This window comes from Luteolibacter arcticus, assembly GCF_025950235.1.
Classification (GTDB): Bacteria; Verrucomicrobiota; Verrucomicrobiia; order Verrucomicrobiales; family Akkermansiaceae; genus Haloferula; species Haloferula arctica.
The window spans coordinates 1-57,139 of the sequence record NZ_JAPDDT010000019.1; the positions used below are offsets into that span (position 1 = coordinate 1).

52 protein-coding genes (1 of these 52 cut by a window edge) are annotated in these 57,139 nt (G+C 62.8%); 33 read left to right on the forward strand and 19 right to left on the reverse strand.

Annotation, left to right across the window (positions count from 1 at the left end; genetic code table 11):
- Window positions 1-364 precede the first annotated feature (364 nt).
- A complete protein-coding gene (locus tag OKA05_RS25375) occupies window positions 365-775 on the reverse strand; it encodes a hypothetical protein (protein WP_264490019.1) in 411 nt (136 codons plus the stop codon).
- Window positions 776-1,012: 237 nt separating this feature from the next.
- Between OKA05_RS25375 and OKA05_RS25380 the strand changes: the two genes are divergently transcribed.
- The 4 genes from OKA05_RS25380 to OKA05_RS25395 are packed head-to-tail and all read left to right on the forward strand — an operon-like array spanning window position 1,013 to window position 3,686.
- Window positions 1,013-1,240, forward strand: a complete 228-nt coding sequence (locus tag OKA05_RS25380; protein ID WP_264490020.1) for a sterol desaturase family protein — start codon at window positions 1,013-1,015, stop codon at window positions 1,238-1,240.
- Window positions 1,241-1,292: 52 nt separating this feature from the next.
- Complete coding sequence (locus tag OKA05_RS25385; protein ID WP_264490021.1) at window positions 1,293-2,654, forward strand: alkaline phosphatase family protein; 1,362 nt, start codon at window positions 1,293-1,295, stop codon at window positions 2,652-2,654.
- Between the two features lie 59 nt (window positions 2,655-2,713).
- A complete protein-coding gene (locus OKA05_RS25390; RefSeq protein WP_264490022.1) occupies window positions 2,714-2,977 on the forward strand; it encodes a hypothetical protein in 264 nt (87 codons plus the stop codon).
- A gap of 22 nt (window positions 2,978-2,999) precedes the next feature.
- Window positions 3,000-3,686: a hypothetical protein gene (locus OKA05_RS25395; protein WP_264490023.1), complete on the forward strand. Its 687-nt coding sequence runs from the start codon at window positions 3,000-3,002 to the stop codon at window positions 3,684-3,686.
- Here OKA05_RS25395 and OKA05_RS25400 read toward each other — a convergent pair.
- Together OKA05_RS25400 and OKA05_RS25405 are read right to left on the reverse strand one after the other, a co-directional pair.
- Entirely contained in the window at window positions 3,683-4,231 is a 549-nt protein-coding gene (locus OKA05_RS25400) for a DUF6036 family nucleotidyltransferase (RefSeq protein WP_264490024.1), read from the reverse strand. The genes OKA05_RS25395 and OKA05_RS25400 overlap by 4 nt on opposite strands.
- Entirely contained in the window at window positions 4,213-4,548 is a 336-nt protein-coding gene (locus OKA05_RS25405) for a hypothetical protein (RefSeq protein ID WP_264490025.1), read from the reverse strand. The genes OKA05_RS25400 and OKA05_RS25405 overlap by 19 nt, the downstream gene beginning before the upstream one ends.
- Window positions 4,549-4,685: 137 nt before the next feature.
- Between OKA05_RS25405 and OKA05_RS25410 the strand changes: the two genes are divergently transcribed.
- The 8 genes from OKA05_RS25410 (at window position 4,686) to OKA05_RS25445 (ending at window position 12,383) form a co-directional block, all read left to right on the forward strand.
- The gene (locus OKA05_RS25410; RefSeq protein ID WP_264490026.1) at window positions 4,686-5,831 is read left to right on the forward strand and encodes an ABC transporter substrate-binding protein; all 1,146 of its coding nucleotides are present in this window, start codon (window positions 4,686-4,688) and stop codon (window positions 5,829-5,831) included.
- 45 nt (window positions 5,832-5,876) lie between these two features.
- Complete coding sequence (locus OKA05_RS25415; RefSeq protein ID WP_264490027.1) at window positions 5,877-6,800, forward strand: branched-chain amino acid ABC transporter permease; 924 nt, start codon at window positions 5,877-5,879, stop codon at window positions 6,798-6,800.
- Between the two features lie 6 nt (window positions 6,801-6,806).
- Window positions 6,807-7,775, forward strand: coding sequence for a branched-chain amino acid ABC transporter permease (locus OKA05_RS25420; RefSeq protein WP_264490028.1), 969 nt, complete (start codon window positions 6,807-6,809; stop codon window positions 7,773-7,775).
- Entirely contained in the window at window positions 7,772-8,545 is a 774-nt protein-coding gene (locus tag OKA05_RS25425) for an ABC transporter ATP-binding protein (protein WP_264490029.1), read from the forward strand. The genes OKA05_RS25420 and OKA05_RS25425 overlap by 4 nt, the downstream gene beginning before the upstream one ends.
- A 49-nt stretch (window positions 8,546-8,594) precedes the next feature.
- On the forward strand, window positions 8,595-8,954 hold the full coding sequence (locus OKA05_RS25430; protein WP_264490030.1) for a four helix bundle protein: 360 nt from the start codon (window positions 8,595-8,597) through the stop codon (window positions 8,952-8,954).
- A gap of 54 nt (window positions 8,955-9,008) precedes the next feature.
- Window positions 9,009-9,713, forward strand: a complete 705-nt coding sequence (locus OKA05_RS25435; RefSeq protein WP_264490031.1) for an ABC transporter ATP-binding protein — start codon at window positions 9,009-9,011, stop codon at window positions 9,711-9,713.
- A 71-nt stretch (window positions 9,714-9,784) separates the two neighbouring features.
- Complete coding sequence (locus tag OKA05_RS25440; RefSeq protein WP_264490032.1) at window positions 9,785-10,750, forward strand: D-2-hydroxyacid dehydrogenase; 966 nt, start codon at window positions 9,785-9,787, stop codon at window positions 10,748-10,750.
- A gap of 313 nt (window positions 10,751-11,063) precedes the next feature.
- Complete coding sequence (locus OKA05_RS25445; RefSeq protein ID WP_264490033.1) at window positions 11,064-12,383, forward strand: AAA family ATPase; 1,320 nt, start codon at window positions 11,064-11,066, stop codon at window positions 12,381-12,383.
- 87 nt (window positions 12,384-12,470) lie between these two features.
- Here OKA05_RS25445 and OKA05_RS25450 read toward each other — a convergent pair whose 3' ends face one another.
- Window positions 12,471-14,786 (reverse strand): glycoside hydrolase family 2 TIM barrel-domain containing protein, encoded by a 2,316-nt coding sequence (locus OKA05_RS25450; protein ID WP_264490034.1) that lies wholly within the window; start codon window positions 14,784-14,786, stop codon window positions 12,471-12,473.
- Window positions 14,787-14,921: 135 nt separating this feature from the next.
- On the opposite strand from OKA05_RS25450, the gene OKA05_RS25455 reads away from it, so the two are divergent.
- The 3 genes from OKA05_RS25455 to OKA05_RS25465 are packed head-to-tail and all read left to right on the forward strand — an operon-like array spanning window position 14,922 to window position 19,596.
- Window positions 14,922-17,429 (forward strand): DUF1592 domain-containing protein, encoded by a 2,508-nt coding sequence (locus OKA05_RS25455; protein WP_264490035.1) that lies wholly within the window; start codon window positions 14,922-14,924, stop codon window positions 17,427-17,429.
- Window positions 17,426-18,793, forward strand: a complete 1,368-nt coding sequence (locus tag OKA05_RS25460) for a DUF1552 domain-containing protein (protein ID WP_264490036.1) — start codon at window positions 17,426-17,428, stop codon at window positions 18,791-18,793. The genes OKA05_RS25455 and OKA05_RS25460 overlap by 4 nt, the downstream gene beginning before the upstream one ends.
- A gap of 5 nt (window positions 18,794-18,798) precedes the next feature.
- Window positions 18,799-19,596 carry an alpha/beta hydrolase gene (locus tag OKA05_RS25465; RefSeq protein WP_264490037.1) on the forward strand — a complete coding sequence of 266 codons (798 nt, stop codon included), beginning with the start codon at window positions 18,799-18,801 and terminating at the stop codon, window positions 19,594-19,596.
- 336 nt (window positions 19,597-19,932) lie between these two features.
- Here the strand turns inward: OKA05_RS25465 and OKA05_RS25470 are convergent, their stop codons facing one another.
- Window positions 19,933-21,027, reverse strand: a complete 1,095-nt coding sequence (locus tag OKA05_RS25470; protein ID WP_264490038.1) for a zinc-binding dehydrogenase — start codon at window positions 21,025-21,027, stop codon at window positions 19,933-19,935.
- Window positions 21,024-22,271 carry an MFS transporter gene (locus OKA05_RS25475; protein ID WP_264490039.1) on the reverse strand — a complete coding sequence of 416 codons (1,248 nt, stop codon included), beginning with the start codon at window positions 22,269-22,271 and terminating at the stop codon, window positions 21,024-21,026. Before OKA05_RS25475 ends, OKA05_RS25470 begins: the two co-directional genes overlap by 4 nt.
- Before the next feature lie 130 nt (window positions 22,272-22,401).
- On the opposite strand from OKA05_RS25475, the gene OKA05_RS25480 reads away from it, so the two are divergent.
- The 9 genes from OKA05_RS25480 to OKA05_RS25520 all read left to right on the forward strand — a co-directional run bounded on the left by OKA05_RS25480 (window position 22,402) and on the right by OKA05_RS25520 (window position 36,300).
- Window positions 22,402-23,640 (forward strand): cytochrome-c peroxidase, encoded by a 1,239-nt coding sequence (locus OKA05_RS25480; protein ID WP_264490040.1) that lies wholly within the window; start codon window positions 22,402-22,404, stop codon window positions 23,638-23,640.
- Window positions 23,637-26,144, forward strand: a complete 2,508-nt coding sequence (locus OKA05_RS25485; protein ID WP_264490041.1) for a LamG-like jellyroll fold domain-containing protein — start codon at window positions 23,637-23,639, stop codon at window positions 26,142-26,144. Before OKA05_RS25480 ends, OKA05_RS25485 begins: the two co-directional genes overlap by 4 nt.
- Window positions 26,145-26,325: 181 nt before the next feature.
- Window positions 26,326-29,247: a beta strand repeat-containing protein gene (locus tag OKA05_RS25490; protein ID WP_264490042.1), complete on the forward strand. Its 2,922-nt coding sequence runs from the start codon at window positions 26,326-26,328 to the stop codon at window positions 29,245-29,247.
- Between the two features lie 144 nt (window positions 29,248-29,391).
- The gene (locus tag OKA05_RS25495) at window positions 29,392-29,847 is read left to right on the forward strand and encodes a hypothetical protein (RefSeq protein WP_264490043.1); all 456 of its coding nucleotides are present in this window, start codon (window positions 29,392-29,394) and stop codon (window positions 29,845-29,847) included.
- Between the two features lie 267 nt (window positions 29,848-30,114).
- The gene (locus tag OKA05_RS25500) at window positions 30,115-31,623 is read left to right on the forward strand and encodes a LamG-like jellyroll fold domain-containing protein (protein WP_264490044.1); all 1,509 of its coding nucleotides are present in this window, start codon (window positions 30,115-30,117) and stop codon (window positions 31,621-31,623) included.
- A gap of 51 nt (window positions 31,624-31,674) precedes the next feature.
- Window positions 31,675-33,183: a LamG domain-containing protein gene (locus tag OKA05_RS25505; protein ID WP_264490045.1), complete on the forward strand. Its 1,509-nt coding sequence runs from the start codon at window positions 31,675-31,677 to the stop codon at window positions 33,181-33,183.
- Between the two features lie 132 nt (window positions 33,184-33,315).
- Entirely contained in the window at window positions 33,316-34,257 is a 942-nt protein-coding gene (locus OKA05_RS25510) for a LamG domain-containing protein (protein WP_264490046.1), read from the forward strand.
- A 131-nt stretch (window positions 34,258-34,388) separates the two neighbouring features.
- Window positions 34,389-34,949, forward strand: coding sequence for a cupin domain-containing protein (locus OKA05_RS25515; protein WP_264490047.1), 561 nt, complete (start codon window positions 34,389-34,391; stop codon window positions 34,947-34,949).
- A gap of 196 nt (window positions 34,950-35,145) precedes the next feature.
- Entirely contained in the window at window positions 35,146-36,300 is a 1,155-nt protein-coding gene (locus OKA05_RS25520) for a class I SAM-dependent rRNA methyltransferase (protein ID WP_264490048.1), read from the forward strand.
- A 508-nt stretch (window positions 36,301-36,808) separates the two neighbouring features.
- Here the strand turns inward: OKA05_RS25520 and thrS are convergent.
- The 3 genes from thrS to OKA05_RS25535 all read right to left on the reverse strand — a co-directional run bounded on the left by thrS (window position 36,809) and on the right by OKA05_RS25535 (window position 39,777).
- Window positions 36,809-38,683 carry a threonine--tRNA ligase gene (gene thrS / locus OKA05_RS25525; protein WP_264490049.1) on the reverse strand — a complete coding sequence of 625 codons (1,875 nt, stop codon included), beginning with the start codon at window positions 38,681-38,683 and terminating at the stop codon, window positions 36,809-36,811.
- Window positions 38,684-38,830: 147 nt separating this feature from the next.
- Window positions 38,831-39,085, reverse strand: a complete 255-nt coding sequence (locus OKA05_RS25530; protein WP_264490050.1) for a hypothetical protein — start codon at window positions 39,083-39,085, stop codon at window positions 38,831-38,833.
- A 5-nt stretch (window positions 39,086-39,090) separates the two neighbouring features.
- Window positions 39,091-39,777, reverse strand: coding sequence for an MOSC domain-containing protein (locus tag OKA05_RS25535; protein WP_264490051.1), 687 nt, complete (start codon window positions 39,775-39,777; stop codon window positions 39,091-39,093).
- A 96-nt stretch (window positions 39,778-39,873) separates the two neighbouring features.
- Here OKA05_RS25535 and OKA05_RS25540 point away from each other — a divergent pair, with 96 nt between their 5' ends.
- From OKA05_RS25540 to OKA05_RS25550, 3 genes are all read left to right on the forward strand, one after another.
- Window positions 39,874-40,650 carry a sulfite exporter TauE/SafE family protein gene (locus OKA05_RS25540; RefSeq protein WP_264490052.1) on the forward strand — a complete coding sequence of 259 codons (777 nt, stop codon included), beginning with the start codon at window positions 39,874-39,876 and terminating at the stop codon, window positions 40,648-40,650.
- Window positions 40,651-41,153: 503 nt separating this feature from the next.
- A complete protein-coding gene (locus tag OKA05_RS25545) occupies window positions 41,154-42,461 on the forward strand; it encodes a UDP-glucose dehydrogenase family protein (RefSeq protein ID WP_264490053.1) in 1,308 nt (435 codons plus the stop codon).
- Window positions 42,462-42,943: 482 nt separating this feature from the next.
- Window positions 42,944-43,243 carry a FitA-like ribbon-helix-helix domain-containing protein gene (locus tag OKA05_RS25550; protein WP_264490054.1) on the forward strand — a complete coding sequence of 100 codons (300 nt, stop codon included), beginning with the start codon at window positions 42,944-42,946 and terminating at the stop codon, window positions 43,241-43,243.
- Window positions 43,244-43,347: 104 nt separating this feature from the next.
- On the opposite strand, the gene OKA05_RS25555 is transcribed toward OKA05_RS25550, so the two are convergent.
- Both OKA05_RS25555 and OKA05_RS25560 read right to left on the reverse strand, forming a co-directional pair.
- Entirely contained in the window at window positions 43,348-44,259 is a 912-nt protein-coding gene (locus OKA05_RS25555; protein WP_264490055.1) for a reverse transcriptase family protein, read from the reverse strand.
- Between the two features lie 12 nt (window positions 44,260-44,271).
- Window positions 44,272-44,511 (reverse strand): helix-turn-helix domain-containing protein, encoded by a 240-nt coding sequence (locus OKA05_RS25560; RefSeq protein ID WP_343226999.1) that lies wholly within the window; start codon window positions 44,509-44,511, stop codon window positions 44,272-44,274.
- A gap of 891 nt (window positions 44,512-45,402) precedes the next feature.
- On the opposite strand from OKA05_RS25560, the gene rsmB reads away from it, so the two are divergent.
- Both rsmB and OKA05_RS25570 read left to right on the forward strand, forming a co-directional pair.
- A complete protein-coding gene (gene rsmB, locus OKA05_RS25565; RefSeq protein ID WP_264490057.1) occupies window positions 45,403-46,617 on the forward strand; it encodes a 16S rRNA (cytosine(967)-C(5))-methyltransferase RsmB in 1,215 nt (404 codons plus the stop codon).
- 255 nt (window positions 46,618-46,872) lie between these two features.
- On the forward strand, window positions 46,873-47,010 hold the full coding sequence (locus OKA05_RS25570) for a hypothetical protein (protein ID WP_264490058.1): 138 nt from the start codon (window positions 46,873-46,875) through the stop codon (window positions 47,008-47,010).
- Between the two features lie 558 nt (window positions 47,011-47,568).
- On the opposite strand, the gene OKA05_RS25575 is transcribed toward OKA05_RS25570, so the two are convergent.
- The 6 genes from OKA05_RS25575 to OKA05_RS25600 all read right to left on the reverse strand — a co-directional run bounded on the left by OKA05_RS25575 (window position 47,569) and on the right by OKA05_RS25600 (window position 51,998).
- Window positions 47,569-49,149, reverse strand: coding sequence for a zinc ribbon domain-containing protein (locus OKA05_RS25575; RefSeq protein WP_264490059.1), 1,581 nt, complete (start codon window positions 49,147-49,149; stop codon window positions 47,569-47,571).
- Between the two features lie 58 nt (window positions 49,150-49,207).
- Window positions 49,208-49,573 (reverse strand): dihydroneopterin aldolase, encoded by a 366-nt coding sequence (gene folB / locus OKA05_RS25580; RefSeq protein ID WP_264490060.1) that lies wholly within the window; start codon window positions 49,571-49,573, stop codon window positions 49,208-49,210.
- Window positions 49,574-49,583: 10 nt separating this feature from the next.
- Window positions 49,584-50,135 carry a hypothetical protein gene (locus OKA05_RS25585; protein WP_264490061.1) on the reverse strand — a complete coding sequence of 184 codons (552 nt, stop codon included), beginning with the start codon at window positions 50,133-50,135 and terminating at the stop codon, window positions 49,584-49,586.
- Window positions 50,136-50,311: 176 nt separating this feature from the next.
- On the reverse strand, window positions 50,312-51,361 hold the full coding sequence (locus OKA05_RS25590) for an NUDIX domain-containing protein (RefSeq protein ID WP_264490062.1): 1,050 nt from the start codon (window positions 51,359-51,361) through the stop codon (window positions 50,312-50,314).
- 14 nt (window positions 51,362-51,375) lie between these two features.
- Window positions 51,376-51,747 carry a DciA family protein gene (locus tag OKA05_RS25595; protein ID WP_264490063.1) on the reverse strand — a complete coding sequence of 124 codons (372 nt, stop codon included), beginning with the start codon at window positions 51,745-51,747 and terminating at the stop codon, window positions 51,376-51,378.
- A gap of 8 nt (window positions 51,748-51,755) precedes the next feature.
- Entirely contained in the window at window positions 51,756-51,998 is a 243-nt protein-coding gene (locus OKA05_RS25600; protein WP_264490064.1) for a ferredoxin, read from the reverse strand.
- Between the two features lie 319 nt (window positions 51,999-52,317).
- Here OKA05_RS25600 and OKA05_RS25605 point away from each other — a divergent pair, with 319 nt between their 5' ends.
- Entirely contained in the window at window positions 52,318-53,595 is a 1,278-nt protein-coding gene (locus OKA05_RS25605; protein WP_264490065.1) for a hypothetical protein, read from the forward strand.
- Window positions 53,596-53,609: 14 nt separating this feature from the next.
- The gene (hemQ, locus tag OKA05_RS25610; RefSeq protein WP_264490066.1) at window positions 53,610-54,437 is read left to right on the forward strand and encodes a hydrogen peroxide-dependent heme synthase; all 828 of its coding nucleotides are present in this window, start codon (window positions 53,610-53,612) and stop codon (window positions 54,435-54,437) included.
- A gap of 187 nt (window positions 54,438-54,624) precedes the next feature.
- Here the strand turns inward: hemQ and queD are convergent, their stop codons facing one another.
- Window positions 54,625-54,990, reverse strand: coding sequence for a 6-carboxytetrahydropterin synthase QueD (gene queD / locus OKA05_RS25615; RefSeq protein WP_264490067.1), 366 nt, complete (start codon window positions 54,988-54,990; stop codon window positions 54,625-54,627).
- Window positions 54,991-55,242: 252 nt separating this feature from the next.
- On the opposite strand from queD, the gene OKA05_RS25620 reads away from it, so the two are divergent.
- Window positions 55,243-56,019: a glycosyltransferase family 2 protein gene (locus tag OKA05_RS25620; protein WP_264490068.1), complete on the forward strand. Its 777-nt coding sequence runs from the start codon at window positions 55,243-55,245 to the stop codon at window positions 56,017-56,019.
- Complete coding sequence (locus tag OKA05_RS25625) at window positions 56,016-56,666, forward strand: methyltransferase domain-containing protein (protein WP_264490069.1); 651 nt, start codon at window positions 56,016-56,018, stop codon at window positions 56,664-56,666. The genes OKA05_RS25620 and OKA05_RS25625 overlap by 4 nt, the downstream gene beginning before the upstream one ends.
- Window positions 56,667-56,858: 192 nt before the next feature.
- Here OKA05_RS25625 and OKA05_RS25630 read toward each other — a convergent pair whose 3' ends face one another.
- Window positions 56,859-57,139, reverse strand: partial view of a polysaccharide deacetylase family protein gene (locus tag OKA05_RS25630; RefSeq protein WP_264490070.1) — the final stretch only. It continues 1,024 nt past the right edge of the window; the window shows 281 of its 1,305 coding nt (coding positions 1,025-1,305); its start codon lies off the right edge, out of view; its stop codon occupies window positions 56,859-56,861.

A 57,139-nucleotide genomic window follows, 5' to 3' on the forward strand; every position in this document is an offset into this window, starting at 1 on the left:
TGGTCGAAATCCATCATCGGACGAGGTATGTGAAACAGCCCAAATCCGCCTTAAGTTAGCGCCATTCGGGTCAGTCCTGAATGGCACGGGATTAAGGCCGGTTACGCCGCTTGGATTCACTGGGCGCGCGGAATTCATTTCCCCTGGAAGACCCGGCGAACCTACCGTCCAGGCGGAATAAATTCCGCGTTCCCAGTGTGCCGTGGCGCTCCGATAACAGGCTTAATCCCGTGCCATTCGGGTCAGTCCTCGCATGCCAACATTCCCTCGTCCCGGACTTTGGCCAACCAAATCTTGTCTCGATGCGGGGACTGACCCGATTGGTGACCCCGAAAACGAGAAAATGAGAGCCGGCAGTTGATCATTACAGAGGATTCTCCCAAGTAGAGAAGCCTCCCTCCTTAATCCTCTCCGAAATACGCGACACAATTTTCAGACGATCTACTATTTTTTGATACCTCTCAGGAGCCCCGCCCAAGCCTGAAACAGCGATCCATGCGCAAATCGACCCTCCAAATGGATATCTAGCCATATGAAAGAATTCCTTTTCAATGTCATTTTCCAATACTGTAATTTTCATTCCACCTAACGGCAATCCATTTGAACCAAATATTACCGAGCATAAACTCCCCACCTCCGCCGCAAGTAATGAATTTTCATTTAACGAGTAATACCATACATTTGGATAAACCACCCGACCAAATAATCTCGTCGGAAGAAAACCTGTCACCCACCCCCAAGGGCGCCACCTAGTCGGATCATAGAGATTTTTCATTGTGTGAAATAGATCACCTAACGGACCTTATTCCAAGTGTGAAATGCATGCCATGTGGTCAGGACGCGCATTTCAACAACGCCTCCAGCTTCTTCATCACTCGGACCTTTGAAACGCCCTTCCCGAATAAAGCCACGAGCCGGCTCACCGAGCGGGGGTGCCCCACCGCCTGCCGGTGCGTTGGGGTCAGTCCTCGCATTGAAACACTCCTCGCCCCGGACACCTGACCCCATCTAGTTGCTCAATGTCCCGTTTGGAACCCTAGGCCACTCCGGCGTCGAGCCCTTCCCGGCCGCTTGGAGCAGGGTGCCGGTCCTTCGCCTGCTCGGCACTTCCACCTTTCACGCGGAGCATCACGAGCATCCGAAGTACAACTTCGGCTTCTACACGCTGCTGTGGGACCGGCTGTTCGGCACGCTGGATCCCGACTACGAGCGGCGCTTCCGGCAAGAGGATGCCGGTTGATCGGCGACGACCGCGCATTGCCAGCCGCGGGAACGGCTGAAACACTCCGCCCATGCAGCGCGTGGCGGTCATCAATGTGGTCGGGCTTTCCCCTTCCCTGCTCGGGTCTTCGACGCCGCGGCTGAAGGCGTTTGCTGACAAGCATGGCTTGCAGGCCTTCCGCCCCGCGTTCCCCGCCGTCACCTGCACCGCCCAGTCATCGATGCTCACCGGCACCTGCCCGCGCGAGCATGGGATCGTGGCCAATGGCTGGTACGATCGCGAAAGCGCCGAGGTGCGATTCTGGAAGCAGAGCAATTACCTCGTCCGCGGTGAAAAGGTCTGGGAGCACCTGCGTCGCAAGCACCCGGGCTTCACCTGCGCGAAGCTCTTCTGGTGGTACAACATGTATTCCAGCGCGGACATCTCCATCACCCCGCGCCCGCTTTACCCGGCCGACGGGCGGAAGGTCTTCGACATCCACACCCAGCCCATGGACCTGCGCGAGCGGATCAAGGCGGACCTCGGCGCATTCCCCTTCCCGTCCTTCTGGGGACCGGCCGCGGGCATCCCGTGCTCGGAGTGGATCGCCGCCTCCGCCCGCTGGGTGGAGGAGCGGGAGAAGCCGACGCTGAGCCTGATCTACCTACCGCACCTCGACTACTGCCTGCAAAAATTCGGCCCCGGGGCACCGGAGATCGAGCCCGAGCTCCAGGCCATCGACCGCGTAGCGGGCGAGCTGATCGCCTTCCTCGAAGGCAGCGGCATCAAGGTGCTGGTCGTTTCCGAATACGGCATCTCAAAGGTCACGCGACCCATCCACCTCAATCGCCTCTTCCGCCAAAAGGGCTGGCTCCAGATCAAGGAAGAGCTTGGCCGCGAGACGCTCGATGCCGGCGGCTCGCAGGTCTTCGCCGTGGCCGATCACCAGATGGCCCACGTTTACGTCAATGACCGCTCGCTGCTGCGGCAGGTGCGGAGTCTGTTAGAAGAAACCGCCGGCATCGATGAAGTCCGCACCGCCGGCGAGATGTGGGGCAGCGGTATCGGCGCGGAGCGGGCCGGTGACCTCATCGCGATCTCTGCAGCGGACGCGTGGTTCACCTATTACTATTGGAACAACGACGCGAAAGCACCCGACTTTGCCCGCTGCGTCGATATCCACCGCAAGCCCGGCTACGATCCCGCCGAGCTGTTCATCGACCCCGCCATCGCGAACCCGAAGTGGCAGATCGGCAAGTTTCTCCTCAAGAAGAAGCTCGGCCTGCGGGGCCTGTTAGAAGTGATCCCGCTCGATGCCTCGCTGGTGAAAGGCTCCCACGGCCGCGATGTGGTGGAGAACGGCGAAAAGCCTCTACTCCTCGGCTCGCCGGTGCCGGTGAGCAGCGCGGAGGAGGTCTTCGGGGCGATCGTCGCGGCGGTGGACGGCCCCTGAACTTTGCGGCACAAAGTTTATTCTTGTAACGAAGCATCCGTTCGCATCGAATTACCCGCGTGAAGTCGCTCCTTCCCGCCGGTGTTCTACTTCTGTCAGTGGCAGGCATCGTCGCCTATGCCATCACAGCGGTCACGGCCGAGGCGAATCTCCGGACCGGCACCGCGGCCAAGACACCGATGGAGGCTATCAAAAAGAGCGTGTCGATGATCCGGACGGACCGCCGCTTGCGCGATGAACTCGGCAAGCGCCTCGTCCCCGCAAGCCCCTGGAAACTCGACGACGATCCGGTGGCCGGACAATTGCCGGCGCGGGCCCGATGAACCACCCATCACGAAAAGTCTCATGCGCGATTCCGAGAAACCACTGAAGGTCATTTCCGGCATCGTGTCGGCGCTAATGGTGGTCTCGGCGCTGATTTTCTTCATCTTCTCCATGGGCAAACCCAAGGAAGCGGAAGCCGTTTTGGAATACTCGGCACCACCCGGTTTCAATCCCTCCGAATTGACAACCGTGCTCGACGGACTCCGCAGGGATCAAGCGTTTCTCGCGGAAGTCGCCATCCGCAGCGGATTCGCCAAGGTATCGGAACCGGAGTTCGATCGTTTGGCCGCGGGAATGGCCAGCCGGATGACTCTTGAACCGATTTGGAAGGAATCCGGCATCTCCAGTCGGTTCATCCATCGGAAGCCCGCAGCCGCCTTAAATGTCGCCAACGCAATTGCTGCAGTCGCCAAAGAGAACCTTGAGGCGCAGCAGCAAAAACTGGCGATGGAAATTCTCTCTCAGGAAGATGCCGTGGAGGACAAACGAAAGCTTCTCGCGCAGATTCACCGGATCGAAGCTCTCAGAGCGAGTGATCCTCAATTCGAAGCAAAGTCGAATCCCGTGGGTGGATGGTCCGGCTGTGGGTCATTTGTGGATGCCAAGGGCGATTACGAGAGCGCGACCCGAAAGCTTAATCAACTCAAGGAGGCCAAGCCTGTCTTTTTCATTGGATCGATCCGCGCGGCGAAACCGACGAGCGACTAGTGCGCTTCTCCGGCCCGCCGGATGGCCTCATCCAACACCCGATGGGAGGCGACAATCGCAGCCTCTCGCATCGGAACCTCGCGGAGACGTTCCCTCACGAGATCCGGCACCAAGCGACCGGTCTCAAACAGCAGCACCAGCAACTCGATGTCCTTCGGCCTACCCGCCTGGCATTTCGCGGCGGCCATGTCGTGGGGATCGAGACAAAGTGCCCGCTCAACGCCGGGCACAGGGACCAATCGGTCCTCCCACCCCTTCGGAAACTGCTCGAAGACTACAGGCCGGATGATGTCGGCGTAGTAGCCGAAGTGAATGTGAAAGTCTTCATTCTTCCCGAGGGTCACATGGAGCAAGTGCGCCATCTCGTCATCCCACGGCTCCGGAACAAAGTTCGCGTCAAAAGTCTTGGAAAGCGGCCCGCCGTAGTCATCTCCCAATTCGGGAAAGGTCGCCAAAAGCGACGCCGAGCCAAACACGACGAGACGCTTGGTCTCGGCGAGGCCATTCGCAGCTCGCGCCAAATGCTTCAGTGAGTCCAGACGCATGTAAACCGGCGGCGTTCCTCCTTGTCCAGCACCCCTGGAAACGGAGTGCAGCTCTTCAAATAGCGCGCATATTCCCCGTCTTCCCGCAGGAAGGCCAGCAACTCCGCGAATCCCTCCGCCGACGCCTGCGCCCGCTCGATCAGTTCCCGCCACTCGATCAGCGGCCGGACGTCGCCCAGTCGGTCCATCTTGATCCAGCGCTCGATATTCCGCAGCGGGATCTCCAGCAGTTCCGGCTGCCGCTCGATCTTGTCCGCGGTATAGAGCCAGCTCTCGTGGATGAGCGGGTTCAGCCAGACGTAATCTTCCGGAATCACGGGAACAGCCTAGCAGCCGCCCGGCGGTCCCGCAAGCCGTCCTCCGGGGCACGCCGTCTGCTCGTCTGCTTTACGGTTGCGCTCTCCCGGACAGCTTCCTAGCGTTCGCTCCGGTTTTCCAACCTGAGCACTTTCCCATGAAATTCCGCCATTTCGCCCTCCCGTTCGCCGCCCTCTCCCTCGCCGCCGCGGTCGGCCTTTCTTCCTGCAAGGGCAAGAAAGAGGACGAAAACACCATCGTCATCGGCGAGGTCGCGTCCCTGACCGGCGGCACCGCCAACTTCGGCCAATCCTCCCACAATGGCACCCAAATGGCCGTGGACGAGATCAACGCCGCGGGCGGATTGCTCGGCAAACAGATCTCGCTCGTCACCGAGGATGATCAGTCGAAGAACGGCGAAGCCGGCATCGTCGCGAAGAAGCTCATTTCCCGCTCCAAGATCAAGGCGCTCCTGGGCGAGGTCTCCTCCAGCAAATCGCTGGAAATGGCCCCGATCGCACAGGCGGCCGGCGTGCCGATGATCTCCCCCGCATCCACCAATGCCAAGGTAACGGAGGCCGGCGACTACGTCTTCCGGATCTGCTTCATCGATCCCTTCCAAGGGACGGTCGGCTCCATCTTCTCGCTCTCGAAGGGCTGGAAAAAAGTCGCCATCCTCACCGACAGCAAGGAGGACTACAGCGTCGGCCTCAGCGATGCCTTCCGGAAGCACTTCTCGACCAATGGCGGCACCGTCGTCGCCGAGCAGAGCTACGGCAAGGGCGATAAGGACTTCAAGGCCCAGCTCACCGCCATCAAGGGTGCCGCGCCGGACGCCATTTTCGCCTCCGGCTACTACAATGAGGTCGCCCTCATCGCCGTGCAGGCCCGCGAGCTCGGCATCACCGTCCCGCTGGTCGGCGGCGATGGCTGGGACGGCCCCTCGCTGCTCGAGGTGGGCGGCAAGGCCATGGAAGGCTGCTACTACTCGAACCACTTCTCCAATGAGGACAAGTCTCCGGCCATCCAGGAATTCGTGAAGAAGTATGAGGCCAAGCACGGCACCAAGCCGGATGCGATGGCCGCGCTCGGCTATGACTCCGCCATGATCCTCTTCGACTCCATCAAGCGCGCCAACTCCGTGGAAGGCCCCGCCCTGCGCGACGCGATTGCGGCCACGAAGGACTACAGCGGCATCACCGGCAAAATCACGCTGGACGCCCAGCGCAATGCCAAGAAGCCGGCAGTCATCCTCACCGTCAAGGACGGCAAGGTGGTTTACACGGAGACGATCGCCCCCTGAGACGACGCCCGCCCGTAGTAACACCTCCAACCCTTCCGCCTCACCTTGGAGCAGTTCGTCCAGCAACTCCTCAACGGCCTGTTCCAAGGCTCCATCTATGCCCTCATCGCGCTGGGCTACACGATGGTCTACGGCGTCCTGCGCTTCATCAATTTCGCCCACGGCGATGTCTTCATGCTGGGGGCCTTCACCGCCTTCGGCTTGCACAAGCTGCTCGCCGGCACCTTGGCCGCGCTGCCATGGCCGGTGAGCCTGGTGATCATCCTGCTCGCCTCGATGGCGCTCTGCGCCGCGCTCGGCATCCTCATCGAGTTCCTCGCCTACCGCCCGTTGCGCAATCGCCCGCGGCTGAATGTGCTCATCACCGCGATCGGCGTCTCGCTCTTCATTGAGTACACCGGCCAGCTTGCCTTCGGCGCCGACCAGCGTCCGTTCCCGGAGCTGATCCCGCGAACCGCCATCGCCAGTACCGGCGGCCTCACGATTTCCGTCGCCCAGGTCATCGTGCTCGTCACCACGCTGCTGCTGCTATTCGGCCTGCGGATGATCGTGATGAAGACGAAGATGGGTCTCGCCATGCGGGCGCTATCGCTCAACCCCACCGCCTCTACGCTGATGGGCGTGAACAACAGCGTGGTCATATCCTTCACCTTTGGCCTCGGCTCCGCGCTCGCGGCGGCAGGCGGCATTCTCTACGCCTCGCTCTATCCCAGCATCGAGCCCTTCATGGGCATCCAGCCCGGCCTGAAGGCCTTCATTGCCGCGGTGCTCGGCGGCATCGGGAATATCCCCGGCGCGGCCCTCGGCGGCCTCATCATCGGCATCACCGAGACGCTCGTGAAGGGCTACGGACAGTACATTGGCATCAAGCCCGGCTACTCGGAAGGCGTCGCTTTCGTCATCCTCATCCTGATCCTCGTCTTCAAGCCGTCCGGCCTGCTTGGAAAGGTCGAGCGTGAGAAAGTCTAACGGACCATGAAGCGCTACACAGCCCAGATCGCTCTCATTGTCGCCCTTGCTGTCAGCATGGGGATTTCCTTCGCGTCCGATTCGATGGACGCCTACTACCTCGACATCGCGCTGAACGTGGGGATCAACATCATCCTCGCCGTTAGCCTGAATCTGGTGAATGGCCACACCGGCCAATTCTCGCTCGGCCACGCCGCCTTCATGGCAGTGGGTGCCTATGGGGCGTCGATCTTCACACTGGAAGCCAGCCAGAAACTCATCCCGCTGTTAGGCGGCCCCAGCGCCTTTGCCAACGGCACCGCCTTTTGCATCGCGCTGGTCCTCGGCGGCCTCTGTGCCGCGATCTGCGGCTGGCTCGTCGGCATGCCCTCGCTGCGCTTGCGCGGCGACTATCTTGCAATCGTCACCCTCGGCTTCAATGAAATCGTCCGCGTGATCCTGCAGAATACCGACAGCGAAGGCCCCTTCGGCGGCCCGCTCGGTTTGAAAGGCATCCCGCCGCACACCACCTTCTTCTGGGTCTTCGCCTTCGCCGCCGTCTGCATCTACGTCGTCGCCTCGATGGTGAATTCCACCTATGGCCGCGGCTTCCTCGCCGTGCGCGATGACGAGGTCGCCGCCGGTTCCATGGGCATCAATACCGTCCGCTACAAGGTCACCGCGTTCGTCACCGGATCGTTCTTCGCCGGTCTCGCCGGTGGCCTGTATGCCCACCTGCGCACCACCATTTCTCCCAGCGGCTTCGATTTCCTGAAGTCCTTCGACATCGTCGTCATCGTCATCCTCGGCGGCATGGGCAGCACCGCGGGCGTCATCGCCGCGGCCATCCTGCTCACCGTGCTGAATGAGTTCCTGCGCGACTTCGAGCAGTATCGCATGATCATCTTCTCGCTGCTGCTGATCATCATGATGATCGTCCGTCCGCAGGGGCTGCTGCCGTCGCTACCGTTCTTCAACCGGAAAAAATCCGCATGAGCGCCGGCCTCGAACTCAAGGATGTGACGATCCGTTTCGGCGGCCTGAAGGCCGTCGGGGACCTGAGCTTCAGCGTGGCTCCCGGCGAACTCGTCGGACTCATCGGCCCGAATGGGGCAGGGAAAACCACCGTCTTCAACCTGATCACCGGCGTCTATACGCCCACCTCCGGCCAGATCCATTTCGAAGGCACACCGGTCCCCGGCAAGAAGCCGCACGAGATCACCCGCATGGGCATCGCGCGCACCTTCCAGAATATCCGCCTCTTCTCATCCCTCAGCGTGCTCGACAACGTCCGTGCCGCGATGATGACCCACCTCAAGCGCGGCATCATTCACTCGCTCAGCCGCGGCCCGGTCTATCACCGCGAAGAAGCCGCGATCGAAAAGGATGCCATCGAACTCCTCGACATCTTCGGCCTCGCCAACCGATGCGATGCGAACTCGAAGAGCCTGAACTACGGCGACCAACGCCGCCTCGAGATCGTCCGCGCGCTCGCGACCAAGCCGAAGCTGTTGCTCCTCGACGAACCCGCCGCCGGCATGAACCCGTCCGAGAAGGACGACCTCATGCAGCTCATCCGCTTCATCAAGGAGCGCTACAACCTCGCCGTGCTGCTCGTGGAGCACGACATGAAGGTCGTCATGGGCATCTGCCAGCGCATCGCGGTCATCGAATACGGCTGCAAGATCGCCGAAGGCACGCCGAAGGAAATCCAATGCGATCCAAGGGTGATCGAAGCCTACCTCGGCGTGACAGTTGAGAGTTGATGGTTGAGTGTTGAGAGCAAAGGCAAAGAACTGCAAACCGACGAAAGCCATGTTTGGATTCGAGAAACTTGAGGTCTGGCAGAAAGCCATTGAGTTCGCGGACTTGGTTTACTCAGCCACGCGACAGTTCCCGGCGGATGAGCGGTTTGGCCTGACCAATCAAATGCGTCGGGCCGCCGTGTCGATTTCGTCGAATATCGCGGAAGGAAGCGGCCGGATTTCGCGAAAGGACTTCGCCCGCTTCATCGAGATCGCGACCGGCTCGCTCTACGAGGTCATCTCACAGTCCCACGTCGGAAAGAATCAGGGCTTTCTTTCCCCTGATGATTTCAGTCTCCTCTACAGTGCTGCGGAAGAACAAAGCCGGATGCTGAGCGGCCTTCGGCGCGCTTTGCTGGAAGACGCGTAACCGAGAGCTTCTTTCTCTCAACTCTCAACTCTCAACCATCAACTCTCAACCGCCTTGCTCGAAGTAAAAGACCTGTATGTTTCCTATGGCGCGATCAAAGCGCTCCACGGGGTCTCTCTGAACGTCCCCAAGGGAAGCATCGTCACTTTGATTGGAGCGAACGGCGCAGGCAAATCAACTACCCTTCGCGCGTTGTCCGGCCTCGTGAAATCGACCGGCTCGATCACTTACGAAGGCCAGCAAATCGGCGGACTCGCCCCGCACAAGATCGTTTCCCGCAGCCTCTGCCACGTGCCTGAGGGCCGCATGGTCTTCGCCAATCTCACGGTGAAGGAAAACCTCGCGATGGGCGCTTACTTACAGCGCGACAAGGGATGGATCGCGAAGCAGACGGACTACGTCTTCCACCTCTTCCCCCGCCTCAAGGAGCGTGAGAATCAGGCGGCCGGTACCATGTCCGGAGGTGAGCAGCAGATGCTGGCGATCGGCCGGGCGCTGCTGAGCAATCCGAAGTTCCTGATGCTGGACGAGCCGTCGCTGGGCATCGCCCCGCTGCTGGTGAAGTCGATCTTCGAACGCATCGTCGAGATCAACCGCGAGCAAGGCCTCACCATCCTGCTGGTGGAACAAAACGCCAACCTAGCGCTCGACGTTTCCAGCTACGGCTACGTGCTTGAGACCGGCAAGATCCTGCTCGAAGGTCCGTCCGCCGAGCTGAAAGCGAATCCCAAGGTTCAGGAAGCGTATCTCGGTGCCTGACCGTAAGGAGTGTCGACATTCTGTCGACACGGCGTGGACAGAATGTCCTCGCTCCTTGAATCCCACTCGCCATGAAAATCTTCACCGACCTCTCGACCACGCCGGAGCTCATCGACTACCTCCGGCAAGGCATCGCACCCCATGAGCTGCTGCTGCCATCCCAAGGCGGCGCTTCCGTGCTGGCCGACGTGCCGACCGACCCGCTGATGCAAGACGCGGACATTGTGCTCGGCCAACCGCGCGTCGATGCCGTGCTCTCCTCGGCGAAGCTGAAGTGGCTGCAAGTCAGCACCGCGGGCTATACGCGCTACGACACCACCGATTTCCGCGCCGCGGTGAAGGAGAAAGGCATTGCAGTCTCCAATAGCTCCCACGTTTACGATGATCCCTGCGCCGAACATGTGCTGGCCTTCATGTTGGCGAATGCTCGCCAATTCCCGCGGGCTCTGAAGTCCCGCTGCGCGAACGGTTCGCCGGAATGGAACGAGTTGCGCCGGGACAGCAAGCTGCTGCAAGGCCAGTCGCTGCTCATCATCGGCTACGGCGCCATCGCCGAGCGGGTGATCGAGCTGTTGGGACCGTTTCGCATGGACATCACCGCCATGCGCCGCACCCCACGCGGCGATGAGAAAGTGAAGATCGTCACGCCCGATGAAGTCGCCGCCGCCTTGGGCAAAGCCGACCACGTCATCAACATCCTGCCGGACAATGCGGAGTCGCTGCGCTGGTTCAATGCCACACGCTTCACCCAGATGAAGCCTGGCGCGATCTACTACAACATCGGCCGCGGCACCACCACCCATCAAGACGACCTCGCCGCCGCCCTGAAGTCCGGCCACCTCGGAGCCGCGTGGCTCGATGTCACCGACCCCGAGCCGCTGCCGGATGAACACGTGCTGTGGACTTGCGAGAATTGCCACATCACGCCGCACACCGCCGGCGGGCAATTCGACGAAGCGCGGGTGCTGATCCGCCATTTCCTGGAAAACCTCGCCCGCTACGAGAAGGGCGAGAAGCTGGTGAACCGGATCATGTGAAAATCACTGGGAACGCGGAATTTATTCCGCCTGTCGAGATCACAGGCTTGTCGGGAGGAGCGACTGACCCCGGAAGCGCCGGTCTTCAGAGCGGCCCGAGTGGTCCTTGGCTGCCCACCTCGTCATCCGCTCTCCCTATCCCTCGTCCGGCAGGCTTTTGAGGGACCGTTCCTGCCGGTCTGAAGACCGGCGCTCCCGGGCAAGCTGGCCAGCACGCCTTGCATGGAATGGAGTTGTCGAAACGCGGCTTCTTCCCTCAACTGCCATGGTTGGATCCGGAAACGTTTCCGACGATCCAAAGTGACCGACGTTCATGGGAAAGAAGAAGTCCACCGCCAAGAAAGCCAAACCCGTCCTCTGGCAGAAGCTGGCCGATCATTTCGACACCGATCCGGGCGAGCTGCCGGTGATCGAGCGGATGTTCCGCCAATACGAGCGCCCGAATCTGCACCAAGCAGTCGTCGATCTCGCCGCCGATGACAGCGAGCTGTGCGGCATCGTGATGCGTCACGAATACATGAATCCGTCGCTCTCGAAGTTCGCCCGCGAGGGAAGCTCGCGCGACTTCGACCTCGGGCCGGTGGCGCATGTGGACGAGGAGTTGCCGGGGGATCGCCGGCTCGCCTGCGTGAAGCGCGGGCTGAAGCTTTTCCTCCACCGCGGCAAACCCATCGCGCTGCTATTGGACGAGGAGCGCTACAGCGCCACTCCCGGCCTGCGGCTGGAAGTGATGGCCGCCGACCGTGAAGCAGCGGAGGATTTCCTGCGACGGGTGGAGACGGAAACGCGGGCCGGCAAGGCGTTTCGCGGCGGCGTGCTGTCGCTTGAGGGTAATTGCCGCGGTGGTTTCGAGCTGCAGTTTCACAAGCTCCCCTCGATCACCCGGGATGAGGTCATCCTGCCAGATGCGGTGCTGCAACGGATCGAGCGCCACACGGTGGATTTCAGCACGCACGCCGAACGGCTGAAGGCAGCCGGACGGCACCTGAAACGCGGTGTGCTTTTCCACGGCCCGCCGGGAACAGGAAAGACCTTCTCCGCCATGTATCTCGCGTCGCGGATGCCGGAGCGCACGGTCTTCCTCCTGACCGGCGGCGACCTCGGCATGATCCAACAGGCCGTGGCGATGGCACGCGTGCTACAACCTGCCACGCTCATCCTCGAGGACGTCGATCTCATCGGCACCCGCCGCGAGGATCAAGTGGTGGGTGCGAATGCAGTGCTCTTCGAATTGCTCAACCAGATGGACGGCCTCGCCCACGACGCCGACCTGCTTTTCATCCTGACCACGAACCGCCCGGACGTGCTCGAGCCGGCGCTGGCGTCGCGGCCCGGGCGCATCGACCAGGCGATCGAAATCCCACCGCCCGATGCCGATTGCCGACGGCGCTTGATCGAGCTCTATGGCAAGGGGCTGAAGCTGGAGTTGCAGCATCTGGACGACCTGATCTTGCGGATCGAGGGCGTCAGCGCCGCCTTCATCCGCGAGCTGCTGCGCAAGGCGGCGGTCCACTCGGCGCTGGAAAGCGAGGGCGAGATCGTGGTTGCCGACCGCCATCTCGCCGCGGCCTTGACCGAGCTTATGGTCGATGGCGGCGCCCTGACGATGAGTCTGCTGGGCGCGGCGAAGTGAGACCACTGGGAACGCGGAATTCATTCCGCCAGGCAACCCCGGTCTCCCATCATCCAAGGGCGATAAATTCCACGCTCCCGGCGTTGACTACTGCTTCCATTGGAAGACCAGCTCACCGGTCTCCAAGCCCTCCCCTCTCGCTTTCAAGACCACCTTCCCCTGCTCTTCCGCTCCTCGCAGGAGGACCAAGGCACGGCCTTGGAAGGCCTCGCGTTCACTCGCTTGGAATGGCTCCAGGCTAACGACTGAGCCGTTATCGACGGCGACGATCTTGCCGGGACCTTCGATGGAAAAGGCGATCTTGTTAGAGGCGGTGGGAACCACGACGCCATTGGCATCGGTCACGAACACCTCGACGCTGGCCATACGATCCCAAGTCCGCGAGAGCCCGCTCTGGTCGGATTTTAGCAATAGCTTCGCCGGCTTGCCTGCCGTGCGCAGGTTGTTAGAGGCAACCTCCTTGCCATCGTTGAAGGCCACGGCTTTCAGCGTCCCGGCTTCAAAGGGCACCTTCCAGTTGAGCGCAAAGTCCTTGCGAACCGGCTTCTTGCCCAGCGACTTGTCGTTGAGGAATAGCTCAACCTCGGAAGCATTGGTGTAAACCTCCACGTTTTCCTCGTGCGCCCCCTGATTCGCAGGCGTCCAGTCCGGAAAGAGCACCTGCCGGCGCTTCCACTCCACCGCCTCGTAGCCCGGATCGGCCGGGGTCTCCTCGGTCGTGGCGACGCGGCGGAAGGTGCCGACCATCGGCTTCTCGCTCCACCAGCTCTGACGCTCGACGCCGCGCGGTTGGACAAAGCCGGCTCGATCTAGCAAACCTGCATTGAAGGTCGTCACCGGCCAGCTCCGCGCCTCCCCGAGGTAGTCGATGCCCACCCACAGGAATTGTCCGGCGTGCTGCGGATTGTCGCGGCAATCGAACCACGTCGAGCGGTCGTGCCCCTGCTCGGAGCCGAAGATCTTGCGACCCGGCTTATCCTTCCATGCCTGAAGCAATTCGCCATCGCGGTAATTCACGCCGATCACATCGAGCAAGTCGGCGAGGCCGTTGGTGAAGTCCTTCGAGACATTCGGGCGGAACAGCGCCTGCGTCACCGGCCGCGTCGGATCCGCCTCGTGGCAGACCTCCACCAGGCCTTTCAAAATCGGAATAGCGATGTCCGGCTTCGGCGTGTCGTGGATCTCATTGCCCACCGAGTAGAGGATGACGCTTGGATGATTGCGGTCGCGCAGCACTCCATCGCGCAAGTCGGTGTGCGACCACTCCTTGAAGAAGCGATGGTAGTCCTGCTTGTTCTTGCCCTTGGTCCAGCAATCGAAGAACTCGTCCATCACCAGGAAGCCCATGCGGTCACAGAGATCCAGGAACTCCGGCGCGGGCGGATTGTGGGCGGTGCGAATGCTGTTCACGCCAAGCTCACGAAGCTTCTTCAAGCGACGCTCCCACACCGCCAGCGGCACCGCGGCACCGACCGCACCGCCATCGTGATGAAGGCACACTCCCTTCATCTTCACCTGCTTGCCATTGAGCACAAAGCCGCGGTCGGTCGTGAACTCGGCACTGCGAATGCCGAAGGTGGTGGTGACCTTGTCGAGTTCCTTGCCATCGCTTGTTAGGGTAGTCACGAGCCGGTGAAGGCGAGGCTCGTCGATCCCCCAGAGCTTCGGATTCGGCACGACGATCTGCTGGGTGCCCGTGCCGTCCTTCCCTTCGGCGACAACGAGGTCGGAGGAAGCGGTGGCGAGTTCCTTGCCATCGGGGCCGAGCACCGTGGAGCGCAACGTAAGCTTCGTTTCCGCGCCACTCGTATTCGCCACCTTCGTTTCGATCTTCACCGTCGCCTTCGCCGTATCGACCTGCGGAGTGCTGACGAAAACACCCCACGGCGCCACGTGAACCGGATCCGCGACCACCATCCGGACGTGCCGGTAGATGCCGGCACCCGTATACCAGCGCGATGCCGGCTGAGGCGTGGTGTCGGCTTTCACCACAAGCACGTTCTTCGCCTTCAGATGAGGGGTGAGGTCGTGGCGGAAACTCACGTAGCCATTCGGTCGCTTGCCGAGTGAATGGCCGTTGATCCAGACCTCGGCATTCGCCATCACGCCGTCGAATTCGATCCAGACCCGCTTGTCCTTCTCGCCGAAGGGGAATTCCTTGCGATACCAAGCAACGCCGGACGGCAGCCACCCGCCCGAGCCCGTGGTGGGCGCGGATTTGTCGAATTTACCGGCGATGCTCCAGTCGTGGGGGACCGCGACCGTCTGCCAGCCGCTGCCATCGAAGCTCTCGTTCTCCGCTCCTGCGGCGTCGCCCTGGTGAAACTGCCATCCGTCATCGAAAGGAAGGATTTCCCGCGCAAAGGCGCTAGAGCTGAGGATTGCAACCAGGAGAGCCAGCAAAGGGGGCGGAGAAAACCGGACCATGGCACAGTTAACGGGAATCAAACCCGTGTTGGAACCTCCCGGAATGGGTTATGCTGCAAAACCCGTTTGATTCGTAACGTTACTTGTCGGCCGCTCCGACGTTCCATCCTCATGCCTGTCCGCTCCGCTTCTCCATTGCTGTTCGCCCTGCTCGCCTGCCAATCCGGCGCGGCGGACGACCACCTAGCGGTGTTTGAGGGCAAGATCCTGCCGATTTTGGAGGACCACTGCTACTCGTGCCACGGCGACGGCGAGGACAAGGGCAAGGTCAGCTTCGACTCTTTTGGTTCCACGGCGGAGCTGATGCAGCAGACGAAGCTGTGGGATCATGCGTTGCGCAACGTCCGGTCCGGGCTGATGCCCCCGCCGAAAAAGGAGCGTCTCGCGGAAGAGGAGTTGGCCACGCTGGTCGACTGGATCAAGCGCGGCCCGCTGAAGCTCGATCCCGCGAATCCCGATCCCGGCCGGGTGACCCTGCGTCGGCTCAACCGCATCGAATACCGCAACACGGTGCGCGAGCTGACCGGCCACGATTTCCGCACCGACGAGGAATTCCCCGCCGACGACACCGGCTACGGCTTCGACAACATCGGCGACGTGCTCACGACCTCGCCGATGCTGCTGGAGAAGTACATGCAGGCCGCCGAGACGATCGTCGAGAAAGGACTGCCGCTGGAGAACCGGGTGACGCCACGCAAAACCTTCCCCGCCGGGATGTTCCGCGGCAAGGGCCAGCGCGGCGAAGGAGACTCGCAGTACCGGCTCTCGCTCTACAATCCCGCCGACCTCTCCGCGAAGCTGAAGATCGAGAAGGCCGGCACCTATCGCATCTCGCTGAATGCCGTACCGCGCGGATCGTTTTCCTACGATCCCGGCCGCGCCAAGGTCACATGGTCGGTGGATGGCAAGCAACTGCTCCAAGAGGAGACGAGGTGGGGTGGCAGCAAGCTCGTCTCCGAGCTCGAGGTGAAGTGGCAGCCGGGTGAGTATCCGCTGCACCTGACGATGGAGCCACTGGTCGGAAAGGACCAGCAGCCGCCGGACCTCGGCGATGGCCCGCCGAGTGTGGACCTCGAGCTTGGCGGCGTCACCCTGGTCGGCCCGCTGGAGCCGGAGCACGCGGTGCATCCGCCGAACTACGACAAGTTCTTCACCCGCGACCGCGTGCCGGAGGATGCCGCGGGGCGCGACGAGTATCGCACGGAAATCCTTCACCGCTTCGCCACCCGTGCCTTCCGCCGACCGGTCGATGACGCCACGATCGCAAAGCTCGCGGGCTTTGCCAAGGAGTCGGCGGAGGCTCCGGACGGCTCCTTTGAAAAGGGCATCGCCCGTGCGGTCGCGGCGATCCTTGCCTCACCGCGCTTCCTCTTCCGCATGGAGCAGGTGCTGCCGGAGAGTGACCCGGCCAAGCACCCGCTGTTAGACGAGTGGTCGCTCGCGTCGCGGCTGTCGTATTTCCTGTGGTCCACCTTGCCGGATGACGAGCTCTGCCGCTTGGCAGATAAGGGCGAGCTGAGGAAAAACCTGCCCGCCCAGATCGACCGCATGCTGAAGGACGGCCGCTCGGATGAGTTCGTGAAGAACTTCGCCGGGCAGTGGTTGCAGGCGCGCGATGTCGAGGGCGTGAGCATCGATGCCCGCGCGGTGCTATCCCGCGACAGCGGCACCGAACGCGAGAACCGCGAGCGCTCTGAAGGCTTCCGCCGCCTCAACCGTGAGATCGATGAAGCGGAGAAGGCCCGCGACGACAGGAAGCTGGCAGCCCTGAAGGAGGAGATGGCGGCCCTGCGATCCAAGTTCCGCGGCCAGCGCCGGATCGAGTTCAGCGGTTCGCTGCGCAATGCGATGCGGAAGGAAGCCGAGCTGCTCTTCCGCCGCACCCTGCGCGAGGACCGCAGCGTGCTGGAGCTGGTGGACAATGACTCCACCTTCCTCAATGAGGAACTCGCCAATCACTACGGCGTGCCTGACGTCCGCGGCGGAGACATGCGGCTGGTGAAGCTGCCGCCGGACAGTCCTCGGGGCGGCGTTCTTACGATGGGTACCGTACTTGCGGTCACCTCGAATCCCACCCGCACCTCACCCGTGAAGCGCGGCGTCTTCATCCTTGATAATTTCCTCGGCACCCCTCCCCCGCCGCCGCCGCCGGATATTCCATCGTTGGAAGCCTCCGAGAAGGGCGCGGATGGCGAGGAGCGGAGCCTGCGCGAGGCGCTCGCCTTGCACCGCGAGAAAACGCTGTGCGCCTCTTGCCACAACCGCATGGATCCGCTCGGGCTGGCGTTTGAGAATTTCAACGCGCTCGGTTCGTGGCGCGACAAGGAACTCGGCCAGCCCATCCCATCGTCCGCGGGCCAACTCATCACCGGCGAGAAATTTGCCGACGTGCGCGAGCTGAAACGGCTGCTGGTCACGTCCCGCCGCGAGGACTACTATCGCTGCATTACCGAGAAGCTCCTGACCTACGCGCTCGGCCGCGGACCGGAGCCCTGCGACACCACGACCGTCGATTCCATCGTCGAAGGACTGGAGCAATCCGGCGGCAAGTTTTCCACGCTGATCACCGGCATCATCGAATCGCCCGCTTTCCAAAAACGCCAACGCACCACGCCATGAACGCCGCCACCAACCGCCGCCGCTTCCTCCGCGGCATGGGAGCCTGCCTGGCCCTGCCATCGCTCGAAGCCTTCCTGCCCCGCGCCGCGGCGGCCGCCACCGGAGCCGCCGCCCGCGGTTTCGCCACCACGGCCACCGGCGCACCGCTGCGCATGGCCTTCCTCTATTTCCCGAATGGCGCGGTCCCGGGCGCATGGACCGCCTCGGGTGCCGGCGCGGACTTCAAGCTGGAGAACACCCTCGCTCCCCTGGACGCGCTGAAGCACCGCCTGCAGGTGATCTCCGGCCTCGATCTCAAGAATGCCGAGCCCGGCAATGACGGCGCCGGCGACCATGCCCGCGCCAATGGCAGCTTTCTCACCGGCGTGCGCGTGAGAAAGACCGCGGGTTCCGATATCTATGCCGGCGTCTCGGTCGATCAGATCGCGGCGCAGCAGATCGGCCGCCGCACCCGCTTCGAATCGCTGGAGCTTTCCTGCGACCCGCACCGGAAGTCCGGCGGCTGCGACTCGGGCTATTCCTGCGCCTACGAGTCGAATCTCGCGTGGCGCACGCCGACCTCGCCGCTGTCGCCGGAGTCCAATCCACGGCTCGTCTTCGAGCGCCTCTTCGGCTCCGGCAATCCTGGTGAACGCGGCGACAGCCTCGTCCGCCGCCGCACCCAGCAGCGTTCCATCCTCGACTTCGTGATGGACGATGCGAAGTCGATCTCGAAGGAACTCACGCATCGCGACAAGGCGAAGATGGACGAGTATCTCACCGGCGTGCGCGAGATCGAGCAGCGCATTGTCACCGCGGAAGGCTTTACCGACATTCCCGACCCGGACATGGCGACGCCGGACGGTATCCCGAAGTCCTACGACGAATACATCCGGCTGATGTTCCAGATGACGGCACTCGCCTTCGAAACCGATGCCACACGGATCGCGACGCTGCTGCTCGCCCGCGATGGCAGCAACCGCTCCTTCCCGGAGATCGAGGTCGCGGAAGGCCACCATGCGTTGTCGCATCATCGCAACAACGAGGACATGATCCGCAAGGTCACCTTGATCGACCGCTTCTACGCCGAGCGTTTCGCCGAGTTCCTCGGCATGCTGGAGACGAAGAAGGACGCCGACGGTCAAACGGTGCTGCACAATTCGATGATCGTCTACGGCTGCGGCAACTCCGACGGCAACCGCCACACGCACACCAACCTGCCGCTCGTGCTCGCCGGCAATGGCGGCGGTGCCTTGAACCCGGGCCGCGCCTTCGACGCGAACGAAACACCGCTGTGCAATCTCTACCTGAAAATGCTCGATACAATGGGCACGCCATCGATGGAACGCTTCGGCGATAGCACCGGTCTCATGACGGGAGTTTGATCCACATGAAGCTCCTGCTTTTTCTCGCACTCATCACGGCACTTCACGCGGAGGAGATCGCCCTCTGGCCCGGCGGCGCTCCCGGTTCGGAAGGAAAGACCGAAGCAGAGGTCGTCACGAAGTCCGATAGCGGTGAACTGACGGTCACCCGCGTTCACAAGCCGACGATCTCGCCGTATCTGCCGGTCCAGGAAAAGGCCACCGGTGCCGCGGTCATCGTCGCACCCGGCGGTGGCCACAAGATCCTCTGCGTCACTCACGAAGGCAGCAATGTCGCCGAGTGGCTGGCACAGCATGGCATCGCGGCCTTTGTCCTGAAGTATCGCCTCGCGAGCGAAGAAGGCTCCATCTACACGGTCGATGATCACGCGGTGGCGGACATGCACCAGGCGATCAAGCTGGTGCGCAGCCGCGCGAGCGAGTGGGGTATCAAGAAAGTGGGCGTGATGGGCTTCTCCGCCGGCGGCGAGGTGTGCTCCATCGCCAGCATGAAGTTCACGCCGGAGGACCGGCCCGATTTCCAAGCGCTGATTTATCCGGGCCGCTCGCAGCGGATCGTTCCCTTCGAGGGATCGCCGCCGGCTTTCCTCGCCGCGTCGTCGAATGACCGCCCCGATATTTCCGAAGGCCTCACCAAGGTCTATCTCGATTTCAAGAAGGCCAAGATCCCGGTGGAGCTTCACCTCTACTCTGGCGGCGGCCACGGCTTCGGCGTGCGACCGGGACGTAATGCGCCAGTCGATCAATGGATCGTGCGCTTCGACGAGTGGCTGAAGGAGCGGAAGTTTGTCACGGCTCGTTGAGGGCGCTCCAAGCCCCAACGCCGCGAGGGTCCAGATGCTGATCTGTTAGACCACTCTCCCTCTGTTAGATGATTCTTCAACGCCAACGGCACGAAATCGACCGCGTAGCGGTCAAGGACGGTAGCCGCGGGCTTCAGCCCGCGGATCCGATGGGACGCGCATGGTGTCGCAGAGCGACACAGGAATCGGACGGGCGCGGGCCGTCTCTCCAAAGCCGGGTCCGCGAAGGCGGGGTTCCTTTGTCGCGACGCGACAAGACTCCTGTGCCGCTGCCAACCGTGGGTTGAAACCCACGGCTACCATCCTTGGCCGGTACGCGGCCTGCCTTGAAAACCCTCACGGCACCACCGCAGTACGCAATCCCGCACGGCTCCCCGACGACGTGAACGCCGCCTCGATCTCCACCAGCGGAAAGCTATCCCCCTGCAGCGACGTGAACGGCACGTCCGCGGAAGCCTCCGTGAGGAAATCGATCGCCGCGACGAGATCCCCTGGCGCGTAGTTGTGCAGGCCACGGATCGTGAGCATCCGGCGGACTAGTTCGTTCGGATCCAGTTCGATCTTCCCTCCCGGCGTGGTGGTGCCCGCGATCACCGAGACACCGCCGGTTCGGGTGGCCGCGATGGCGCCGGTGACGGCGACGGATGAGCCGGAGAACTCCATGGTGACATCGGCACCGCGGCCATTGGTAAGATCGCGGAGATCGGAAAGCAGATCGGCCGGTTCGCAAAAGACCTGGGAGCCGAAGCGCCGCGCGGCTTCCTCGCGACCGGGATCCAGGTCACAGGCGACCACCTCTGCGGCTCCGAGATGGCGGGCCATCGCCGTGGCGGTGAGGCCGAGCACGCCGCAGCCGAGGATGGCCACGGTCGCGCCCTCGATCGGACCGGCGAGCCGGAACGCCGCCGCCACGGTCGCCACCGCGCAGTTGGCCGGTGCCGCCAGCGCGTCTGTTAGATCCTCCGGCAGCTTCACGATGCCGGTGCCCGGCGTGAGCAGGCAGCACTCGGCGAAGCCGCCGCTGAACTCGCGGCCGGGCGCGATCGCGCTGTGGCCATATTTGAAAAGATGCTCGCATTTCTGCGGCACGCCGCGGACGCAGAAGAAGCACTCGCCGCAAGAGGCCGCGAGCGTCCACGTGATGCGATCCCCTTCCGCAAGAGGCTCGCCCCGCAGGTCGATCCGCGGCGCACCGGGACCGAAGGCCACGATGCGGCCAACGATTTCATGCCCCAGGATGCAGGGGGTTGGCTCCTGCCTACGGCCATGCCACGTGTGCAGATCGCTGCCACAAATGGTGCTGCAACTCACGTCCACCAGCACCTCCCCACGCCCCGGAGAAGGGACGGGGAACTCTTCAAGGCGGAAGGGTTCGCCATGGCCGGAGAATACGGCAGCCAAGGCACGGGCGCTGGAACGTTCAGTGTTCATGCGGTTTTTCGAATAAAGGACATGAGGATCGCGCCAAGGGCGCAGGCGACTGCCACCACGGGAAAGACCATGTGGGTCGAGTGATTGCTTTCGATCAGGTAGCCGATCAACGGCTCGCCAAGGCCGGCGAAGAGGTAGGCGAAGAAGTTCATCATGCCGGTGCCGGTGCCGGCGAGACGCTTTCCGAGCAGATCGGGACACAGCGCCCAGAAGGCCGACTGCGGACCATAGACGAAGAAGCCTGTTAGAAAAAGCAGCGGCAGCGCGAGCAACGAGGTGCGGTCGAGCATCGCCATCCCACCCGCGCAAACCGCGGCGATGCTGAGGAAAATGATGACCGGCAGGGCACGCTTTCCGCCAAAGACCCGGTCCGAGATCCAGCCCGCCGAAATCGCGCCGAAGGCCATCCCCACCGGCAGTGCGACGGACACCCATTTCTGCGGCGAGTCCTTCCAATTTTCACCGAGGAAATGCACCGGCACCCAGACCAGCAGCCCATAGCGCGCAAGGTTTTGGAAACCGATCGCCGCGCAACCGATCAGGAAGGGCATGCAAGCGAAACCACACTTGTAGCGCTCCCACCAGGTGAGATGGCGCTCGGGATGGAGCATCTCTCGTGCGGTGTCCGGCTCATCCGGCAAATCGGCAAAGCCCGCTTTCGATGGCCTCTCCCTTACCACCAGCCAGAAGACGCCGCAGCCCACCAGCATCAGCACCACCGGCCCGCGAAAGATCCAGCGCCAGCCGTGATCCACCGCAACTGCGGCAAGACAATAGGTCACCACCGATGACATCCCGGCCGCAAAAACATACCAGCCATAGACCCGGCCGCGGTGGGCCCGGTCCCACCAGTTCGAAAGGATACGGCTGCCGGGAGCCCAGCCCATGGATTGGACGAAGCCGTTCCCCGCCCATGGCACCATCACGCCCGCCAGTCCCCCGGCGAAGCTGGTGATCCAGTTCATGATGAAAGACAGCATCCCGCCCAGCGTCATCAGGCTCTTCCCGCCGAAGCGATCGGCGAGTTGCCCGTTGATGGCTTGCCCGATGGCATAGGACCACAATAGCGCCGTGCTGCACCAGCCGAGCTGGGCCTTGGAGAGTCCGAGCTCCTCGGAGATTCCGGGAATCGCGAAGCCGAAATTCTGTCGGCCCGTGTAGTAGAAAAGGTAACAAAACATCACCGCCACGAGGGTTTTCACCCGCGCGGTTGCGAAGCTCTCGGCATGTCGGATTTCAGTCATGGTTTAAGGACCGGCGCACCGCCGGAAGGAGTAGCTCCGCACGAATCCTTTCCCAAGACAAAAGTTTCCCTGAAACGATTTTGTTGCTTTCTGGGAAACCGGTGCTATCTCCGCTCTGTAAGTCGCCGCCATGTCCTGGATTTCGAAAGGTTCTGGTCTCCTGCTTGTCGCCGCGGCGTTGCCGCTGGTGGTCCGCGGGGATGACGGCAGCAAGCAGCAAGCGATGCTTGCGGCGGCGGGGCGGGAAGTCTTCCTCGATACCGGTCTTTCCAATCCACCGGGCCAGGGCTGCGCAAGCTGCCACGCGCCGGAGGCGGCCTTCGCCGATCCCCGGCCGGTTTCCCTCGGCGCGATCCCGGGGAGCGTCGGGCGACGGAACGCGACCAGCCTGATGTATGCCGCGCTGATCCCGAACATGGATCAGGAGGACATGCTCCAGGAAGACGGCACGCAGGAGTGGGTGTGGCAAGGCGGGCTCTTCCAAGACGGCAGCGCCCGCACCCTGCACGAGCAAGTGCAGCGCCCGTTCTTCGACCACGCGGAAGTGAATGTCGGCAGCGAGACCGAGCTCGCGGGGAAACTTCGCAAGGCGAATTACGCGGACAAGCTGAAGGCCGGACTCTCGGACGAGGAATGGGCCGACGATGCCAAGGTCGCCCAACGCACCTATCGCGCGCTGGTCGAGTTCCTCAAAGAGCCGATGTTCCGCCCCTTCGATGCCCGGATCGATGACTTCCTCGCCGGCGACGAGAAGGCTCTAACAGATCAAGAGAAGCGCGGGTTGGACCTCTTCAAAAGCAAGGGCAAGTGCGCCGACTGCCATTTCCTCCACGCGACCTCATGGCCGCAGCCGCTGCTGAGCGACTTCGGCTACGACAATCTCGGCGCGCCATCGCGCGGCGACAAGGATCCCGGCCTGGGCGGTCACACGTTGGCGGACGGAGAGATCGGCCAGTTCCGCGCACCAGGCCTGCGCAATGTCGCGCTCACAGCCCCCTATCTTCACAACGGCTCGCTCGCCACGCTGCGCGAGGTGATTGAATTCTACAATCGCCGCGACAAGGAGCCGGAGCGCTGGGGCGCGACGGACTACCCGGAAACGGTCAACCGCACCGATCTCGGCGATCTCGGCATGACGGATCAGGAAGTCACAGACCTGACCGCGCTGATGGAGGCCTTCACCGATCGCACGCTGCTGCAGATGCGCGAGCGCGGGGAGCGCTTCCCCGCGGTGGCCCCGGGCACGCCGGACTCGTGGAAGATGCGCTCGTACTTCCCCGACTGGAATCACGCCGCGCCGCCTTTGCCACCCCACCCGCCCTACCGCGGCCACATTTTAAAGAACCAACCCCTTTCCACCTCGCGATGAAACCACTCTCTAACAAATCCACCTTCATCCTTTCGCTGCTGCTCGCCGCGGCCGCACTCCCCGCCCTCGCGCAGACGGGCCCGATGGTCGGCACCGTGAAGACCACCGAGGCGTATTTCCTCTATCGTCCCGGAGAAGTGGAGAAGCCGCTGCGCCTGAGCGTGCTCAATGCGAGCCAACAGGTCGTGGCCACCAGCAACGCCTCCAGCGACGATGCCAATGACTACGTGGCCAAGTTCCACGTCACCGGCCTGACCGCCGCCACCGCTTACACCTACAAGGTCGAGGACGTCTCAGGCGGATCGCCGGTGCAGCTCGCCGGGCCAGCCGATGGCTTGCGCTTCAAGACACGCATGACCACCGGCACGAAAGGCGTAGTCACCGTCGCCTTCGTTTCCTGCGCCAACAGCACTTCAGAGCCGGTGTGGGAACGCATCGGCACGCTGAATCCCGACCAGGTGATCCTCGGCGGCGACACGCCATATGTGGATGTCATCGACCTGGCGACCAGCAGATCGAAGCACCGCGCCTTCCTTGAGACGCCCTTCATGAGCTCGCTTATCCACGGGACCTCCGCCGTGGGCACCTGGGACGACCACGACTTCGGCCTGAACAACGGCAACGGCGTGAACGCCGCCGACCGCCGCAACAACACCCGCAAGGCCTTCGTGGAATACCGCGCGCACGACCAATTCGGCACCGGCCCCGAGGGCGTCTATCACAAGATCGATCTCGGCGTGATGGAGATCTTCCTGCTCGATCCGCGCTGGTGGTCGCAGACCGGCCCATCGCCGGTCGACCCCACGAAGAAGACCTGCTTCGGGTCGGCTCAGTGGACATGGATTCAGCAGGCGCTGGAGACATCGCGGGCTCCCTTCAAGATCCTGACGATGGGCGAGATCTGGGAGGACAAGAAGAACTCCGAGAACGACGACCAGTTCACCTATTGGTATGAACGGGATGCGCTCTATGACTTCATCCGCTCCAAGTCCATCCCAGGCGTGGTCGTGACCGGAGGAGACATCCACGTCTCGCGTCACCTCATTCACCGCCAGCGGATCGGCTACGACTTGCAGGATTTCGTGACCTCGCCAGCGCATACTTCGGTGATTCCGAGCTTGGATGTCACCCATCCGAACCTCGAATGGTCGTCGCAGGAGCCGCGGCAGTTCATGACCATGACGGCCGACACCCGAGTCACCCCGCCGCTTCTGACGGCCCGCTTCTACAAGGCGGACGGCACCATCCAGCGCGAGGTGGCGATCCCCTACGGCCAGTTGACACCGAAGGCAGGCGAAGGCCTCGGCCGCGATCTGCGCGCATGGTGGTCGTTCGATGGCGACCTTTCCAACGACTCCGTCCTCGGCGCGCGCTTCGATGCGACCGCGGTCAACGGGGCATCGCTGGTGACGGACGGCGGCCTGCGAGGCGGTGCTGCGCAGTTCTTCCGCGACGATCAGCAGTATCTCCGCATCGGCCGGCAGACACTCGATGACACGCCGCCGCTCCCCGAACGCGCGGGCCGCAATCCGCTCGACGACAACGGCGCCGCGCACACGTTCTCGCTGTGGTGCAAGCCAAGCTCGCTGCCTGCACACGGCAGTGCGGACCGTCACTTCATGCTCGAAAGCGCACTCGGTGGCAGCGCCGACGCCGGCTACGTCTTGTCGGCCGACCTCCGCAGCGCCGCCACGGACACCACCAAGATCAACCTGGAGCTGCACACCGTCACTCTCCAACCCGCAGCCGCGGCCAGCACCTCACAGCCCACCGTGCTGGCACAAGGCCCCTTCAACTGCGAACTCGACCGCTCGCTCTTCACCAACCGGTGGGCGCACGTGGCGGTGAACTTCGACAGCACGACCCTGCGCCTCTACGTGGACGGGACCAACGTGGCCACCCACGTGCTTCCGAATCCCGGGCCTGCCGTGGAAACCGGCAGTCTGATCATCGGCGGCCATCGCAGCGGCACGGGCCGCAATTTCGACGGCTTGATCGATGAGGTCGCGCTGTGGTCGCGCGCTCTAACAGCAGCGGAAATCACGTCGCTTTATCACGCCGGCACGCCACAGGCATTGCCGACCGAGGTTTCCGCCGCGGACACCGATGGGGATACGCTGGAGGACTGGTGGGAGCGCCTCTTCGGACTCGATTCCGAGAACCCGGCCGATGCCTTGGCCGACGCCGACAACGATTCCGTCCCCGCCTGGCTAGAGCGCGCCGCAGGCACGCATCCACAGATCGATGACTCGGCGGTCTATGACTACCTCCGCGAACTCACGAGCCCGAACGCCGCGAACACCGCTCTGATCTTTCGACACCCTTCTCAAGGCACCTTGAACCTCCGTCTCAAGGCCTCTGACTCGGGCAATCTGGAAGAGTGGTCACCGCTGACTCCGGCTGACGGCCTCACTGGCGATCTGTTTTCCAACGACTTTCTCTTCTCGCTCCAGCTCCCGCCGCCCGCGCCTTGGTTCATCCGGCTCGAAGGCACCCCTCCCTGAACCCCATTCGCGATCGGCGCGCAGCCGTCGGAAGGCTGGTTTTCCCGCAATGTTACAGCATTGCCTTTTGGGAAACATTCCATTGCTCTCACCCGAATTGCCGCTAAGGGGTGTGCCACGTCCACCCGCCACTCGTAGCCACCCCGCTCGTTAACAGACCCAAAAACCTCGAATGATGATGATGAAAACGAACCACCTTCTACCCGCCGCAATGGCGTTCCTCGCTCCCGGCATGCTTTGCCAAGCCGCACCAATTTCGTGGACCACCGGCACCGCCGGCGACGCCTCGGGCTCATGGGACGGCGCGGCGTCGACCTTCAACGGCCAAGCCTACACCGGCGCGGACGACCTCAACATCAACGGCACGGCCGCCAAGACCATCACGACTTCGGGCGCGATCACCACGCCCCTCTCGCTCACGGTGAGCAGCACCGGCACGACCGGCGCTACCCTCACCAGCGGCGTGGGCGCTCCAGGCGCCGACGCGGTCAGGCTGACCGGATCCGCTCTCGACGGCACCTTGAGCAAGACCGGCACAGCCGATCTAGTGCTGGCCAACGCCAACAACTTCGGCACTGTCACGATCAGCAGCGGGAAGTTCTTTGTGAACGCTGCGGACGGCCTCGGCATCACCGGCACTCTGAACGTCAACAGCGGTGCGCCCAGCGGCGTCACGGGCAGTTATGCGGCCGGCACCCAGATGGGGAACTTCTTCTACGACTCCACCAATCTCAACGCGAGTTCCCTTCTCTCGAAGGACATCACCTTCGGCGCCGTCGGGGCGAACACCACCTATGGCATGGTGATGCGGGCGGGCGCGACCGGCGCTCCGTTGACGACAACCCTCTCGGGAGATCTGACCGGAGCATCCAATGTCACCGCGTGGCTGGATGTGGGGGCCAGCTCGATCCTTTCCACCTGGGTGCTCAGCGGGGACAACTCCGCCTTTGCCGGAAACATCCGCCTGAACCGCGGCAACATTCAGTTCGACACCTTGAACTCGATGGGCACCGGGACCCTGTTCATTCAAACGAACGGTTCGGACGGCACGGGCACGAACCTCCCGAACCTCACCTTCGGCTTCGAAGGAACTGTCAGCAATCCGATCGTCTTGCGAGCAGGCAGCGCCACAGCCGTCTCGTTGAATACCGGCGCGAACAACATCACGCTCTCCAATACGCTGACCTTGAGCGGCGACGCCACGGCCGGCGCGACCTCTACGTTCAACAAGATCGGCAGCGGCACGCTCACCCTGACCGGAACCCTCGACACCCTTGAGCGTTTGGGCGGGACCGCCACGGCGACCTCACCGCTCGTCCAGGGAGCCCTCGATGTCGGCAATGTAAGCGCCAACCTGCGGGCCGGCACGCTCGACGTCTCCGGCATGTCCGGCTCTACCCTTACTCTCAACTCCCTGGCTGGAGCCGTGGGGACAACGCTCGCCCTTGGCACCAAGGCGCTCGACATCAATGGAACGACCATCAACACCTTCTCCGGTACACTGTCGGGCACCGGGGCCACAGTTACGAAGTCGAGCACCGGAACACAGACGCTTGCCGGGGCGAACACCTACACCGGCGGCACGATCATCTCTGGCAGAAACCTCGGCGTGGGCTCGAATAGCGCGCTCGGCACCGGTCCGGTCACGATCAACGCCAGTGCGTCTTACGGCGCGGCCTACGCTTCGGGTGGAGCGCCGTTCCTGCGCTCGTCGGTGACAGGCCTGAACGTCCCTTACAATCTCCCGCTGCCGGCCACTGCCGGATTCTACGGGCTGCACTCGGGCGCGGCCGCTGGCAGCACGGTCGAGTGGAGCGGTGTCATCAGCGGCGGTGGCACCGGCGTGGTATTGCAGATCGACACCCCCAACAGCGGCGATTCCACCAGTGCCGCGACACTCAGTGGCACCAACACCTTCGCCGGTCAAATCCGCCTCAATCGCGGCATCCTGACGCTCACCAACGCCAGCGCCGCCGGCACCGCGTCGCTCTTCCTCCAAAGCAACCCCAACGCGAGCGGGAACCTGGTTTTCTCCAACAGCTTCACGCTGCCCAACAACATCGCCATCGGCTCGACCGCGGCGAATCGGATTTCGCCCGGCGCAAACAACGTCGAGCTCTCCGGCGTCATCTCCGGCACGGTGAGCTGGAGCAAGGCGGGCACGGGCACGCTCACCCTCTCCGGAGCCAACACCTTCTCTGCCGTGGTCGTCGAGGCCGGCTCGCTGCTCGTCACCAGCAGCAACACTGGCAGTAGCACCGTGAACAGTGGCGGCACGCTTGGGGGAACCGGCAGCATCGCCGGAGCCCTTACCGTCAGCACTGGAGGCACCGTCGCCCCAGGCAGCACCTCCGCCGGCGACCTCGCCGTCGGTGCCACCACCATCGCCGGCGCCTACGCCGTCGAAGTCGATGGAGCCAACGAGGACACCCTGTTCGTCACCGGCGCCCTCAACATCACCGGTGCCACACTGAATGTCACCGCCATCGGGGCCGGAGCCACCGCGGGCGAATACATCATCGCCACCTACACCGGTGCCCTCACCGGCACCTTCAGCGGACTGGACGAGGGCGCGACCGTCCTGCCGGGCTACACCATCACCTACGCTACCCCGAACCAGATCAAGCTGCTCGGCAGCGGCGGTCCGAACTACAACTCTTGGGCGGCGAGCTTCTCGCCGAATCCCGGCCTTGCGAACGTGGACTTCGAAAACGATGGCTTCGAGAACGGCACCGAGTTCATCCTCGGAGGCTCTCCGATCAGCGGGTCGAACAATCCGAAGATCTACTCTTTCACCGTGGATACCAACGCCGACCTGGCCAAGGAGTTGGTCATGACCATCGCCGTCCCGGTGGGCACTCCCGCCTTCAGCACCGGAGCGCCCTCCACCTCCAGCTTTGCCGGCTTCGGCATCGCCGTGCAGGGCAGCGAGACCTTGGCATCCTTCCCCGCGACCGTGACTCCGGTCACCCCGGTGACCACCAACCTGCCGACCCTCACCCCGCAAGGTGGTGTAAGCTACGAGTACCGCTCGTTCAGCCTCGGCGGATCGAATGGCCTGCCCAGCAAGGGATTTCTCCGGGTGCAAGTGATCAATCCGTAATCCTCATCGTTAATCAGCCCGCCTCAAGGCGACCGGCTGAGAGAATTCTGGCAACAAGACTTTCCGCTCCGGACGGGGGAACTCCACTAAGGAGCCCTCGCCGGAGCGGTTTGTTTTCCGTCCTTCAACTCATCTCCTCTACCGATGAAACTCCGGCACTGCATTCTACCTTGGGTTCTCGCCGCCGCTGGAGCCCATGGGGCGGAACTCGCCCACTATCGTTTCGACAATGGCTTCGCCGATGCGTCGGGAAATGGCCGGGACGGCGTGCTTACCGACATTGCGACGTTGGGAAACACCGCCATCGTCACCACCGACAAGGTCTTCGGAGCCGGTGCAATCGACTTCAGCGACGATCGCGATTTCATCGCGATCCCCGAACTGAACTTCCCCGCCGGTGCCACCTACACCATCGCCTTGTGGGCGAAGCGCGACAGCGGCAGCCGCACCTATGACGTGATGGCGGGGAATCGGTTCGAGGTTTCCTTCGAATGGTCGCCGGGGATGGAACGGACGGCATTTTGCGACGAATTCCCCTCCGCATGGGGCCGCGCACATTTTCGGTCGGGGGGGTTCGGTCGATTGCCAAGGGCTATGTGACGAAGTTGCCCAAAAGAAACTTTCCGATTGATTCAGAAACAAAAATGGTCGAGGGTTTTCACAGTAATTCGCGGAATGCGGATTCCCCGTTTTCACGTTAATCGCCTCGTTGGCTGCATCCGTTCACTCGCAGCAAACAGCTCAAGGCACGGTCTTCGTGTCTTTCCCACTCTACGCCAAAACGACCGATTTCTCACGCCACTTGGTTTCTCGAAACGCAATAAAAGAAAATAAGTGGCAACCCAATTGCTCCAACTGCCCGCAACGATGAAAAACTTCGCCTCGCTCGCACTGCTCTCCGTCGCCGGAGCCCTGTCCGCCTCGGCTGCACTGACGGACAATCTGGTCGCCTACTACAACTTCGAGGAAACCGGCACGACCGGCCTCCTCAACAAGGTGCCGGCGGTCAACACCCATAACGGCACCTACCTCAACGGCACGAGCTTCGGTGCCGGGGCGGGATTCGCAGGCGATGCCGCCTATGCGGGTGCCGAAGCTGGGGCTACCACCAATCGTTCCACCATGCTGGTCGGCAAGTCGCTCAATATCGCAAAGAGCGATGCAGGCATCGCGTCCGGGTCGGGGCAATTCTCGGTGGCCACGCTGACGAGCCGCGGCACGCCGCCCACAGCCGGTGACTTTGGCACCCTGGGGACGCAGTTCGCCCTGTCCGCATGGTTCTATCTGGCACCGGATGCCGACAACACGGGCACCACGGCTGACATCCTGCGCGACTTCGTCTTCGAGTCCCGCCTCAACGGCCCGGATAATACCGCGGTCTTTGATGTTTCCTTCGGCACCACGGATGCCGCGGGCACCACCTATGCCTCCTACGTCGCCAGCGCCACCCTCGGGGCCAACAACCGCGCGCTTGCCGCCGACGGATGGCACCATGTGGTCCATTCCTTCGCGACCTCAGGAGCCAATACGGTGATGACGATCTACATCGACGGCGAATTTGTCGGCACCGGCAGCGCGGCTACCACGACGATGGACTTCCGTGGGATCAACTTCGGCGCGAACCGCAATGGAGGCCGGATCTTCGACGGGATGATCGATGAAGTGGCCTTCTGGAACCGCCCGCTGACGCCCACCGAGGTCACCGAGCTCCGCGCCCTTGGCATGGCCGGCACGCCGCTGATAAACACGGTGGTAGTCGGCCTTTCAGCCAGCCCCACCGATGCGGGCTCAGTGAGTGGGACGGGCGCTTACGCACTGGGAACCCAGGTGACGATCACCGCCACCGCCAACCCAGGCTACATCTTTGAGGAGTGGGACGGCAGCTTCGCCGCCCAGACTGCTTCTTCATTTACTTACACCGCGAATGCCAGTGCCACCGCCAACGCCTTTTTCGGCGAAGACCCGGCTGACCCTGACGGCGATCGCCTGTCGAACTACGAGGAAATCGTCATCTACAAGACTCTGCCAAACAATCCGGACTCCGATGGAGATGAGATCCCGGACGGCGACGAGGTGGACATCACACGCACCAGTCCCACGACCAGCGACGCGATGTTGGTGAGCTTCGTCCGCCAGAACCTATCTCCGGATGCCGCCGGTGCCATCGTCATGTCGCCACTGCGCATCAATCGCAATCCGGCCACCGGTGCCATCAGCCTCTTCCTTTCGCTGAGCGGATCGCCCAATCATTCCACCTGGCAGGACATCGACCTCAGCAGCGCGACGATCGCTCCCGCTGGCGGTGGCTGGAACGTCACCTTTCCCGCGCCATCCAATAGCGTGAACAGCTACATCCTGCTGGATTCACAACCGTGACCCTGAAGCACGGAAACGGACTTTCCCAACTATCTCACACTTCGATCTTCCATGAATGCTTCACGACTTTCACTGATCGCTCTTGCCGGTTTTCTGCCGATCCTCACCGCCCACGCGGACCTGAACAGCGGCCTCATCGCCTACTATAACTTCCAGGAAGAAGGCACCGCCGGCATCGCCAACAAGGTTGGCGGCGGCGCGACTCACAATGGCACCTATGGCAGCGGCACCACCTTTGGGGTCACGCCGGCGATCGCCGGATCGGGTGCCGGATTCGTCCTGAATGCCGCCTACGCTGGCGTCGAAGCCACCACCACGACCGACCGCTCCATCCCGCTTGTGGGCAAGGCGCTGAACGTGGCCAAGGACGACGCGAGCGCCACCGCCGGCAGCGGATGGTTCAATGTTCCCACCCTGGGTGCTTCCACCCTCGGCTCCAACTTCGCCATCTCCGCGTGGTTCTACCTCGCCCCCGATGCAGACAATGGCGGGACCGACGTCGCGACGCTCCGCGACTACGTTTTTGAGAGTGCCGATCTCGACAACTTCGACGTTTCCTTCGGAACCAATGATACCAATGGGAACACGTTCGTATCCTGGATCGGCGGGACTTCGGGCGCACAAGTTGCCGGCACCTTGGCCACCGGCCAATGGCATCACGTAGTCCATGTGTTTTCCCAGGCCGGGACCAACACCGCGTTGTCGGTCTACATCAATGGCGCGAAGGTGGGCGCGACCGTCTCCACTCCGACGGCCAACATGAACTTCACGTCGTTGAACTTCGGTGCCGGCCGCACCGGCTTCCGCGTGTTCGATGGGATGCTGGATGAAGTGGCCGTCTGGAACCGCTCGTTCACCGCCAACGACGTCACGGAGCTCCATCAGCGGGGGCAGGCGTCGCTTGCCGTGAACGCCAATTTGGCCGCGGCGGGCAAGGCCTTCGTCAGCGTGGATCCTTCCGATCCGGCGATGGGAGTAACCTTCGGCACCGGGCTCTACAATCTGAATGACGAGATCTCTGGGGGCGTCGAGGCATCCCCCAACCCCGGCTATATCTTCACAGGCTGGGGATCCCCGTTCACCGGCCAGTCGAATCCCTTCCCTCACGTGGTCACGGCGTCCGTGAGCATCCCTGCGATCTTCGCGCAAGACTCGGCCGACGACGACAGCGACGGCCTGACCAACTACCAGGAGGAGGTCATCTATGGCACCTTCCCCAATGACGCGGATAGCGACGACGACCTCGTCAGCGACCGGGCCGAGATCCAGAACACGCAAACCAATCCCTTGGTCAGCCAGAGGGAAGCTGTGGACTACATCATCGCGAACCTGGGCAACGGCGTGGGACCGAACGACACGGTCCTCACCCGCAACCAGGCGAACAATACGCTCACCCTGAAGTTGACCGGGCAGTCATCCACCACGCTCACCACTTGGAGCGGCCTCACGCCCTCCACTCCGGGAACCACGGCAAGCCAAAGCGGCGGCGATTTCTTGCTTCAGACGCCGGGCACGGCCGATACGAAGCGCTTTTTCCAGGTAAAGGGGCAGGAGCCCTGAGGTCGACAGCGCCAGCGGCGGAGAGCGTGTCCCTGACCCGCGAACTGCCGTTGGCGATGTTTCCGGCACGAACCTGAATTCCATTCCATCGATCAGACACCGATCAACGACCACCTCCCCGTCTAAAACTCCATGACACGCCTTATCACATTCGGCATCCTCTCGCTGGTCCCCTTGGCCCAGGGAGCCATCACCGCGGGCCTCGTCGGATACTTCGATTTCGAAGATTCCGGAATCACCAACCAGGCTGGCGCTGTCGGTTCGACTGCCGTCCCCACCTTTGAAAACGGGGCCAATACCCTGGGGGCTGCCGCGACCGGTGTATTTGGTGCCTCGTCCGACACGAGCGGCGGCAAAGTCGGAAACGGCATCCTGTTCTCCGCGACCACCGGGAGCTCCACCGCCGGCGTCACGATTCCGATCGGTTTCGGGACCGGCCAGGATCTGGGCGCGTCCTTCACCGTCAGCTCATGGGTGAAGTTGAACAGTTCACCGGCCACTACCGCCACCAATCGCTATTTCGTCTACGAAGGCGGCACCCTGGCAGCCGGCAACTACGACATCTCGCTGAGCGTGCGCGACACCACCGGGACCTTCGGCGACGTAAACACGCTTGCGGACAACTTCCAGTTCTTCTCACAAGGTGGCACCGGCGGCGACGGCGCGAGCGGGCCGTCGGGCAGTACCGAGGGACGCACCCTAACGGCTTCTGCGGCAACCGCGCCGGGCCAGTGGGTTCACCTGGTGCAAACGTATCAGGCAGGTGCCACCAACACCACCGTCACGACCTATCTCAACGGCGTCGCCTTCGGCTCCGTGCTGACGAACTTGAATACGAACATCAGCAGCGCCGGCTTCGTGCTGGGTCGCGCCCGCTCCGGTTCAAACGACCGTGCTTTCGACGGCATAATCGACGAAGTCGCCATGTGGAATCGCGGCCTGACTCAGGAAGAGATCACGGAAGTCTATACCCTCGGCGTCAATGGTCAGGCCGTTCCCGAGCCCTCCGCCGCGATCTTCGGCGGCCTCGCCGGGATGCTGGCATTGCTGCGACGCCGGCGCGCCTGCCCGTGACATTCTCGTCATGCCAGGTGGCAAATCCCTCCATTCCGGGGATTTGCCACCTTGGCTTGCCGTCTCCAGAAGCGCCCATCCCGATGGGCGCTTGACCCGCTCGTGCGGCTGGCGATTGTCTTCCGGGAAACATGAACCTCGTCGAACTGGCGTCCCGCATCAAAGCCTCCCGCATGGCCAAGGGCTACACGCTCGACCGCGTGGCCGAGATTTCCGGATTGGGAAAAGGCCTGCTGTCCAAGGTGGAGAATTTCCGCGTCACGCCCTCGCTTCCCACGCTGGCCAAGCTCTGCGAGGCGCTCGGCATGAGCCTGTCCGAGCTTTTCGAGGGACTCGATGAAAAGCCCAAGCTGAGCATCACCCGGGTCGGCGACCGCAAGGAGATCGAGCGCGACCGCGACCAGTCCGATATCGACTACCACGCCCTCGCCCATGGCCGGCCGGACCGGAACATGGACCCATTCGTCCTCGACGTCCCCGCGGGCGGCGGCCGGCGCGAGGCGATGCCCCACGAAGGCGAGGAATTCCTCATCGTCCTGAAGGGCGGCATATCATTTGAATACAACGGCGAGGTCCACCTGCTGAAGGAAGGCGACTCCGCCTACTTCGACGCCGAGGTCGATCACCGGGTCTTCAATCCGGGCTCGAAGGAGGCCAAGGTCCTCTGCGTCTTCCTCGGCCGGCCGATGTGAGACCGGCGCGAATGCCCTCAGGGATTTCAGCCGATTGCTACCCAAATCGGGCCGCTTGCCCTTAGGGCAACCCCGCTTCACTCGAAATTCGCGTCCCTTAGCGTCCATTCGCGGTCCGGATTTCCATCTTCGGAAGCCCCGAAGCCAGCCACCTTCACTATTGCACTTTCCGCCACCCGCATCCCACGCTCGGCGCGTGCCGACCGTCCGCCTCAAGTATTTCAGCTACCACCCCGCGATCTGGCCCCGCATGATCGGGGAAGTCACGCGCGACGCCAAACCGGGCTCGCTCGTCCAGGTGCTGGATAAGGAGGGCAAGCCCTTCGGCAGCGCCTTCTGGAACCCGAAGGCCGGCATGCCGCTGCGGGTCTTCGCCCATGGCGACGAGGGGGTGGACGAAAGCTTTTTCCTTGGCGCCATCCAGCGCGCCGCCTCGCTGCGCCGAGAGGTGCTGAAGCTCGATGAAACGACCGAGGCCTACCGCGCCATCCACGCCGATGCCGACCAGATGCCCGGCCTCGTCGCGGACAAGTTCGGCAAGGTGATGTCGCTCGAGGTGACCAATCTCGCCGCCTTCCAACGCCTCGACGCCTGGGTTCCCGCGCTGCACGAAGCCTTCGGCACGGAGCAGGCCCACATCCGCGTCGATCCCGATCTCGCGCGGATCGAGGGCATTCCTTCGCTCACCCATCACCTTTCCGAAAAGCTGCGCCCGCTGAAAATCCGCGAGCACGGCGCGACCTTCCAGATCGATCCCGCCGGCGGCCACAAGACCGGCTTCTTCTGCGACCAGCGAGATAACCGGAAGAAATTCGGCGAACTCGCCGCAGGCCGCAGCGTGCTCGACCTCTGCTGCTACACCGGCGGCTTCTCCGTGAATGCCGCCCTCGCCGGTGCCGAGGAGGTCACCGCCGTCGATCTCGATGAAAACGCCATCGAGATGGCCAAGCGCAACGGCAACCTCAACCAGAAGCGCATCAAGTTCACACACGGCGATGCCTTCACCTGGGCGCGCACCATGATCGAAAACGGCCGCCAGTGGGACCTCGTCATCGCCGACCCGCCGAAGTTCATCCACGGCAAGGAGGACCAGCTCGGCCACAACAAGTACCACGACCTGAACAAGCTCGCGCTCCAGCTCGTGAAGCCCGGCGGCCTGTTCGTCACCTGCTCCTGCTCCGGCATGCTCTCGCCGGACGAGTTCGAAAAAATCGTCGTCTCCGCCGCCCACCGCCAGGACCGCCGTCTGCAAATCTTCGACCGCACCGGCGCAGGACCGGACCACCCCACCCTCTCGAACTACCCCGAGTCACGCTACCTCAAGCTGCTCTGGTGCCGCGTCATCAGCTAAAATGTAGCCGCGCGTCTATGACATGTAGCGACGCGTCTATGACCGTCGCACTTCAGCGGCACCCGCCGCATCCCTGTGCCTCCGATCCGCCATCTCTTCTGCTGCGACCGACCACCGCACCGTCTCTCCCTGACTGCTGAAAGTCAGACGCCAGAAAGAGCCGCCCCACATGCGACCGGCGATCTCTCCGTCCCACCGGGACGACTCATAAAAGCCCGGCACACAGTGCCGGGACCGGCGTTGACTGGAAGACGTGTCCTGTAGGGACACCTCATGCGTTTGGCAGCACTTCGCGAACTGGCTATCACGCGAAATCTGTTAGAAGGAACACGGCACCGCCCATCCCCGGCGTAAGGAGCCGCGACCTTACTGTCGCGCCCCCATCCCCGACATAAGCAGCCGCCACCCCACCACCGCGCCCTACCCCAATCCTCTCCTACCTCTAGATTTCGCGCTTTGTCGCGGTTCTCTCCAAACTCCCGGGTCACCCGAAGCCGGAGCCGCCATTCTACAGCTTCCGCTCCTTGATCTCCGCCACGATCTCCGTGATGAACTCACCCACCGGCTTCGCCCCAAGATCGTCCCGGTCACGATGCCGCACGGAGACGGTCCCCTCCTCCACTTCCTTCGCACCGAGCACGAGCATATACGGCACGCGCTCAAGTCGGGCATTGCGGATCTTCGCACCCACCTTGTCGGACGAGTCATCGAGCGAGACGCGGACGCCGGCTTCAGCGAGCTGGGTCGTCAGCGCCTCGGCGGCTTCGAGGAACTTATCGGAAATCGGCAGCACGCGGACCTGCTCCGGCGCGAGCCACGTCGGGAACTTGCCCTCGAAGTGCTCGATCAGCAGACCCGTGAAGCGCTCCAGCGAACCGAACGGCGCGCGGTGAATCATCACCGGCCGGTGCGTCGTATTATCCGCACCGACATATTCCAGCTTGAAGCGCTCCGGCAGCACGTAGTCCACCTGCACGGTGCCAAGCTGCCAATCGCGGCCGATCACGTCCTTCACCACGAAGTCGATCTTCGGACCATAGAATGCAGCCTCACCCGCTTCCTCCGTGAATGGCACGCCCAAGGTCGCCGCGGCTTCGCGGCACGCAGCCTCGGCGAGATCCCACTTTTCGGGATCGCCGGTGAACTTGCTATCATCCGGATCGCGCAGACCAACGCGCACGCGATAGTCGGTCATCCCAAGCGTCGTCAGCACCGTCTTCACCAGGCTCAGGCAGCCGATCAGCTCCTTCGCGATCTGATCCGGCGTGCAGAAAAGGTGGGCATCATCCTGCGTGAAGCCGCGGACGCGGGTCATGCCGCCGAGCTCGCCGGATTGCTCCCAGCGATACACCGTGCCGAATTCCGCGAGGCGCACCGGCAGATCCCGATACGAGCGGTGCTCGCTGGCGAAGATCTTGATGTGGTGCGGGCAGTTCATCGGCTTCAGCATGTAGCCCTCGTAGGTGCCGTCGGACAGGCCGTTGATCAGCGTGGCGCAGGAGGCATCCTCATCCGCCAGCTTCTCTAACACATCCCGCTCCGCAATCGCCGGGTACTGGCTCTCCTGATAGTACGGGAAGTGCCCGGAGGTGCGGTAAAGATCGAGCTTGCCGATGTGCGGCGTGAAGACCTGCGAGTACCCCTGCTTGTCGAGCTCCGCGGTGATGAAGTCCTGCAACGCACGACGAACCAGCGCGCCCTTCGGCTTCCACAGGATCAGCCCCTGGCCGACCGCTTCATCGATGTGGAAAAGCTGCAGCTCCTTGCCGAGGCGGCGGTGGTCGCGCTTCTTCGCCTCTTCCAGGCGGACAAGGTGCTCTTCTAACAATTCCTTCGACTCGAAGGCCGTGCCATAGAGACGCTGGAGCTGCCCCTTCGACTCATCGCCCAGGTAGAAGGACGATGACACCGACATCAGCTTCACGTTCTTGCACTTGCCGGAGTAGCCGACGTGCGGGCCGGCGCAGAGGTCGATGAATTCGCCATTTTGGAAGCAGGAGATTTCCTCGCCTTCCGGAATCTTGTCGATCAGGTCCAGCTTGAAGCGGCTCGGATTGTCCGGGCGCTCGGAAAGACCGCCGAGGCGACCGCTTTCCGCCATCGCCTTCGCTTCCTCGCGGGTCAGCACGCGGCGCTCGAACTTCTGGTTCTCCTTCGAGATCTTCTTCATCTCCGCCTCGATCTTCTCGAAATCGTCCGGCGTGATCCGGTGCTTCATCTCGAAGTCGTAGTAGAAGCCGCTCTCGATCGGCGGGCCGTAGGCGAATTGCGCGTCCGGCCAGATGCGCAGGATGGCGGTCGCCATCACGTGGGCGCAGGAGTGGCGCAGGCGCTCCAGATCCGTCATCTGGGCGCGTTCTTCGAGAGTCTTCCGTTCGGACATGGGGCGGGGAGATTGGCGCGGCGGACCGGTTTTTCAATGCCGAATCCGGTCCGTTTCCGCCGCTTTCGCGTGGCCGGGAGAGTGCCCATTTGCCCATCCGCCATCCAGTCCAGTCGACGAGCCCACCGGAAACGCCCGGACGCGACGTCAAAAATCCGACATCACATCGACGCCAACGGAGCCTCTGAACGAGGAGCCGTAATCGCCCTCGCCTGAAAGACGCTGGACCCGCTCGTCCTGCAGCTTTCGCTCCTCCTCCCGGTTGACGGACGATGGGCCGAGCTGGAGGGCTGCCGCTGAGTGCGCGCCACTGTCGAGCGGATCGACACCGCCCAGCGGTCCGCAGCAGGCGAGTGCAAGCGCTCCGCAAATTGACAAGGTGCCTTGGATAAGAACCGGCATTTTCTTCATTTCGGTTGCTCCCGCCGCGCGAAAGCATCGCCTTCCCTCACCCGCCCGCGACTCCACAGCCCATCCTTCCAGCTCCCGGAGAGCGCCGGGCACTCCGCCAGCGCTCGATCCGCCTCCGCACCGCCCTCGCGCTGGTGCATCACGCGATTGCAGCGGGCGAGCGTCCATTCCGCATGCGGCCGCTCGCGAAGCTCGATGCCATCCCCCGCCGCGACCGCGCCATGCCGCAGCACCCGGAAGTAGAATCCCGTCCGCCCGTTCCGCTCCACCTGCGCGGCCAGGTCCTTCACCTGCCAGCGCCGCGCCAGCTTCCAACACGGCTGCCGCGGCTGCGAAACCTGCACCAGCGCCTCCCCCACGGCAAAGATGTCACCGATGCACACCTCCTCCTCCAGCAATCCACGCGTCGTCAAATTCTCGCCAAAGGCCCCGGTCGGCAGCCCGGCCAAGTCCGGAACCTCATTCCAATACGCATAGTGCTCGGAGGGATAGACGCACACCGCCTTCTCCACGCCGCCGTGGACCCGGGTGTCCGCCACCTCGTCACCGCGGAAGCCCTGATAGCCCAGCCACTGAGGACCCTCCCGCGCCTGCTTGTAGAAGCCCGTGACCCAGTCCTTGTCCCACCACGCGCCACTCCCGCCACTGGTCACCTGCGCCGCCGGACCGGTATGGAGAGCCATCACGAGCATGCCGCGATTCTCCGAAGCCGGGGTCCGCGGTCAAGCCGGCGGATTTCCCGTATTGCCCGGCGGAGGGCTTTGCGCCTTGGTTCGGCCGTGCCCGGTCACCAGGAATGGATCGTCCTCGCCGCCGGGTTCCTCGCGGCGGTGATGAATGCCGTGGCCGGCGGCGGCACCATGCTCACCTTCCCCGCCCTCATGGCGGCAGGCCTCAGCGGCGTGATGGCAAATACCACCTCCACGGTCGCCCTTTTCATCGGCATGCCCGGCAGCGTCTGGGCCTTCCGCCACCGGCTGCGCGAGGTGAAGGCGTGGATCGTCCCGCTGGGAATCGTGAGCCTGTTAGGCGGGCTGGCCGGCGGCTGGTTGCTGCTCGCGCTGCCGTCCTCCTACTTCGATGCCGTGGTGCCGTGGCTGCTGCTGATGGCCACCACCCTGTTTCTCCTGAATGCCCCGATCCAGCGCTGGCTGAAGAAAAAGCGCGGCGAAGGCCACGACACCGAGCCCGACCGCCCAAAAACCTGGGGCCTCGCCTTCCAAACCGGCGTCGCCATCTACGGCGGCTACTTCGGCGCGGGCATCGGCATCATGATGCTGGCCGGCCTCGGCCTCCTCGGCCTGCGCGACGTGAACCGCATGAACGCGCTGAAATCCGTGCTCGCGCTCCTCTGCAATATCGCCTCCGTGGCCTACTTCATCGCCTGCGGCAGCGTCGATTGGCGGCTCGCCGGCTGGCTCATCGCCGGCTCCATCCCCGGCTATTTCCTCGGCGCCCATTTCGCCCAGAAAATCCCCGCCATCGCCGTCCGGATCATCGTCGCCGTCATCGGATTGGGCATCGCGGGCCATCTTTTCTGGAAACAGATGGCCTGAAAATGACGCCGGAAAGCGCAATCCAAGAGCCCACGAGATCCGCGGAATCTCGCAAAAACCCATGTCCACCCTCTCCTGTCTTTCTCTGTGACCTCCTGCCTTTCCTCCTGTTCCCCTCTGTGGTGAAGCAGCTCGAAGCCACCTGAAAAGCATCAGCAAACCTGACGGAGAGCCCAAAAAAGGCCGCCAAACCCCGATTTCGCTCGTTTCGATCGTTTCGTTGTTCCCCTTTGACAAGACGACGGGATTTTTCGGAGCGCCCTTAAGTCCGTTTGCGTCGAATCCCAGCGATCGAAGGAACCGGACCAAGCAGGATGGATGGGATGGATAGGATTCTAGAGGTCTCCCGTTCCAGCTTCCCCGGCATTCTCAATCCCATCCATCCTATCCATCCTGGTCCCAAAAAGAACCGGAATCCTCCGCATTACGCGTTCGCGGGACTTGCACCCGGTCGGCTGGGCTGCTAGATACGCCCGCGTTCACCCCACCCCCCCCTATACTACATGAAGATCACGATCATCGGGACCGGATATGTCGGTCTCACCTCCGGCACTTGCTTTGCCGAAGTTGGCCACGAGGTTACCTGCGTTGACAACAACCCGGACAAAGTCGCCACCCTGCTCGCCGGCCAAGTGCCGATCTATGAGCCCGGCCTTGAGGAATTGGTGAAGCAGAACGTGGCCGCCGGCCGCCTGAAATTCACCACCTCCACCGAGGAAGGCGTCAAGAATGGCGAGGTGATTTTCATCGCCGTGCCGACCCCGCCGCAGCCGGATGGCTCGGTGGACCTGTCCTTCATCGAGAAGGTGGCCCGCGAGATCGCCCAGTGCCTCACCCCGGAGCTCGGCTACCGCGTCATCGTGGACAAGTCCACGGTGCCCGTGAAGACCGGCGACAAGGTCGAGCAGACCGTCCGCCGCTACGCCCCTCCTGGCGTCGAGTTCGGCGTCGTCTCCAATCCCGAGTTCCTCCGCGAAGGCTGCGCCGTCGATGACCTGCTGCATCCCGACCGCGTCGTGATCGGCTCGAATGACGACCGCGCGCTGGCCTACATGCAGAAGATTTATGAGCCCTTCGTGGCTCCGGTGCTCGTCACCGACATCAACTCTGCCGAGCTCATCAAGCACGCCGCGAACTCCTTCCTGGCGCTCAAGATCTCCTATATCAATGCCGTGGCGAACATCTGCGAGGCCTCCGGTGCCGACGTGGAAAAGGTCGCCGAAGGCATCGGCATGGACAAGCGCATCGGCCGCTCCTTCCTGAATGCCGGCCTCGGCTACGGCGGCTCCTGCTTCCCGAAGGACATCAAGGCCTTCATCCATATCTCCGAAACGCTCGGCCAGCCCTTCGGCCTGCTCAAGGAAGTCGAGAAGATCAACGCCGACCAGCTCGACCGCTTCCTCAACAAGATCCGCGAGAAGCTCTGGGTCTTCCGTGAGAAGAAGATCGCCCTCTGGGGCCTCGCCTTCAAACAGAACACCGACGACGTCCGCGAATCCGTCGCCATCCGCCTCGCCCAGAAGATGCTCGCCGAAGGTGCCACCATCCGCGCCACCGACCCGGAAGCCATCGAGACCGCCAAGAAATTCGGCGAACTCAAGGGCGACATCACCTACCACACCGACCTCTACGAGACGCTTGATGACGCCGACTGCCTCATCATCGCCACCGAGTGGCCGGCCTTCGCCAAGGTCGATCTCACCGAGATCACCAAGCGCCTCCGCACCCCGCTCGTCTTCGACGGCCGCAACCTCCTCGATCCAAAGGACGCCAAGGCTGCGAACCTCGAATACATTTCCATCGGCCGCTGAGGCGGGCGGAGACAGAGACAGAAGACTGTCAGACGACAGACACAAGACTTGAACGAAGAGGCGCGAGCACCAGCTCGCGCCTCTTTCTTTTCGCCCCCTCAGTTGCATCGGTCCTCGCCTCCGAACAATTCAAGATCGGACTGCGTAGCCCTAACCTAACGGGCTCACCATAGCCCGGCTCGCCGGGCGATCCCATAAGGGGCATCGACATTCCTGTCGATGTGCGCCGGTCCGGCGCACCACCGGCCAAGCCGCCACCACCACCAAGCCTCCTTCTTCGTCCCAACGGGACGGCTTATAACAGCCTGGCACGAAAGTGCCAGGTAAGCACCTCACACCCATCGCGTCACAACGTGACGCCTCATGCTGGGAAGGGATCGCATCCTTGAAGGGTCAGTTCCCGTCGTGGCGTCGACGAAATGTGAATGGCCGAGTCCCCGCCTCAAATTGACGGCAGCCTTGGGATTGCTTACGGTTCACCCGTGAGCACCACTCTGACGATCCACAATCTGGACAAAGGCGTGGAAGAAAAGCTGCGTATCCGCGCCGCTCTCCATCAGCGTTCGATGGAAGCAGAGGCCAAGGAAATCCTGACCCGCTCGGTGGCAGAAGACGACCCGCTCGTTTCGACCCTCACCTCCGCCCAGGAGCGGATGCGCACCGCGATTGAGTCCGTGCGTGGAATCTGGACCGACCGCGGCACCACCAGCGAGTGGATGCAAGCAAGCCGTGCCGACGACAACGACGATGCTTATTCTGGTCATCCGCAGACCGGGCGCTGAGGCGGACCGAGGCAGAAGACGGTCAGACGACAGACACAAGACTTGAATGAAGAGACGCGAGCACCAGCTCGCGCCTCTTTTCTTGGTCTCTAAATGCCGGCTTTCTATTGAGAAGAGCCCTGCCTCAGAACGGGAGATTTCAAAGGCTTCTTAAAACGATCCTCGAAGAGCGATGCTTCACCAAGCCGTCCACGCAGCCTGTTCTTCATTACTTCAACATTCTCGGAAACCTCGCGCCCTAACAGGGATTTGAAATCCTCATGAATTGCCTTGCGCCTCTTGTTAGGTAGCCTAAGCCCCTTCTTGGTAACTGCAGCGCCCGTAATCATCTTCGGGGCACTGGGTTGATAGTATTTCGTTTTGCTCGGATGCGGTGTGAGGCCGTAGCTGCGAACAATACGCTTTACCTCCCCAGCCAAACGTCGGGTCGCTCCGTCACCAGAACATGTAATATCATCAACGTAGCAAGAAAATGTAACACCCCCACTTTCGCAGCAATCATTAATCCGATCAAACATCACTCGATAAGCGTAAAAAGAAAGAATTGTACTTACACTCGATCCAGTAGGTATATGCCCCCTGATCACAACAAGACGAGTTAATATTGAGGCAACATCCAAATCCAATTCGAATTGCTTTGCGAAGCACTTCCACACATACTTATATGAGGCACTCTGAAAAAACTTTTGAATGTCCATCGTGAACGCTCTCTTGCCGGCGTTATGAGCATGCCTGCGGGCATTCCCGATATAAGACCTTCCCTTTACTCCGGACTGAAGATAATCGGGAACTTCAATTCTTACGAGCAAAGTGCTAAGTCGCTTGTGAGCAACCTGAAGCTTCCGAAGCGGGTGCTCGATTCCCCTGCCGTCATGCTGAAAACAAGCGTATGACTTTTCGCAATCGCCAACAAACGCCTTGAGTGCTTTGCCAGATTTGAACCCAAGCAAAGAAGCGAGTTTGTTTGGACCAGCTCGATACAACGGAGACTTTTCTATCGGGTATCGAGCGATCATGCGGGAGAGGCTCTAGATTCTGGTCGCACGTTCGATCCAATCCAACATGTCAATCGCTTTACGAGAAATCGGTCTCCGCCCCTCGGCCGAATCGGCATGCTCGGTGAAATAGATCAACGAACTCAGCGGCAACTTGAAGTATTCCGCATACTTCGAAAGAAGCTCCAAGGAGGGCTTCTTATTTCCTTTCTCAATTCCGCAAAGATGCGCTGCGGTGATCCCAAGCTGGTCCGCCAATTCTTTTTGGCTCACCCGATGGTAGAGTCGAACAATTTTTAACGTCTTATTCAAATTGGCAATTGGTTTAGTAGAAGCTGGTTATCCTTAGCATCTCGCGGACCTCGCCTTTGGGCTAGTCATCGGAAAACCAAGAGTTCAGCCATCCCCAAATCTTTACGAATGTCGATTCCACCGGGGGAATCCACATCACGATCTTGATAAGAGCACGACTTACGAAAACCCAACGAACGATCAATTTGATCGTTCGAATGAATTTCGCAACCAGCCCCCTGTGTTGAATATGGTTGGTGTTTAACGCGGGCTTGTGGCCGCCAGAATCCTCTGGCTTCCCCGACTCGTGGATGTCTTGTGACATTTGGTTTCGTAGTGGCCTTTGGCATAATTGCCTCCGGTCGTCTTCCACTACGAGTCATCGCGTTTAAACACAGGGCTTGCCTACCTCTGCCAATGCCGCGTGAGCGTCTCGCGCGGCAATAACTCCTCCAGTAGCGATCCGAGGCGTCGAGGCGTCCGGGGCTGCTCTGGCGGGTTAAGGTTGGGGGTAAAATACCCCCGCAGGTTCTCGAAAGAACCTCTTCTTTAGTGACGGATATGCGATCACCAACCATTCGCCGCTGACCATGCTGGATTCAGAAAAATGCTCAAGGACTTTCTTCACCTCAAAGATAATTTTTTACCCAATGGGCCCAATCTGACCTTGGGTCGATCCTTGGATTCTGAATCCTTCCCGGCGAGTGCTTTGCGACCGCCGCATTTCGCCCCTTCCGTCGAGCCACTAGGAATTGGGAATCTTCATTTCCCCGCAGAAAGCTTGAAACCTCCGCCTCACCAGCCTTCCCTCCCCTTCCCCGCGCCTCCAGTCTTCCCTCTGTCGTCTTCCAGTCTTCTGTCTCTGCCTCATCCATGAAATCCCCGCGCCGCGCTGCTGTCTCCATTCTCCGGGCTTGGACGAAGGGGCATGCCTATGCTGAAAACCTGATCGAGCGGCATGCTTCGCGGAACGACCTCTCCTCCGCCGACCGGGCGCTGCTGAATGCGATCGTGCTCGGCGTGCTGAGGAATTTGCGGCTGCTCGACCACTGGATCAGCCAGCTTCGCAAGGGCAAACTGGATGACGAGACGCGAGACATCCTGCGCGTGGGGCTTTGCCAGTTGCTGATCCTGGAGCTGCCCGATCACGCGGCGGTCTTCGAAACCGTGGAACTCGGCAAGAGCGGTGCGCGGGGGCTGATCAATGCGGTGATGCGCCGCGCGGCGGCGACGAAGAAGAAACTCTTCGACCTGGAAGGCGTGCCGCCGGAGACCTGCTACTCGCATCCGGAATGGCTCTTCAAGCGCTGGAAGAAGGCCTACGGGAAGGAAGAAGCGATCGAGCTGATGGCCTTCAACAACCATCCCGCACCGACCATCGCGCGGCTCAACCCGCTCGTGGCGTCCGATTTCCAGGCGCCGGAAAGCGACTTGCCCGATGGCTTTTTCCAGATCGAGGGCCCGATTCCCAACCACCTTCTCGCGTCCGGCGCGATCTACATCCAGGACCCCGCGACGCGGCACTCCGTGGACTTATTAGACCCGCGCCCCGGCGAGCGCGTGCTCGATGCCTGCGCCGCCCCGGGCGGCAAGGCCTTCCTCATCGCCGCAGCCCAAGGCGGCGGCAAGGACCTCGTCTGCACCGACTCGAACGAGAAGCGCCTGCCCCGCCTGCGCGAGAATCTCGAGCGCCTTCAAATCAAGGACGCCGAGATCGACTGCCACGACTGGAGCACGCCCGGACCGGGGAAGTGGCACGGCGCCTTCGATGCGATCCTGCTCGATGTCCCCTGCTCGAACACCGGCGTCTTCCGCCGCCGCGTCGATGTCCGTTGGCGCCTCAAGCCCGCCGACATCACCGCCCTGACCAAGCTCCAGCGCCAGATCATCGAGAACGCCTTGCCCTGCCTCAAACCCGGCGGCCGGCTCGTCTACTCCACCTGCTCGGTCGAGGCCGAGGAGAATGCCGCGCTCATCGACGCCGTGCTCGCCGATCACCCCGAGTTGTCCCTCGAGGACACCCGCCAGGCACTCCCGCAGCGGGATGGCACCGACGGCGCCTTCGCCGCCTGCCTGCGGCTGGCTTGACCGCAGCGCTCCTTCCTACACCAAGGGAAGAAACGAACCGCAGATGAACAGGATGCACGCAGATCCAAGGGCGAAAGCCCGGCCTGCTGCCCTTCTACAGACCCGCTCCACCACCACTAGCGCCCATCCCCTCCGTCCATCTGCGTTCATCCCGTTCATCTGCGGTTGAAATCCTTCCACGACCCCGGGCTTAACCGCCAAACCCGCTCTTGCGACGTCCGCGGAAAACTGAACACTCGGCCCGACCTGACCCCGATGAAATCCTGTTTCGGCATGTTCCTCACCCTGATCGTCCTGCTCGCTGTCATCTTCAGCGGAGCGGCCATCTGGTACCTGAGCGACACCGCCGAGTTCACGCGGAAGGACGCGCCGGCGGTGCCCGCGGCGCGGTAGTCCTCAGGCCGGACAGCAGCGGCCCGCCAGCAGTGGTACGTAGTCCCGCCTTCAGGCGGCCTCGAAGCACCTTACAAGTCCGCTTAAATCATTCCGTGAAGCCTCTTAGCCGCTGAGTCGCAACAAACGGCTTCAGCTTATCGCGCGACCCGGAAGTTTGAAGTGAACCGCGAAATCACGCGAAAATGCGCGAAATCTAAAGGCAGGAGAAAATCTTCATTCTGGCAAATTTCGCGTTTTTTCGCGTTTTTTCGCGGTTCAATCTCTTCGCCCGAACCCGGCTCGGACGACGACGTTTAAAGGCAAGTCCGCCTGAAGGCGGGACTACCTACCGCTTGGATCTCAGCGTCTTCCTTCTGCCAGTTTCTCACCCAATTTCCATCTCCGACTCCCCGCAGCACGACCCGCGCGCGTGAACACACGACTCGCACCACCCAACGCCATCGACGACCAGCACCGCCTCGCGGCCACAGGTCGCACACGCCTCGGTTTCCCCCTCCACGACAGCCAGCTTTGACTCGAGCTTCGGCTTCGCAGGTTCGCCTTCCATGCCGGAAACTACTTCCGCTTGCCGATGGATTCCAGCGCCCGTTCGATGAGCATCTTCATCTCGGGATCCGCCTCGGCACGCGCGCCTTCCAGCACCGGCACCGACTTGGCGGTGCCGACCTTGTCTAACAACCGGACGGCGGACATCCGCTGGGTCACGGTGGTCTCGGGAAAGCGGGCCAGCAGCTTGTCCTCGATGCCCGTACCGAGTTCGCCGTAGCTCTGCTCCCACTTGTTAGGTTCGAGCAGCCACAGTTGATCGACCAAGGGAATCGCAGCCTGGTCGTTGCGGATCGCGAGGAAGGTCACCAGCGACTGCGCGACGTCCTCGCCGGGCGGGATCTTCTCGATCACACCCCGCACGATGGCCTCCATGCCATCGCCCGGCTCGCTCCACTTTGGCAGCGCCTTGCCGATCTCGAATCGGATCGCGGCGTCGCCCTCCTGAACCAGTTCGCCCATCCGCTTGACGATGTCCTTGCGGTAAAGCTTCGGCTCGACCGGTGCGAGGCGATTGACGGCGCGGCGGGCGCGCTCGAGGTCGATGCTTTCCAGCTCGCGCTTGTTCAGCTCGTAGAAGGCCGGGTTGGCGGGATCGGTCAGCTTGTCGAGCGGCCCCTCCTGGAAGCTGTCGTTCCTCACCACCACCTCGATGATCCGCAATTCCTCCGACGGGCGGCGAACTTCGCCGAAGCGTTCGCACAAGCGAGCCAGCACCGACAGATCCTCCTTCACGCCGGTCACCACCATCAGGTAGTCGCCGGAGCGCGGGTACATGTGCGAGCTCGGGCTGGCCCCGGAATTCCGCACGATGTAGTCGCGGACCTGGAGCCGGTGAAACTCGCGCAAGCCGTGCAGCCAGATGCCGATGGCATTCGGATCGGACTCGAGGGCACGCTCCATCGGCTCGTAAACGATCTCCTTCTTCAGCGCCTCCACGGCCTCGTTCCTCGAGGATGGCGGCGCCACCGCGATCGGCGAGCCGTCGGACGGGCGATCGCTTTCCGTGACCGGGCCGCCCGTCTCACTGCCGGTGGTGAAAACGAACGGCAGCGACAGCAGCCCGGCCGCCGCGGCGAGAGCCCCCACGACGGCACGGCCGCGGGCGCGGGGATTGGCGGCGATGAGCAGCACTCCGCAGACCAAGGCGGAAAAGCCGGCCAGCATCAGCCGCTTCGATTGCCCGGTGCCGTAAAGAACGCCGCCGGGCGAGCCGCCGAAGATCAGCAGCAGGGCGACGATCACCGCGATCAGCACCGCGCTGAAGCCCAGCAGCAGCCGCAGCGGAGAGGTCGCCTCGATCGGATGATGGACCGGCTCGGGCGCGTACTGGACCGTCTGGAAAGTCGAGTGGGAAGGTGCGGCTACGGACTTCGGCACCCGGGCGAAGGAATCCAGCGATGGCACGCGGCGCTCGCCGGGATAGAATTTCTTGGCGCGGACCACGACCTCGTCATTCACGCGAAAGCGGTGTTCGCAGGTGCCGCACTCCACCATGCGGTCGCGCAGTTCCAGGCCCACTTTGAAGCGTTGCCCGCATCCGGGGCACCGGATGGAGAGCTTTTCCGCGTCGGCGTGTGGTTGATCCATGTCCCGGAAAGATTGGCGGAAGAGTCGGGCAATGCAACCCGGGAGAACCTCCCAGCCGTTAGACCGATTCCCGCTCGCGGCGGAGGTGCACGGCCACGCATTCCGTATCCGGCAGGATATATTTCTCCACAGTCACTTCCACCGCCGTGACCACCCCGAAGTCCATTGCGAGGCCGGCAACATCCGCCGCCAGGGTCTCGATCAGCCGCCGCGGACGAGCCGCCGCGAGGTCCTGGATCGCCCCGGCCAATGCGGCATAGTCGAGCGTGCGGGAAATCTCGTCACCCATCGTGTGGAAAGGTGACGATACCGACAACTTCACGCTCACCCGCAGTTGCTGCGGCAGCGCGCGCTCCTCATCCGGGACGCCGATGTGACAACTCACCTTGAGACGGCGGATTTCGATCTGGTGGCGATCTTCCATGGCAGACCCGTCAGCGGGCATAGAGACCACAAGGTGCCGACACCGCACACGGCCCGCCGGTGATGCCCACGGGCGGAATGATGATGTCCACCGGCTGGCCGTTCACCTTGAGCGTGGCGGCGGCGGCGGGCGCTTCCAGGCCCTGCTGGGTGAAGGGCGCGGTGACGATGGGAGCCCGCTGGATCAGCTCCGCCGGGGCCAAGCCGGTGAGCGAGGTTTCGAAAACGTGCCCCGCGACTTCCACCCGGGCCGAGCAGGCATCGGACCCGGAGAAGATCTCGATCTTCGCCTCCAGCACCGGCGCGTGTTCGAAGGGCGTGCCGGCGAAGATCTGGGGGCCGAAGTAGGCAGCCACCTCGGGATTGCTGCTGACGAATCCGCAGACCGCCGGCGGAGCCGATGGGTCAGGCTGCCACAAGACGATCCCGGCCGGAGCCGAGCCGACCGGCGTGTGCACCATCCGCGCGACGTGGACGATCACGTTCGGCATCTCGATTCCCGACGCAGTCACGGCGATCAGATCCACGCCCCCTTCCCAGCTCATCCATTGTGTCACGGCCATGGCGCGAGGCTTGATGATGAAGCAGGGAAAGCAAGCCCGGTGGTGGCTTGTCTCTCTCGCAGCGGAATGGCTGCGCCATTCCGGCGGGGCGGGAAGATAGATCGCGACTTCGATTGCCGGTGCGGTCCGAACGCCGCCGGAACGACGCAGGCGTTCCGCTACAACGGCATTCAATCTCACACCGGATGCTCGATCAGCCCTTGATTCAGCGCCTCGACCAGCAGCGTCCGAGTCGGCCGATTCAGATCCAACCCCAACGCAGCAGCAGGCGTGACCCACCGGAATTCCTGCGCCTCGTCATTGAGGATGACGTCCCCGGGCTGGGTGCGGGCCACGTAGTTGAGCAGCAGGAAGTGCTCCGGCCGCTGGAACTCGGTGGAATCGATGCAGTCCTGCACCAGCACGAAGGCGGGCTGGGTGATCTCCAGCCCCGTCTCCTCGCGGATCTCGCGGCGCAGGGCATCGAGCGAGCTTTCCCCACGGCGGATCTTGCCGCCCGGGATGCCCCAGCGGTGGCCCCACTTGTGGGTGCGGACCATCAGCAGCTTGCCACGGCCATCGTGAAGCAGCGCACCGACGGTAGGCACCGGCCGCGGCTTCCAGCCCGGTCGTTCCAACAAGCGCTGCAGCACCGCCAGATCCGGCACGGTCAGGTCCGGCCGCGCCGCCGCCAAGGGCCCCGCGTGCGTGTAGCCCGTCAGCACCGCGATCGACGTGAGATTCCCGTGGCGCGCCGTATCGATGTCATGGGTCATGTCGCCCACGAAGGCGCTTTCCTCCGGAGCGAGGCGGTGCGTTTCCAGGATACCGAGGATCCGTTCGCGCTTGTCCAGCACACCGGAGTAGGTCGCTTCGAAAAAGTCGGCCAGCCCGAGCCCGACAAGCTGCGACTGGAAGGCATCGCTATCCATGCTGGTCAGGACGAAGCAGCGGATGCCGTGGTCGCGGCACCACTCGAGCTTCTCCCGGGCATGTGGCAAAATCGTCACGGGCACCTGCGACGCACCGAAGGCCTTGCGGAAATGAACCTCCAGCTCCCCCAGCGGGACGCCGGGGATCATTTCCTCATAGAACTCGGCGTAGGGCAGCCTGAAGCGCAGGCGGAAGCCCTCGCGGTCCAGGGGCTCCTTGCCGTAGATGCCGAGCACGTGATTGGTCGCCTCCAGCACCGGCGGGAGATCATCCACCAGCGTGCCGGACCAATCGAAAATCAGGTTGCGAAACATGGAAAGGGTATCAGTCAGCCGACCTGGAAACGGATGCTCTTCACCACCCCGGCACCGGCGGCTTGCTGGACCTTTTGCAGCAGCACCCCGCGGGTCTGCTCTAGGTGAAAGCGCATCGCCGGTTGCAGCACGTTGAGGGTGAGGCAGCCGCCCTTCAGCGAGGCTGGGGTGGCATGGCGCGCGACGAAATCGCCGGCGACCTCCTTCCACATCTCCCTCAGCCGCTCCTCATCGATGCCCTCGGTGGCACCCGCTTGCTTGAGGATGGCGCCCAGGAATTCCTTCGGCAGGTGCAGCCGGGAGTCGAGACGCACCGGCTCCTCGCCGCCCAGCCACTCCCGGAGCACTGCGCGACGCATCGCTTCGAGCCGGGATTCCTTGGCCATGGCTTGGATCAGTCTTCGCCGCTGCCGTCGTCCCCGATCGCTTCGACCGGGCAACCTTCCATCGCCTCGCGGCTCTGGGCGCGCTCCTCGTCGTTCTCCGGCTGCTTGTACACGTACGAGTAGCCTTCGTCGTCGGAGCGGGTGAAATTGTTCGGTGCAGTCTCGCGGCAGAGGTCGCAGTCGATGCACTGGCTATCGACGTAGAATTTGCCGCCGACGTTTTCCGGGTTCTTGTCTTCTCGATCGGCCATTTGGGAAGGAAATGCTGCTGGCAGGTGCATCGCGCCGCCGCGTCCGGCATGCAATCCCTTTTTGCCGAATCCCCAAGACGACCGCATTTGGAAATCCCAACCGCGAATCGACGCCAATCGACGCCAATCGACGCCAATTTGGAAGAAATTGAGCCTTCATTTCGGCAAATCGTGGCCGGGACACCCGTAATTCGCGTCCCTTGGCGTCCATTCGCGGTTCTCAAACTCGCAGCGGTCGGGCGGTGGCCGATTCCCTGCGGCCATGCTTTCCACTGGCCAAGTCCGGGCGCGATTCCTAAACCGGTGGCCACCCTCATCCATGTCCGCGGAACCACAAAATCCTTCCGGCTTGCCGGGCCGCAATCGCCCGCAGCTTTCGGATCTCTCCCGGGAGACCACGGAGGATGATTTGTGGAATCTGGACGAAGAGGCCGCGCCGGGCCAATCCCGGCAGGCCAAGCCGACTCCGTCGCCCCGGCCGATTTCCAACAAGGAAGCCGCCACCGAGCCGGAATCCACCCCCGGGACGGTGGAACCGCCCGCGCCGCGCGGCCTCCACTCGCCGGTCAAGCCGCCGGTCACCCGTTCCACGCCCGCGGACGAGATCGGCGACCTCGACGAAAGCGAGCCGGAGCCTGCCCCCAAGCGCACGTCCAAACCCATTCCCGGCCGCCCGCCTGCTCCCGCTCCATCGCCTCCGCCCGCGGATGAGACCATTTCCCTGACCAGCGCGATCGACGAAGAGCCTGCCGAGCCGCCGGCCCCCGTTGGAAAGCAGCAGAAGAAGAGGGCGAAGAAGAAGCCTGCCGGTTCCGAAGTAACAGCCGCCCCGCAAGCCGCCGCGCCGCCGGTGGTGGAAGAGCTGGAATTGGAGCTCTACCAGCCTGAACCCGAGGCTGCGCCGGAGCCCGAGCCCGAACCCGAACCAGCACCCGAGCCCTACGATGCCGGGCAGGAAGAAGAGCCTGCCCCCGCAGTGGCCAAGGAAAACCGCCCCCGCCCCGCCGCGCCCGCCACCAAGGGCAACATCCCCCGGCCACGGATGAACCGCCGCGAAGTCATCGGCATCGCCTCCTTCGTGGTGGTGGTGATGATCACCGCGCTGTGGGTGCTGACCCGCTTTTTCAGCCAGCTTTCCTTCACCAGTGATTCCGAAGGCCTCCCCGACTACCCGCTGAAGGGCAATCTCGCCTGGATCGCCTCCGGCAGCACCTTCTGGCGCGAACCAGTCCGCAGCGGTGACACCCGCGACGTCGCCCGCCGCGAGGTCGTCTTGATCCCGGTGCTCGAACTCACGCTGGATCCCGAGCATTCGGGGGGTGGCGCCTTGCGCGTGCTGTTCCGCAATGGCGATGGCGAACCGCTTGGCGACCCGATCACCCGCTCCTTCGGTGCCGGCCGCTTCGAGAGCAGCGGCAGCGCCACCGTCGCCTTCGCCGCCACCGATGGCTTCACCGAGGATGGCGATTTCCAGTCCTACCGCACTGGCAAGGGCAATTACTGGACCGCCGACGTGCTGGAAGGCCCTCCCGGCGATAGTCCCGCCAGCTCCTTCAAGAAGATCTCCTCAATTCCCATTTTCCCTGACCGCCGCTGATCCCGACCCTGACCATGTCCGATACCAATGTTCCCCCGCTTGTGCCGCGCGAAGGCTGGCACGTGATGCACCTCTTCTATCAGATCGACCACTCCCAGTGGTCGCTGCTCGGTGATGACGAAAAGCGCGCCGCCAAGACCCGGCTCACTGAGCTGGTCCAGGAGATCCGCGCCACCAAGGACACCCACCTGCTGACCTTCGCGATCGCGACGCCCAAGGCGGACATCGGCTTCATGCTGCTCACGCCGGATCTCCAGGTGGCCACGGGCTATGAAAAGCAGCTCACGCTTTCGCTCGGCCCCGAGATCCTCAGCCCGGCGTATTCGTATCTCTCGATGACCGAGAGCTCGGAATACACGACCACCTCCGCGCAATACGCCGCCGACACCTTGATCGGCGAGAAGGGCCTCACCGAGGGCAGTCCGGAATTCCAGCAGGCCATGAAGGAATTCGAGGAGCGCATGGCGCACTACCTCAAGCACCGCCTCTACCCGGTACTGCCGGACTGGCCGGCGATCTGTTTCTACCCGATGTCCAAGCGCCGCACCGGCGCGGACAATTGGTACTCGCTGTCTTACGAAGCGCGCCGCGAATTGATGAGTGGCCACGCCCGCGTGGGCCGCACGTATTCCGGCCGCATCCTCCAGCTCATCACCGGCTCCACCGGCCTGGATGAATACGAGTGGGGCGTCACCCTGCTCGCCAAGGACACCGTCGATATCAAGTCGATCGTGTATGAGATGCGCTTCGACGAGGTCTCCGCGCGCTATGCGGAATTCGGCGACTTCTACATCGGCATGCAGTTGCCGTTGGATGAGTTGTTCCGGCGGATTTGCTTGTGAGCGAGCCGCGAAGAGCGCGGGCTAGGGTTGGCAAGAGGACCCGGCCCGCTTGCCCTCCCCCCGCGCCGCACGGACGACCAGCCCGATGGGCTGGGCTAAGAAATGTCGCGCCGTTGGCGCTGCGGAGACTGGCGGTTGAGAGCCATCTCTGTGCTCCCCTTCGCGACCCGGCAGTCGGCGTCGTCTGTTAGAACTCGCCGCGGAATGAACATCGCGCCGTCGGGGTCTCGTAAATCACGATTTCCGCCAGGCCGGGAAGCTGGGGCGCCAGTTTTTTCCAAAACCACCCCGCCATCCGCTCGATGGTCGGGCTTTCGAGGCCCTCGATGTCATTGAGGTAGCCGTGGTCCATCAGCTCCAGCAGCGGGCGCATGGCTTCCGTGATCCGCTTGTGGTCATAGACCCAGCCGATGGTCTCATCCACCTCGCCCTCGATCGAGATTTCCACCTTGAAGCTGTGGCCGTGCATGCGGCGGCATTTGTGGTCCTCCGGCAGGCTCGGCAGGGTGTGGGCGGCTTCGAAGCGGAAGTCTTTGGTCAAGCGGGCGCGCATGGCGGGGGGAATTGAAATCACCAATCATCGGGAAAGGAATCACCAATCATCAATCCTCCAATCACCAATCGAAGTGTTTGGAAGAAATAGAATGGCTCTCGCCTCAGCCAGCCCGCGTCAAAGCGGGCGACTCTTCCCAAGGAACCTCCGTACTTCGCGTCAGCGATACTGCCTCTTCAGGCACTCTGATTGGTGATTCTCACGGATTGGAAGATTGATGATTGGTGATTTCCCCTTCAAACCTCCCTCCGCATGCCGGATTCCCGACCTGTCGTTCTCATCCCCAGCTACAATACCGGCCCAATCCTCCCCTCCACCGTGGCGGCGGCGCTGGCGCAGGACGTATCGGTGCGGGTTGTGATCGACGGCTCCACTGACGGCTCGCCGGAGCTGCTCCAGCCGCTGCTTTCCCATCCCCGGCTGAAGGTCGCCCACCTCCCGAAGAATGCCGGCAAGGGTTCCGCCGTCCTGTACGGGACCCGCGCGGCGCTGGCCGAGGGCTTCACCCACGTGCTGTGCATGGATGCCGATGGCCAGCATCCGGCGGACATGATCCCGGACTACTTTAGGCTGTCTCACCAGCATCCCCAGGCCGCGGTCTTCGGCCGGCCCGTGTTCGATGCCTCTGCGCCCGCCCTGCGGGTGAATGGCCGGAAGGTATCCAACTTCTGGGCGAATCTCGAAACCATGGGCTGGGGCATCGATGACTCGCTCTTCGGCATGCGGCTCTACCCCGCCGCCGAGTTGGTGACGGTCTTCGAGAGCACCTGCTTCGCCCGTCGTTTCGACTTCGATCCGGAGGTGGCGGTGCGCCTCGCTTGGCGCGGCGTGCCCATTCTCAACCTCCCGACCCCGGTCCGCTACCTGAGCCGCGAGGAGGGGGGCATTTCGCAATTCCGCTACCTGCGGGACAATGCCTTGCTGACGTGGATGCACGCGCGGCTGCTCTTCGGATTTCTCGTGCGGCTTCCTTGGCTTGCGCTCCGGGGCGAAAACCCGCTCCATCCCTTTAGCCCGCCGCACTCGTGACTGCCGAACTTCCCAAGAAACTCGCCGCCCCTTTCCCCGGGGTGTGGGATCGGACCTATGTGGCGTCCAAGGTGAAAACCGACCCGCTCTACGGGGCGGTCTACGATGAACTCAGTGACTCCTCGCTGCCGCTGCTCGACCTGGGCTGCGGACTCGGGCTGCTGGCCTTCTATCTCCGCGAGCGCGGCCTTGCGTTCCCGATCCACGGCGTGGACTACGATCCGCGGAAGATCGCCTCAGCTCGGAAGGCGGCTGCTGCATTGAAGCACGGCGACCTCTCGTTCGACAGCCATGACGCACGGCAGGGGCTGCCGGAGCACATGGGGAACGTGACGATTCTCGACATCCTGCAGTTCTTCACGCCGGAGGAGCAGCAGAAGCTGTTAGGCTTGGCGGCATCGCGAGTGGCCCCCGGTGGCAAGCTGGTGATCCGTTCCGGCCTGCGCGACAGCTCGCGGCGGTTCAAGGTGACGGTGTTCTGTGACTACGTCGCGAAGATCACGTTCTGGATGAAGGCCGCTCCCACGCATTATCCGTCCGGCGAGGACTTCGAGCGAATCCTTTCCCCGCACGGCACGGTGACGGTCTCTCCCCTGTGGGGCGGCACGCCATTCAACAATCATCTGATTGTGTTGGAGAAGGCGTAGGGTCCCGGAGCAATATTCTAACGGTCGCGTAGCGACCAAGGATGGTAGCCGTGGGTTTCAACCCACGGCAGGCCTAGCACGCAAGAACCCGTCGCGTCGCGAAGGAATCCGGGCGATGCGGACCCGATTCTAACAAAGGCTCCCTTCGCCCCTATTCCGGTGTCGCACTGCGACACGCATCACGGAGTACGTTCAGTCCGTGGGTTGAAACCCACGCCTACCGTCCTCGACCGCTACGCGGTCGTTGGAAGTTGGCGACGTGGACGTGGAGTCCGGCACAGTGTCATTCGGCTCCATGGAGTTCGAGCCCTTGGGATTCGATGGAAAACGGTCACTTAGAATAGTTAGAACCCCCTCCATCACCCCCTCCGCCGTCGGTGTGGCTTCATGAAGGAGGAGGATGTCGCCTTCCTTCACCCCGCCGGTAAGATCACGAACGATGCCACCAACATCGGAGCGCACCGTATCAAAGG

What these genes read in the sequence shown, in the direction of transcription:
- OKA05_RS25375 (WP_264490019.1), bottom strand. Translation starts at nt 775, where the DNA reads ATGAAAAATCTCTATGATCCGACTAGGTGGCGCCCTTGGGGGTGGGTG.
- OKA05_RS25385 (WP_264490021.1), top strand. Translation starts at nt 1,293, where the DNA reads ATGCAGCGCGTGGCGGTCATCAATGTGGTCGGGCTTTCCCCTTCCCTG.
- OKA05_RS25395 (WP_264490023.1), top strand. Translation starts at nt 3,000, where the DNA reads ATGCGCGATTCCGAGAAACCACTGAAGGTCATTTCCGGCATCGTGTCG.
- OKA05_RS25400 (WP_264490024.1), bottom strand. Translation starts at nt 4,231, where the DNA reads ATGCGTCTGGACTCACTGAAGCATTTGGCGCGAGCTGCGAATGGCCTC.
- OKA05_RS25410 (WP_264490026.1), top strand. Translation starts at nt 4,686, where the DNA reads ATGAAATTCCGCCATTTCGCCCTCCCGTTCGCCGCCCTCTCCCTCGCC.
- OKA05_RS25420 (WP_264490028.1), top strand. Translation starts at nt 6,807, where the DNA reads ATGAAGCGCTACACAGCCCAGATCGCTCTCATTGTCGCCCTTGCTGTC.
- OKA05_RS25425 (WP_264490029.1), top strand. Translation starts at nt 7,772, where the DNA reads ATGAGCGCCGGCCTCGAACTCAAGGATGTGACGATCCGTTTCGGCGGC.
- OKA05_RS25430 (WP_264490030.1), top strand. Translation starts at nt 8,595, where the DNA reads ATGTTTGGATTCGAGAAACTTGAGGTCTGGCAGAAAGCCATTGAGTTC.
- OKA05_RS25440 (WP_264490032.1), top strand. Translation starts at nt 9,785, where the DNA reads ATGAAAATCTTCACCGACCTCTCGACCACGCCGGAGCTCATCGACTAC.
- OKA05_RS25445 (WP_264490033.1), top strand. Translation starts at nt 11,064, where the DNA reads ATGGGAAAGAAGAAGTCCACCGCCAAGAAAGCCAAACCCGTCCTCTGG.
- OKA05_RS25455 (WP_264490035.1), top strand. Translation starts at nt 14,922, where the DNA reads ATGCCTGTCCGCTCCGCTTCTCCATTGCTGTTCGCCCTGCTCGCCTGC.
- OKA05_RS25460 (WP_264490036.1), top strand. Translation starts at nt 17,426, where the DNA reads ATGAACGCCGCCACCAACCGCCGCCGCTTCCTCCGCGGCATGGGAGCC.
- OKA05_RS25465 (WP_264490037.1), top strand. Translation starts at nt 18,799, where the DNA reads ATGAAGCTCCTGCTTTTTCTCGCACTCATCACGGCACTTCACGCGGAG.
- OKA05_RS25470 (WP_264490038.1), bottom strand. Translation starts at nt 21,027, where the DNA reads ATGAACACTGAACGTTCCAGCGCCCGTGCCTTGGCTGCCGTATTCTCC.
- OKA05_RS25475 (WP_264490039.1), bottom strand. Translation starts at nt 22,271, where the DNA reads ATGACTGAAATCCGACATGCCGAGAGCTTCGCAACCGCGCGGGTGAAA.
- OKA05_RS25480 (WP_264490040.1), top strand. Translation starts at nt 22,402, where the DNA reads ATGTCCTGGATTTCGAAAGGTTCTGGTCTCCTGCTTGTCGCCGCGGCG.
- OKA05_RS25485 (WP_264490041.1), top strand. Translation starts at nt 23,637, where the DNA reads ATGAAACCACTCTCTAACAAATCCACCTTCATCCTTTCGCTGCTGCTC.
- OKA05_RS25490 (WP_264490042.1), top strand. Translation starts at nt 26,326, where the DNA reads ATGAAAACGAACCACCTTCTACCCGCCGCAATGGCGTTCCTCGCTCCC.
- OKA05_RS25495 (WP_264490043.1), top strand. Translation starts at nt 29,392, where the DNA reads ATGAAACTCCGGCACTGCATTCTACCTTGGGTTCTCGCCGCCGCTGGA.
- OKA05_RS25500 (WP_264490044.1), top strand. Translation starts at nt 30,115, where the DNA reads ATGAAAAACTTCGCCTCGCTCGCACTGCTCTCCGTCGCCGGAGCCCTG.
- OKA05_RS25505 (WP_264490045.1), top strand. Translation starts at nt 31,675, where the DNA reads ATGAATGCTTCACGACTTTCACTGATCGCTCTTGCCGGTTTTCTGCCG.
- OKA05_RS25510 (WP_264490046.1), top strand. Translation starts at nt 33,316, where the DNA reads ATGACACGCCTTATCACATTCGGCATCCTCTCGCTGGTCCCCTTGGCC.
- OKA05_RS25515 (WP_264490047.1), top strand. Translation starts at nt 34,389, where the DNA reads ATGAACCTCGTCGAACTGGCGTCCCGCATCAAAGCCTCCCGCATGGCC.
- thrS (WP_264490049.1), bottom strand. Translation starts at nt 38,683, where the DNA reads ATGTCCGAACGGAAGACTCTCGAAGAACGCGCCCAGATGACGGATCTG.
- OKA05_RS25530 (WP_264490050.1), bottom strand. Translation starts at nt 39,085, where the DNA reads ATGCCGGTTCTTATCCAAGGCACCTTGTCAATTTGCGGAGCGCTTGCA.
- OKA05_RS25535 (WP_264490051.1), bottom strand. Translation starts at nt 39,777, where the DNA reads ATGGCTCTCCATACCGGTCCGGCGGCGCAGGTGACCAGTGGCGGGAGT.
- OKA05_RS25545 (WP_264490053.1), top strand. Translation starts at nt 41,154, where the DNA reads ATGAAGATCACGATCATCGGGACCGGATATGTCGGTCTCACCTCCGGC.
- OKA05_RS25555 (WP_264490055.1), bottom strand. Translation starts at nt 44,259, where the DNA reads ATGATCGCTCGATACCCGATAGAAAAGTCTCCGTTGTATCGAGCTGGT.
- rsmB (WP_264490057.1), top strand. Translation starts at nt 45,403, where the DNA reads ATGAAATCCCCGCGCCGCGCTGCTGTCTCCATTCTCCGGGCTTGGACG.
- OKA05_RS25570 (WP_264490058.1), top strand. Translation starts at nt 46,873, where the DNA reads ATGAAATCCTGTTTCGGCATGTTCCTCACCCTGATCGTCCTGCTCGCT.
- OKA05_RS25575 (WP_264490059.1), bottom strand. Translation starts at nt 49,149, where the DNA reads ATGGATCAACCACACGCCGACGCGGAAAAGCTCTCCATCCGGTGCCCC.
- folB (WP_264490060.1), bottom strand. Translation starts at nt 49,573, where the DNA reads ATGGAAGATCGCCACCAGATCGAAATCCGCCGTCTCAAGGTGAGTTGT.
- OKA05_RS25585 (WP_264490061.1), bottom strand. Translation starts at nt 50,135, where the DNA reads ATGGCCGTGACACAATGGATGAGCTGGGAAGGGGGCGTGGATCTGATC.
- OKA05_RS25590 (WP_264490062.1), bottom strand. Translation starts at nt 51,361, where the DNA reads ATGTTTCGCAACCTGATTTTCGATTGGTCCGGCACGCTGGTGGATGAT.
- OKA05_RS25595 (WP_264490063.1), bottom strand. Translation starts at nt 51,747, where the DNA reads ATGGCCAAGGAATCCCGGCTCGAAGCGATGCGTCGCGCAGTGCTCCGG.
- OKA05_RS25600 (WP_264490064.1), bottom strand. Translation starts at nt 51,998, where the DNA reads ATGGCCGATCGAGAAGACAAGAACCCGGAAAACGTCGGCGGCAAATTC.
- OKA05_RS25605 (WP_264490065.1), top strand. Translation starts at nt 52,318, where the DNA reads ATGTCCGCGGAACCACAAAATCCTTCCGGCTTGCCGGGCCGCAATCGC.
- hemQ (WP_264490066.1), top strand. Translation starts at nt 53,610, where the DNA reads ATGTCCGATACCAATGTTCCCCCGCTTGTGCCGCGCGAAGGCTGGCAC.
- queD (WP_264490067.1), bottom strand. Translation starts at nt 54,990, where the DNA reads ATGCGCGCCCGCTTGACCAAAGACTTCCGCTTCGAAGCCGCCCACACC.
- OKA05_RS25620 (WP_264490068.1), top strand. Translation starts at nt 55,243, where the DNA reads ATGCCGGATTCCCGACCTGTCGTTCTCATCCCCAGCTACAATACCGGC.